General features: G+C 69.8%; 58 protein-coding genes and 2 pseudogenes (2 of these 60 running past the window's edge). 26 read left to right on the forward strand and 34 right to left on the reverse strand.

Annotated elements, in window-relative coordinates:
• The 3 genes in view from ACIBJH_RS34875 to ACIBJH_RS34885 are tightly spaced (at most 33 nt apart) and all read right to left on the reverse strand, a layout consistent with a single transcriptional unit that may run on beyond the window.
• Positions 1–1,006, reverse strand: the 5' portion of a protein-coding gene (locus ACIBJH_RS34875) for a protein kinase family protein (RefSeq protein ID WP_399120917.1). The gene continues 47 nt to the left of window position 1, outside the view; 1,006 of the gene's 1,053 nt are visible here — the first part of the coding sequence; its start codon is at positions 1,004–1,006; its stop codon lies beyond the left edge, outside the window.
• A 14-nt stretch (positions 1,007–1,020) separates the two neighbouring features.
• Entirely contained in the window at positions 1,021–1,317 is a 297-nt protein-coding gene (locus tag ACIBJH_RS34880) for a DUF1905 domain-containing protein (protein ID WP_399120918.1), read from the reverse strand.
• A 33-nt stretch (positions 1,318–1,350) separates the two neighbouring features.
• A complete protein-coding gene (locus tag ACIBJH_RS34885) occupies positions 1,351–2,706 on the reverse strand; it encodes a dipeptidase (protein WP_399120919.1) in 1,356 nt (451 codons plus the stop codon).
• Positions 2,707–2,838: 132 nt separating this feature from the next.
• Here ACIBJH_RS34885 and ACIBJH_RS34890 point away from each other — a divergent pair, with 132 nt between their 5' ends.
• Positions 2,839–4,098 (forward strand): geranylgeranyl reductase family protein, encoded by a 1,260-nt coding sequence (locus ACIBJH_RS34890; RefSeq protein WP_399120921.1) that lies wholly within the window; start codon positions 2,839–2,841, stop codon positions 4,096–4,098.
• On the opposite strand, the gene ACIBJH_RS34895 is transcribed toward ACIBJH_RS34890, so the two are convergent.
• A complete protein-coding gene (locus tag ACIBJH_RS34895; RefSeq protein ID WP_019069471.1) occupies positions 4,088–4,537 on the reverse strand; it encodes a nitroreductase family deazaflavin-dependent oxidoreductase in 450 nt (149 codons plus the stop codon). The two genes, ACIBJH_RS34890 and ACIBJH_RS34895, sit on opposite strands and share 11 nt — an antisense overlap.
• 167 nt (positions 4,538–4,704) lie before the next feature.
• Here ACIBJH_RS34895 and ACIBJH_RS34900 point away from each other — a divergent pair, with 167 nt between their 5' ends.
• From ACIBJH_RS34900 to ACIBJH_RS34910, 3 genes are all read left to right on the forward strand, one after another.
• Positions 4,705–5,397 carry a TetR/AcrR family transcriptional regulator gene (locus tag ACIBJH_RS34900; protein WP_399120922.1) on the forward strand — a complete coding sequence of 231 codons (693 nt, stop codon included), beginning with the start codon at positions 4,705–4,707 and terminating at the stop codon, positions 5,395–5,397.
• Between the two features lie 196 nt (positions 5,398–5,593).
• Entirely contained in the window at positions 5,594–6,793 is a 1,200-nt protein-coding gene (locus ACIBJH_RS34905) for a sensor histidine kinase (RefSeq protein WP_399120923.1), read from the forward strand.
• Entirely contained in the window at positions 6,790–7,455 is a 666-nt protein-coding gene (locus ACIBJH_RS34910) for a response regulator (RefSeq protein WP_399120924.1), read from the forward strand. The genes ACIBJH_RS34905 and ACIBJH_RS34910 overlap by 4 nt, the downstream gene beginning before the upstream one ends.
• Here the strand turns inward: ACIBJH_RS34910 and ACIBJH_RS34915 are convergent.
• Positions 7,416–7,703, reverse strand: coding sequence for a DUF6332 family protein (locus ACIBJH_RS34915; protein WP_399120925.1), 288 nt, complete (start codon positions 7,701–7,703; stop codon positions 7,416–7,418). The genes ACIBJH_RS34910 and ACIBJH_RS34915 overlap by 40 nt on opposite strands.
• A gap of 175 nt (positions 7,704–7,878) precedes the next feature.
• Positions 7,879–9,354 (reverse strand): MFS transporter, encoded by a 1,476-nt coding sequence (locus tag ACIBJH_RS34920; RefSeq protein WP_399120926.1) that lies wholly within the window; start codon positions 9,352–9,354, stop codon positions 7,879–7,881.
• A gap of 87 nt (positions 9,355–9,441) precedes the next feature.
• On the opposite strand from ACIBJH_RS34920, the gene ACIBJH_RS34925 reads away from it, so the two are divergent.
• Entirely contained in the window at positions 9,442–9,819 is a 378-nt protein-coding gene (locus ACIBJH_RS34925) for a MarR family transcriptional regulator (protein ID WP_359612612.1), read from the forward strand.
• A 7-nt stretch (positions 9,820–9,826) separates the two neighbouring features.
• Here the strand turns inward: ACIBJH_RS34925 and ACIBJH_RS34930 are convergent, their stop codons facing one another.
• Positions 9,827–10,567, reverse strand: a complete 741-nt coding sequence (locus ACIBJH_RS34930; protein WP_399120927.1) for a maleylpyruvate isomerase family mycothiol-dependent enzyme — start codon at positions 10,565–10,567, stop codon at positions 9,827–9,829.
• 45 nt (positions 10,568–10,612) lie between these two features.
• Positions 10,613–11,581 (reverse strand): alpha/beta hydrolase, encoded by a 969-nt coding sequence (locus ACIBJH_RS34935; protein ID WP_399120928.1) that lies wholly within the window; start codon positions 11,579–11,581, stop codon positions 10,613–10,615.
• A gap of 194 nt (positions 11,582–11,775) precedes the next feature.
• Between ACIBJH_RS34935 and ACIBJH_RS34940 the strand changes: the two genes are divergently transcribed.
• Both ACIBJH_RS34940 and ACIBJH_RS34945 read left to right on the forward strand, forming a co-directional pair.
• Positions 11,776–12,231, forward strand: a complete 456-nt coding sequence (locus tag ACIBJH_RS34940) for a MarR family winged helix-turn-helix transcriptional regulator (RefSeq protein WP_399120929.1) — start codon at positions 11,776–11,778, stop codon at positions 12,229–12,231.
• A gap of 302 nt (positions 12,232–12,533) precedes the next feature.
• A complete protein-coding gene (locus ACIBJH_RS34945) occupies positions 12,534–14,171 on the forward strand; it encodes an MFS transporter (RefSeq protein WP_399120930.1) in 1,638 nt (545 codons plus the stop codon).
• 77 nt (positions 14,172–14,248) lie between these two features.
• On the opposite strand, the gene ACIBJH_RS34950 is transcribed toward ACIBJH_RS34945, so the two are convergent.
• The 4 genes from ACIBJH_RS34950 to ACIBJH_RS34965 all read right to left on the reverse strand — a co-directional run bounded on the left by ACIBJH_RS34950 (position 14,249) and on the right by ACIBJH_RS34965 (position 17,248).
• Positions 14,249–14,902 (reverse strand): TetR/AcrR family transcriptional regulator, encoded by a 654-nt coding sequence (locus ACIBJH_RS34950; RefSeq protein WP_399120931.1) that lies wholly within the window; start codon positions 14,900–14,902, stop codon positions 14,249–14,251.
• A gap of 77 nt (positions 14,903–14,979) precedes the next feature.
• Positions 14,980–15,843, reverse strand: coding sequence for an SGNH/GDSL hydrolase family protein (locus ACIBJH_RS34955; RefSeq protein ID WP_399120932.1), 864 nt, complete (start codon positions 15,841–15,843; stop codon positions 14,980–14,982).
• A 298-nt stretch (positions 15,844–16,141) separates the two neighbouring features.
• Complete coding sequence (locus ACIBJH_RS34960; protein WP_399120933.1) at positions 16,142–16,996, reverse strand: oxaloacetate decarboxylase; 855 nt, start codon at positions 16,994–16,996, stop codon at positions 16,142–16,144.
• 126 nt (positions 16,997–17,122) lie between these two features.
• The gene (locus ACIBJH_RS34965) at positions 17,123–17,248 is read right to left on the reverse strand and encodes a hypothetical protein (RefSeq protein WP_399120934.1); all 126 of its coding nucleotides are present in this window, start codon (positions 17,246–17,248) and stop codon (positions 17,123–17,125) included.
• A gap of 266 nt (positions 17,249–17,514) precedes the next feature.
• Here ACIBJH_RS34965 and ACIBJH_RS34970 point away from each other — a divergent pair, with 266 nt between their 5' ends.
• The 3 genes from ACIBJH_RS34970 (at position 17,515) to ACIBJH_RS34980 (ending at position 21,250) form a co-directional block, all read left to right on the forward strand.
• The gene (locus tag ACIBJH_RS34970) at positions 17,515–18,927 is read left to right on the forward strand and encodes a M1 family metallopeptidase (RefSeq protein ID WP_399120935.1); all 1,413 of its coding nucleotides are present in this window, start codon (positions 17,515–17,517) and stop codon (positions 18,925–18,927) included.
• A gap of 198 nt (positions 18,928–19,125) precedes the next feature.
• Entirely contained in the window at positions 19,126–20,169 is a 1,044-nt protein-coding gene (locus ACIBJH_RS34975; RefSeq protein ID WP_399120997.1) for an ISAs1 family transposase, read from the forward strand.
• 40 nt (positions 20,170–20,209) lie between these two features.
• Positions 20,210–21,250: an LD-carboxypeptidase gene (locus ACIBJH_RS34980; protein WP_399120936.1), complete on the forward strand. Its 1,041-nt coding sequence runs from the start codon at positions 20,210–20,212 to the stop codon at positions 21,248–21,250.
• On the opposite strand, the gene catC is transcribed toward ACIBJH_RS34980, so the two are convergent.
• From catC to ACIBJH_RS35000, 4 genes are read right to left on the reverse strand one after another with little or no spacing between them, the layout of a single operon-like run.
• Positions 21,211–21,507 carry a muconolactone Delta-isomerase gene (catC, locus tag ACIBJH_RS34985; RefSeq protein ID WP_399120937.1) on the reverse strand — a complete coding sequence of 99 codons (297 nt, stop codon included), beginning with the start codon at positions 21,505–21,507 and terminating at the stop codon, positions 21,211–21,213. The two genes, ACIBJH_RS34980 and catC, sit on opposite strands and share 40 nt — an antisense overlap.
• A 6-nt stretch (positions 21,508–21,513) precedes the next feature.
• Positions 21,514–22,368: a catechol 1,2-dioxygenase gene (gene catA / locus ACIBJH_RS34990; protein WP_399120938.1), complete on the reverse strand. Its 855-nt coding sequence runs from the start codon at positions 22,366–22,368 to the stop codon at positions 21,514–21,516.
• Between the two features lie 37 nt (positions 22,369–22,405).
• Positions 22,406–23,509 (reverse strand): mandelate racemase/muconate lactonizing enzyme family protein, encoded by a 1,104-nt coding sequence (locus ACIBJH_RS34995; protein ID WP_399120939.1) that lies wholly within the window; start codon positions 23,507–23,509, stop codon positions 22,406–22,408.
• Positions 23,506–24,438, reverse strand: coding sequence for a LysR substrate-binding domain-containing protein (locus tag ACIBJH_RS35000; protein ID WP_399120940.1), 933 nt, complete (start codon positions 24,436–24,438; stop codon positions 23,506–23,508). Before ACIBJH_RS35000 ends, ACIBJH_RS34995 begins: the two co-directional genes overlap by 4 nt.
• A gap of 204 nt (positions 24,439–24,642) precedes the next feature.
• On the opposite strand from ACIBJH_RS35000, the gene benA reads away from it, so the two are divergent.
• From benA to ACIBJH_RS35030, 6 genes and pseudogenes are all read left to right on the forward strand, one after another.
• Positions 24,643–25,989, forward strand: coding sequence for a benzoate 1,2-dioxygenase large subunit (gene benA, locus ACIBJH_RS35005; protein WP_399120941.1), 1,347 nt, complete (start codon positions 24,643–24,645; stop codon positions 25,987–25,989).
• Positions 25,986–26,492 carry a benzoate 1,2-dioxygenase small subunit gene (benB, locus tag ACIBJH_RS35010; RefSeq protein WP_399120942.1) on the forward strand — a complete coding sequence of 169 codons (507 nt, stop codon included), beginning with the start codon at positions 25,986–25,988 and terminating at the stop codon, positions 26,490–26,492. Before benA ends, benB begins: the two co-directional genes overlap by 4 nt.
• 22 nt (positions 26,493–26,514) lie before the next feature.
• A pseudogene (locus tag ACIBJH_RS35015) lies at positions 26,515–27,033 on the forward strand (2Fe-2S iron-sulfur cluster-binding protein); the annotation flags it as partial.
• Between the two features lie 310 nt (positions 27,034–27,343).
• Complete coding sequence (locus tag ACIBJH_RS35020; RefSeq protein WP_399121001.1) at positions 27,344–27,511, forward strand: hypothetical protein; 168 nt, start codon at positions 27,344–27,346, stop codon at positions 27,509–27,511.
• A 197-nt stretch (positions 27,512–27,708) separates the two neighbouring features.
• A complete protein-coding gene (locus tag ACIBJH_RS35025; protein WP_399120998.1) occupies positions 27,709–28,731 on the forward strand; it encodes an LLM class flavin-dependent oxidoreductase in 1,023 nt (340 codons plus the stop codon).
• Between the two features lie 115 nt (positions 28,732–28,846).
• Positions 28,847–29,224, forward strand: coding sequence for a hypothetical protein (locus ACIBJH_RS35030; RefSeq protein ID WP_399120943.1), 378 nt, complete (start codon positions 28,847–28,849; stop codon positions 29,222–29,224).
• Between the two features lie 62 nt (positions 29,225–29,286).
• On the opposite strand, the gene ACIBJH_RS35035 is transcribed toward ACIBJH_RS35030, so the two are convergent.
• Entirely contained in the window at positions 29,287–29,628 is a 342-nt protein-coding gene (locus ACIBJH_RS35035) for an ArsR/SmtB family transcription factor (protein ID WP_399120944.1), read from the reverse strand.
• Positions 29,629–29,724: 96 nt separating this feature from the next.
• Between ACIBJH_RS35035 and ACIBJH_RS35040 the strand changes: the two genes are divergently transcribed.
• Positions 29,725–30,459 carry an SDR family oxidoreductase gene (locus tag ACIBJH_RS35040; protein WP_399120945.1) on the forward strand — a complete coding sequence of 245 codons (735 nt, stop codon included), beginning with the start codon at positions 29,725–29,727 and terminating at the stop codon, positions 30,457–30,459.
• Between the two features lie 396 nt (positions 30,460–30,855).
• Here ACIBJH_RS35040 and ACIBJH_RS35045 read toward each other — a convergent pair whose 3' ends face one another.
• The 3 genes from ACIBJH_RS35045 to ACIBJH_RS35055 form a co-directional block, all read right to left on the reverse strand.
• Complete coding sequence (locus ACIBJH_RS35045) at positions 30,856–31,548, reverse strand: DUF305 domain-containing protein (protein ID WP_399120946.1); 693 nt, start codon at positions 31,546–31,548, stop codon at positions 30,856–30,858.
• On the reverse strand, positions 31,545–32,201 hold the full coding sequence (locus ACIBJH_RS35050) for a DUF3105 domain-containing protein (RefSeq protein ID WP_399120947.1): 657 nt from the start codon (positions 32,199–32,201) through the stop codon (positions 31,545–31,547). Before ACIBJH_RS35050 ends, ACIBJH_RS35045 begins: the two co-directional genes overlap by 4 nt.
• 96 nt (positions 32,202–32,297) lie before the next feature.
• Entirely contained in the window at positions 32,298–32,672 is a 375-nt protein-coding gene (locus ACIBJH_RS35055) for a hypothetical protein (RefSeq protein ID WP_399120948.1), read from the reverse strand.
• Positions 32,673–32,733: 61 nt separating this feature from the next.
• Between ACIBJH_RS35055 and ACIBJH_RS35060 the strand changes: the two are divergent.
• Positions 32,734–33,147: pseudogene (locus tag ACIBJH_RS35060) on the forward strand (cytochrome c biogenesis CcdA family protein); the annotation flags it as partial.
• Between the two features lie 146 nt (positions 33,148–33,293).
• On the opposite strand, the gene ACIBJH_RS35065 reads toward ACIBJH_RS35060, so the two are convergent.
• The 3 genes from ACIBJH_RS35065 to ACIBJH_RS35075 form a co-directional block, all read right to left on the reverse strand.
• Entirely contained in the window at positions 33,294–34,172 is an 879-nt protein-coding gene (locus ACIBJH_RS35065) for an MBL fold metallo-hydrolase (protein WP_399120949.1), read from the reverse strand.
• 380 nt (positions 34,173–34,552) lie between these two features.
• Positions 34,553–35,386, reverse strand: a complete 834-nt coding sequence (locus tag ACIBJH_RS35070) for a hypothetical protein (RefSeq protein WP_399120950.1) — start codon at positions 35,384–35,386, stop codon at positions 34,553–34,555.
• Between the two features lie 906 nt (positions 35,387–36,292).
• Positions 36,293–36,706: an arsenate reductase ArsC gene (locus ACIBJH_RS35075; RefSeq protein WP_399120951.1), complete on the reverse strand. Its 414-nt coding sequence runs from the start codon at positions 36,704–36,706 to the stop codon at positions 36,293–36,295.
• A gap of 88 nt (positions 36,707–36,794) precedes the next feature.
• On the opposite strand from ACIBJH_RS35075, the gene ACIBJH_RS35080 reads away from it, so the two are divergent.
• Both ACIBJH_RS35080 and ACIBJH_RS35085 read left to right on the forward strand, forming a co-directional pair.
• On the forward strand, positions 36,795–37,103 hold the full coding sequence (locus tag ACIBJH_RS35080) for a metalloregulator ArsR/SmtB family transcription factor (protein ID WP_329258501.1): 309 nt from the start codon (positions 36,795–36,797) through the stop codon (positions 37,101–37,103).
• Positions 37,100–37,867 (forward strand): aquaporin, encoded by a 768-nt coding sequence (locus ACIBJH_RS35085; protein WP_399120953.1) that lies wholly within the window; start codon positions 37,100–37,102, stop codon positions 37,865–37,867. The genes ACIBJH_RS35080 and ACIBJH_RS35085 overlap by 4 nt, the downstream gene beginning before the upstream one ends.
• A gap of 132 nt (positions 37,868–37,999) precedes the next feature.
• On the opposite strand, the gene ACIBJH_RS35090 is transcribed toward ACIBJH_RS35085, so the two are convergent.
• On the reverse strand, positions 38,000–38,899 hold the full coding sequence (locus tag ACIBJH_RS35090; RefSeq protein ID WP_399120954.1) for an alpha/beta fold hydrolase: 900 nt from the start codon (positions 38,897–38,899) through the stop codon (positions 38,000–38,002).
• Between the two features lie 56 nt (positions 38,900–38,955).
• Between ACIBJH_RS35090 and ACIBJH_RS35095 the strand changes: the two genes are divergently transcribed.
• Positions 38,956–39,537, forward strand: coding sequence for a TetR/AcrR family transcriptional regulator (locus tag ACIBJH_RS35095; RefSeq protein ID WP_399120956.1), 582 nt, complete (start codon positions 38,956–38,958; stop codon positions 39,535–39,537).
• A 100-nt stretch (positions 39,538–39,637) separates the two neighbouring features.
• Here the strand turns inward: ACIBJH_RS35095 and ACIBJH_RS35100 are convergent, their stop codons facing one another.
• Together ACIBJH_RS35100 and ACIBJH_RS35105 are read right to left on the reverse strand one after the other, a co-directional pair.
• Positions 39,638–40,039 (reverse strand): ArsI/CadI family heavy metal resistance metalloenzyme, encoded by a 402-nt coding sequence (locus tag ACIBJH_RS35100; protein WP_399120957.1) that lies wholly within the window; start codon positions 40,037–40,039, stop codon positions 39,638–39,640.
• Positions 40,040–40,114: 75 nt separating this feature from the next.
• Positions 40,115–41,509 carry an NAD(P)-binding domain-containing protein gene (locus tag ACIBJH_RS35105; RefSeq protein ID WP_399120958.1) on the reverse strand — a complete coding sequence of 465 codons (1,395 nt, stop codon included), beginning with the start codon at positions 41,507–41,509 and terminating at the stop codon, positions 40,115–40,117.
• 157 nt (positions 41,510–41,666) lie between these two features.
• Here ACIBJH_RS35105 and ACIBJH_RS35110 point away from each other — a divergent pair, with 157 nt between their 5' ends.
• Complete coding sequence (locus ACIBJH_RS35110) at positions 41,667–42,029, forward strand: ArsR/SmtB family transcription factor (RefSeq protein ID WP_399120959.1); 363 nt, start codon at positions 41,667–41,669, stop codon at positions 42,027–42,029.
• Here ACIBJH_RS35110 and ACIBJH_RS35115 read toward each other — a convergent pair.
• Positions 41,969–42,646 (reverse strand): TetR/AcrR family transcriptional regulator C-terminal ligand-binding domain-containing protein, encoded by a 678-nt coding sequence (locus ACIBJH_RS35115; protein ID WP_399120960.1) that lies wholly within the window; start codon positions 42,644–42,646, stop codon positions 41,969–41,971. The two genes, ACIBJH_RS35110 and ACIBJH_RS35115, sit on opposite strands and share 61 nt — an antisense overlap.
• Before the next feature lie 93 nt (positions 42,647–42,739).
• Between ACIBJH_RS35115 and ACIBJH_RS35120 the strand changes: the two genes are divergently transcribed.
• Positions 42,740–43,393 (forward strand): CatB-related O-acetyltransferase, encoded by a 654-nt coding sequence (locus tag ACIBJH_RS35120; protein ID WP_399120961.1) that lies wholly within the window; start codon positions 42,740–42,742, stop codon positions 43,391–43,393.
• 78 nt (positions 43,394–43,471) lie between these two features.
• Here ACIBJH_RS35120 and ACIBJH_RS35125 read toward each other — a convergent pair whose 3' ends face one another.
• Positions 43,472–44,401 carry an alpha/beta hydrolase gene (locus ACIBJH_RS35125; protein WP_399120962.1) on the reverse strand — a complete coding sequence of 310 codons (930 nt, stop codon included), beginning with the start codon at positions 44,399–44,401 and terminating at the stop codon, positions 43,472–43,474.
• Between the two features lie 36 nt (positions 44,402–44,437).
• Here ACIBJH_RS35125 and ACIBJH_RS35130 point away from each other — a divergent pair, with 36 nt between their 5' ends.
• Positions 44,438–45,997 (forward strand): MFS transporter, encoded by a 1,560-nt coding sequence (locus ACIBJH_RS35130; protein WP_399120963.1) that lies wholly within the window; start codon positions 44,438–44,440, stop codon positions 45,995–45,997.
• Between the two features lie 101 nt (positions 45,998–46,098).
• A complete protein-coding gene (locus ACIBJH_RS35135; protein ID WP_399120964.1) occupies positions 46,099–46,824 on the forward strand; it encodes a GntR family transcriptional regulator in 726 nt (241 codons plus the stop codon).
• Here the strand turns inward: ACIBJH_RS35135 and ACIBJH_RS35140 are convergent.
• The 6 genes from ACIBJH_RS35140 to ACIBJH_RS35165 are packed head-to-tail and all read right to left on the reverse strand — an operon-like array spanning position 46,814 to position 52,977.
• The gene (locus ACIBJH_RS35140) at positions 46,814–47,137 is read right to left on the reverse strand and encodes an L-rhamnose mutarotase (protein ID WP_399120965.1); all 324 of its coding nucleotides are present in this window, start codon (positions 47,135–47,137) and stop codon (positions 46,814–46,816) included. The two genes, ACIBJH_RS35135 and ACIBJH_RS35140, sit on opposite strands and share 11 nt — an antisense overlap.
• Positions 47,134–48,672, reverse strand: coding sequence for a sugar ABC transporter ATP-binding protein (locus ACIBJH_RS35145; RefSeq protein ID WP_399120966.1), 1,539 nt, complete (start codon positions 48,670–48,672; stop codon positions 47,134–47,136). The genes ACIBJH_RS35140 and ACIBJH_RS35145 overlap by 4 nt, the downstream gene beginning before the upstream one ends.
• Positions 48,669–49,700, reverse strand: a complete 1,032-nt coding sequence (locus ACIBJH_RS35150) for an ABC transporter permease (protein ID WP_399120967.1) — start codon at positions 49,698–49,700, stop codon at positions 48,669–48,671. Before ACIBJH_RS35150 ends, ACIBJH_RS35145 begins: the two co-directional genes overlap by 4 nt.
• Complete coding sequence (locus ACIBJH_RS35155; RefSeq protein ID WP_399120968.1) at positions 49,697–50,761, reverse strand: ABC transporter permease; 1,065 nt, start codon at positions 50,759–50,761, stop codon at positions 49,697–49,699. The genes ACIBJH_RS35150 and ACIBJH_RS35155 overlap by 4 nt, the downstream gene beginning before the upstream one ends.
• The gene (locus ACIBJH_RS35160) at positions 50,758–51,846 is read right to left on the reverse strand and encodes a mandelate racemase/muconate lactonizing enzyme family protein (RefSeq protein ID WP_399120969.1); all 1,089 of its coding nucleotides are present in this window, start codon (positions 51,844–51,846) and stop codon (positions 50,758–50,760) included. Before ACIBJH_RS35160 ends, ACIBJH_RS35155 begins: the two co-directional genes overlap by 4 nt.
• A gap of 39 nt (positions 51,847–51,885) precedes the next feature.
• A complete protein-coding gene (locus tag ACIBJH_RS35165) occupies positions 51,886–52,977 on the reverse strand; it encodes a substrate-binding domain-containing protein (RefSeq protein ID WP_399120971.1) in 1,092 nt (363 codons plus the stop codon).
• A gap of 255 nt (positions 52,978–53,232) precedes the next feature.
• On the opposite strand from ACIBJH_RS35165, the gene ACIBJH_RS35170 reads away from it, so the two are divergent.
• On the forward strand, positions 53,233–54,064 hold the 5' portion of the coding sequence (locus tag ACIBJH_RS35170) for a helix-turn-helix domain-containing protein (RefSeq protein ID WP_399120973.1). The gene runs 74 nt beyond the window's last position; the window shows 832 of its 906 coding nt (coding positions 1–832); the start codon lies at positions 53,233–53,235; the stop codon falls past the right edge of the window.

Raw genomic sequence — 54,064 nt, forward strand, 5'->3', positions numbered from 1 at the left:
CGGGGTACGGGGTGAGCCGACTCTCGTTCTGCACACGGCGGTTGAAGTCCGCCAGCACGACGGTGAGCGGCGCGTGCCGGGTGATGATCGAGGCGGCGGCTTCGGGGATTCCGCCGGGCCGCTCACCGTCGGCGCAGGCCCGCACGAAGGCCTCGCGCTCCGGGAGGTCGTACCCGTACAGGGCGACGACGAGCCAGTTCACCAGCCGGGCGGTGGCGTAGGAGCGGTCGTAGTGCTGGTGCCGGTCGAGGAACTCCCGTTCCTCGGGGGCGAGTCGGAAGCGTGAGGAGACCGCCAGGCCGAAGTCGGTGAGGTAGAGCCGGCGGCCGTCGGTGAGGATGTTCTCGAAGTGGGCGTCGAAATGCAGCAGTCGGTGCTCGTGGAGGAATTCCGTGGTGCTCTTGAGCTGCTGCTCCACGAGGGTGCAGGCGGTGTCCGGATCGCCGGTGCGCAGCTGGTCGTCGAACCAGTCGTGCAGCGTGTGCGGGAAGTGCTCGACGAACAGTGTCAGGCTCGCGCTCGCCGTGCGCCGTGCCTCGATGTGCTCGCGCACCTGTCGGCTGCCGCCCCAGTAGGCCACGACCCTTTCGATATCCGCCAGTTCGTCGTGCAGTGGCTGGGGCGTGTCGGGCAGTACCCGCCAGTGGTACATCAGCGGAAAGCCCGGGAATCGGTCCGCCAGCACCCAGTTGGTGGTCATCGTGTGCACGGCCAGCTCCCGCCAGACACCGAAGCCCGGACTTCCGAGGCCGTAGTGGCAGTAGGCGGGCATTCCGAACACATTGGCCGTGGACCGGACGTTCTCCGCCAGCCGCTCCACATCCGTGAGCGGCATCCGCTTCACGAACACCTTTCTGCCGTCCACCTCGATCAGCGCCGAACGCCCGCCGATACCTGTCCCCAACGGCGTCCCCGCGTCGACCAGTTCGGCGAGTTCGTGGTCGGAGAGGAGGGCGAGGGTGGTGGCGATGTCGCTGTGGGCGGTGATGCGCTCGGTGCGGGACATGGGTTCATCCTCGTTCAGGCGACGCCCAGCCGGACGGTCATTTCCACGGTCACCTCGTCGTCCGCGCCGAGACCGCACGGCATCCGCACGGCGGCCTTGAGCGGCAGCAGGTATCCGCCGTCCTTGGGGAAGAGCGACGTCGCGAACGCGGTCTCGCCGATCCGCGCCTCGACGGGGATCACTCCCCAGCCGTACGAGGCCATGGTGGCGACCTCGCGGATGTCCGCCGACTCCTCGCCCGGCACGGGGACGAAGTAGTACGGCGATGGGCCGCGCCACTCGACCACCCGGCCGGTGAAGACGAACCGCATGCCGTCGATCCCCCAACACCCCTCAGGACGCGCTCAGTTGCCCGCGTAGTTCTGCAGGAACAGCGCCTCCGCCACCGAAAGCCGTTCCAACTCCTGCGGTGACACGCTCTCGTTGACCGCGTGGATCTGCGCCTCCGGCTCGCTGAGGCCGATGAGGAGGATCTCGGCCTGGGGGTAGAGGGCGGCGAGGGTGTTGCAGAGCGGGATGGAGCCGCCCTGGCCGGCGTACTGCATCTCCTGGCCGGGGTAGGCGACCGCCATCGCCTCGGCCATCGCCGTGTACGCCGGGCTGGTCGTGTCGGCGCTGAAGGGCTGGCCCTGGCCGATCTGTTCGGTGCTGACGCGGGCACCCCACGGGGTGTGGGCCTCCAGGTGGGCCGCGAGCAGCTTGGTCGCCTCGGCCGTGTCGACCCCCGGCGGGACGCGGAGGCTGACCAGCGCGCGGGCGCCGGCCTGCACGGACGGGGTGGCGCCGACGACCGGCGGGCAGTCGATGCCGAGGACCGTGACGGCCGGGCGCGCCCAGATGCGGTCGGCGACCGCGTCGGAACCGATCAGCTCGACACCGTCCAGCACCTTGGCGTCCTGGCGGAACTGCCCCTCGTCGTACGACAGTCCGTCCCAGGTCGCGTGGGCGGCGAGCCCGTCGACGGTCGTCGAGCCGTCCTTGGCGCGCAGCGAGTCCAGTACGCGGATCAGCGCGGCCAGCGCGTCGGGCGCGGCGCCGCCGAACTGGCCCGAGTGCAGGTTGCCTTCGAGGGTGTCGATCTGGATCCGGACCAGGGTCATGCCGCGCAGGGTCGAGGTGACCGTGGGCAGGCCGACACGGAAGTTTCCTGTGTCGCCGATCACGATCGTGTCGGCGGCGAGGAGTTCGGGGTGTTCTTCGGCGTACCGCTCCAGGCCGCCGGTGCCCTGCTCCTCCGAGCCCTCGGCGATCACCTTGACGTGCACCGGGATGCCGCCGTTGGCCTTGAGGGCGCGCAGCGCGAGCAGGTGCATGATCACGCCGCCCTTGCAGTCGGCGGCACCGCGCCCGTACCAGCGGCCCTCGCGCTCGGTCAGTTCGAACGGCGGGGTCGTCCAGGCGGACTCGTCGAGCGGCGGCTGTACGTCGTAGTGGGCGTACAGGAGCACGGTCTTCGCGCCCTCGGGGCCGGGCAGGTAGCCGTAGACCGACTGTGTACCGTCCGGGGTGTCGAGCAGGGCCACGTCCTGGAAACCGTCGGCGCGCAGCGTGTCGGCGACCCAGTTCGCGGCGCCCTCGCTCTCGCTCTTCGGGAACTGGTCGAAGTCCGCCACCGACTTGAAGGCCACCAGCTCGCCGAGCTCAGTTCTTGCCCTGGGCATCAGCGAGGCGACGGTCTCGGCGACCGGATTCGACGACATGGGCACGCTCCTTGTGGGTGCGACGTTGTACGAATGATGCCGTCGATCCTCCCACAACGGCCTGGGGCGATGTCCGCCGTAGGATGCGGGGGACAGGTGCGGCAGCGGCTTGATCGGGAGCAGTAGACCATCGTGAGCAGCGAGAACTCTTCGGCGGACGACGTGCAGCGGGTGTGGGACGTCGTCGTGGTGGGCGCGGGACCCGCGGGGGCCTCGGCCGCCTATGCGGCGGCCGTCGCGGGACGGCGTGTGCTGTTGCTGGAGAAAGCCGAGTTGCCCCGCTACAAGACGTGCGGCGGCGGCATCATCGGACCCTCGCGCGACTCCCTGCCACCCGGCTTCGAGCTGCCGTTGAAGGACCGGGTGCACGCCATAACGTTCTCGAACAACGGACGTTTCACGCGTACCCGCCGGTCCCGGCAGATGCTGTTCGGGCTGATCAACCGGCCCGAGTTCGACCAGCAGCTCGTCGAGCACGCGCAGAAGGCGGGCGCCGAGCTGCGCACCGGCGTCACAGTGACACGAGTCGAGCAGCACGGCTCCGCGGTGCCGGACCGCCGTACGGTCGCCGTCGTCCTCCAAGGCGGCGAGACGGTCCTCGCGCGGGCCGTCGTCGGCGCGGACGGCAGTGCCAGCCGCATAGGGGCGCACGTCGGGGTCAAGACCGACCAGGTGGACCTGGGCCTGGAGGCGGAGATCCCGGTGCCGGACACCGTCGCCGAGGACTGGAAGGGGCGGGTCCTCATCGACTGGGGCCCGATGCCCGGGAGTTACGGCTGGGTCTTCCCGAAGGGGGACACGCTCACGGTCGGCGTGATCTCCGCGCGCGGTGAAGGCGCCGCCACCAAGCGGTACTTGGAGGACTTCATCGCCCGGCTCGGCCTCGCCGGCTTCGAACCGAGCATCTCCTCAGGGCACTTGACCCGGTGCCGGGCGGACGACTCGCCGCTCTCTCGCGGTCGCGTGTTGGTCTGCGGGGACGCGGCGGGACTCCTGGAGCCGTGGACCCGGGAGGGCATCTCGTTCGCGCTGCGCTCGGGACGGCTCGCGGGGGAGTGGGCGGTGCGGATCGCCGAGGCGCACGACGCCGTGGACACCCGCCGCCAGGCGCTGAACTACGCGTTCGCGATCAAGGCGGGGCTCGGCGTGGAGATGAGCGTCGGCAAGACCATGCTGGCGATCTTCGAGCGGCGCCCCGGACTTTTCCACGCGGCCCTCACCGGCTTCCGGCCGGCCTGGAAGGCCTTCATGGACATCACCCGGGGTTCGACCACGCTGGGCGAGCTGGTGCGCAGCCACCCCATGGCACAGCGCGCGCTGACCGCGTTCGACCGCAGGACCGCGGAGGTCGAAACGCCCGTTGAGCCTGAGGAGGGCGAGGTCAGCTCCTGACCGTGACGTGGAAGACGGGGTGGTCGGGGGCGATCCGGCGCAGCTCGTCGTCGGAGGAGTCCGGGCCGACTCCTCCGAAGAACACGCCGACCTCGGCCTTCCAGCGCTTGAGGTAGGCGCGCAGCAGCGGCACCTTGTCGTCGCCGGTGACCTCGGTCGCGGTGAACACGTCCACCTTCTTGCCGAGCCGCAGCTCGCCGCCGCCCGCCGCGCGCATGTTGTGCGTCCACTGGACGTGCCCGCGCGGGGCGACGAGGTACTGCTGTCCGTCCACCGTCAGCAGGTTCACCGGGGTGGTCCGCCATTCGCCGCTCTTCCGGCCGCGGACCGCCAGCACCCGTGAGCCCCACACGCTGAGACCGCGGCGGGTGAACCAGGCGACGGCGCGGTTGAAGACGTTGACCGTGAACCAGCCGGGCTTCTGCACATGCGTGCTCATGACGACTCCTGGGTTTTGGAGAGCGCGGCTCCCTTTTGTGAGCACTGCTCTCGCTCTCGGGAACAGTCTGCATCGGCTCGGCGATCCAATGCAAGAGCGGTGCTCTCTTTTTTGTTCGCCGCTCTCGTTTGTGTGCGCTGCTCTGATTCCGTGCCAGACTTGCTCGCATGAGCACCACACAAGGCGCCCGCGCCCGAGCCAGGATCGAGGTCACCGCGGCCATCAAGGACGAGGCACGCAGACAGCTCGCCGCCGAGGGCGCCGCGAAACTCTCGCTGCGCGCCGTGGCCCGTGAACTGGGCATGGTCTCCTCCGCGCTGTACCGGTACTTCCCCAGCCGCGACGACCTGTTGACCGCTCTCATCATCGATGCGTACGACTCCGTCGGCGAGAGCGCGGAGGTGGCCCACGCCAAGGTGGCCGACGCGGGCCCGCTGCGGCGCTGGACGAGCGTGTGCGAGGCGGTACGGGGCTGGGCGCTCGCGCATCCGCACGAGTACGCGCTGATCTACGGCTCACCGGTCCCCGGTTATGTCGCCCCCGAGACGACCGTCCCGTCCGCCGCCCGTGTCGCCCTCATCCTGATCGGCGTCGTACAGGACGCCCACCAGGCCGGCACCCTTACCGAGCCCCCGCTTCCGGCCGGCCTGCGCCCCGAGGCGGACCGTATGATCGCGGACTTCGCGGGCGGCCTTCCGCCCGGATCAGCCGTGGCCCTCGTCGCCGCCATTGCCGAGACGTTCGGACTGGTCAGCTTTGAGCTTTTCGGCCAGTTCCGCCGGGTGGTGGAGGACCGTGAGCCGTTCTTTCGTCATGCGGTACGACGGCTTGCGCTCGGGGTGGGGCTTGCGGACGTGTGACTTCGTCGGCTGCAGGCCGGTGGGGGCTGGGCGCGCCCACGCGGCGGAGCCGCATGTTGATACCGCCCCGCGCCCCTTACGGGGCGCTGTCGTGGACGGGAGTCGACGGGTATCGCTTCGTACTCCCCGGGAAGTACACGTGATCACCTCGCTCGGCTGACGCCCCCGACCCCGCCCGGCGTCTAGCGTGACGTGTATGGACGAGCAGCGCGTACGGTGGCGTCACGGACCGCCGTGGGGCGGGGAGGCGGCACCGACCCGGTGGCCGTGGCGTTCCACGCTGCTGGTCACCGTGTTCGTGCTGGTGGGCAGCAGCTTCGCCGGGCACGGCCAGCCCGACCGTGTCCAGCTCGACCTCTACGCGCGCGTGCTGCTCGTCGTCGGCTCGGCGCTGCTCCTGTGGCGTCACCGCTACCCCGTAGGGGTGGCCTTCGGGACCGTGCTCGCCGCCGTGCTCTACTTCGGTGCCGGATACCCGTACGGCCCCGTCTTCCTGCCCGTCGCGCTCGGCTGCTTCGGCGCGGTCGTGGCCGGGCGTCGGTGGGCGGCCTGGACCGCGCTCGGCGCGCTCTGGGCGTCGCATCTCCTGATCGCGCACTGGCTGTACCGATGGCTGCCCCCGCAGCACGACCACGCGATGCCCTGGGGCCGTGAACTGGCCGTCGCCACCTGGTTGGTGGCCGTCGCTGCGATCTCCGAACTGGCCCGCACCCGCCGCGACCAGTGGGTCCGCGAGCGCGCCGAGCGCGCCCAGGCGGCCCGTCGCCGCGCCGACGAGGAGCGGCTGCGGATGGCCCGTGAACTGCACGACGTCCTCGCGCACAGCATCTCCGTCATCAACGTCCAGGCGGGCGTCGGCCTCGCGCTTCTCGACTCCGACCCCGAGCAGGCCCGTACGGCCCTCACCACCATCAAGGCCGCCAGCAAGGAGGCGCTCGGCGAGGTCCGTCAGGTCCTCGACAGTCTGCGCGCCCCGGGCGACGCGCCGCGCACCCCGGCCCCCGGCCTCGACCGGTTGCCCGAACTGGTGCAGCAGGCGGCGAGCGCGGGCCTCACGGTGGAGGTCGAGGGAACCCCGCCCCGCCTCCCGCCCGGCACCGACCTCGCCGCCTTCCGGGTCGTCCAGGAGGCCCTGACCAATGTCGTACGGCACTCGGGCTCGCGGCACGCGCGCGTGCACGTCGACCACGATCCCCGGGAGCTGCGGCTGCGCGTCGACGACGACGGGCCCGCTACCGGCACGGACGCCGGGGGCAGCGGCAACGGGCTGGCCGGGATGCGGGAGCGGGCCGCCGCGCTCGGTGGCACCATCGAGGCGGGCCCGCGCCCGGACGGCGGCTTCCGGGTGCTCGCCGTACTGCCGTTGAAGGTCACACCGAAGGAGGACGACCGGTGATCCGGGTACTGCTCGCCGACGACCAGTCGCTGGTCCGCGCCGGGTTCAAGGCGCTCCTGGACGCGCAGCCGGACATCGAGGTCGCGGGCGAGGCCTCCGACGGCGAGGAGGCGGTGCGCAAGGTGGGCGAACTGCGCCCCGACGTCGTCCTGATGGACATCCGCATGCCGTCGCTCGACGGCCTCGCGGCGACCCGACGCATCACCGGGAACGGCGACCTGGAGGCGGTGAAGGTCGTCATGCTGACCACCTTCGAACTCGACGAGTACGTCTTCGAGGCGATCCGCTCCGGCGCCTCCGGCTTCCTGGTGAAGGACACCGAACCGGACGAACTCCTGCGCGCCGTAAGGGCGGTGGTCGACGGCGACGCGCTGCTGTCGCCCGGGGTGACCCGCCGTCTGATCGCCGAGTTCGCGGCGCGCTCCAAGGAACCGGCGACGGCCGACGCCCTCACCCGACTCACCGAGCGGGAACGGGAGGTGATGGCCCTGGTCGGTATCGGCCTCTCGAACGAGGAGATTGCCCGGCGCCTGGTCGTCAGCCCGCTCACCGCGAAGACCCATGTCAGCCGCACGATGGTGAAGCTGGGCGCCCGGGACCGGGCCCAACTGGTCGTGCTGGCCTACGAGTCGGGGCTGGTCCGCCCCGGCTGGCTGGGCTGACCAGCCGCCCGCCGATACCGGTACAGCACGCTCGCCACACGCACGAAGAACACGACGGGCAGCAGCACGAGCCCCGCCCACATCAGCCCCGTCTCGACCGCGCCCGGCAGCTCGAACAGCCACACCGGACCGGCGACCGCCCCGAACACGACGACAGCCGCGAACACCGCGCTGACCAGCGCATACCCGATCTCGACGGTCATCGCGTCCCGCTCGGCCTGTGTACGCCGTCCCCCGGTCATGCTCATTCCACGAGTCTCACACACGCGCGCCCGACGGAGCAATCGGCTCCGCCGGGCGCACACGTGAGAGGGGTTTCTCCGGGGCGAGGCGTCGAACACCGGCCCAGTCGGTCGCGCCCCTTAGTGGCGCGGGGAACTGCGCGACCAGCCACAGTGCACCCGCGGACGAAATCCGACGCGTCTAGTCGTTGACCGCCACCCGCTCCGCCTCCGTCACCGTGGACTTGGCGACCACGAGGGTCTCTTGAGCGCGACGGCCGCGCAGCCCCGGCAGAGTGATCAGCAGTCCGGCGACCGCGATGAACGTCACCACGACCAGCCCGGGCCGGTAACTGTCCAGCACCGCCTGCGGGGTGGCGTGCGCGGGGGCGTGGGCGGTGACCACGGCGGTGACGACCGCGAGGAAGATCGCGCCGCCCACCTGCACCGAGGTGTTCAACAGCCCGGAGACCATACCCTGTTCGTGGTCCTCGACCCCGTTGGTGGCCTGGATGTTCAGCGAGGGGAAGACCAGCGCGCAGGCCGCGCCGATCAGCAGCATCGACGGCAGGATCACCGCCGCGTATCCCGGATCGAGGCTGACCCGCAGGAACAGCGCGTACCCGACGACCATCAGCGCGAAGCCCGTCGCGATCAGCCGCTGTGTGCCGAACCGGTCGACGATCGAGCCGACCTTCGTCGAGGAGACCGCCACCACAGCCCCGGCCGGCAGGAAGGCGAGCGCCGTGTGCAGCGCGGACCAGCCGAGCAGCGACTGCATGTACAGCGTGACGAGGAACTGGAAGCCGACGTACGACCCGAAGAACGCCATCGCGCCGAGCTGGGCGCGGATCTGGTTGCCGGAGCGCAGCACCCCGAGCCGGATCAACGGCCCGGCGGAGCGCCGCTCGACGTACACGAAGACGGTCAGCAGGACGGCAACGGCCAGGAAGGACAGGAGAGTTCGGGCAGAGGCCCAACCGACCTCAGGCGCCTGTACGACGGTGAAGACCAGCAGCAGCATCGACGCGGTGCCGAGGACGGCGCCGGGGACGTCGTAGCCGTTGTGGTCCTTCTCGCGTTCGCTGCGCGGCAGCAGCTTCAGGCCGACGAGCAGGGCGATCAGCGCGATGGGCGCGGGCAGCAGCATGGTGAGCCGCCAACTGGCCTCCGTGAGCAGGCCGGAGAGCACCAGGCCCATCGAGAAGCCGGTGGCCGCGCAGGTGGTGTAGATGGACAGGGCGCGGTTGCGCAGCGGGCCCTCGGCGAAGGTCGTCGTGATGATCGACAGGCCGGCCGGTGCCGTGAAGGCGGCGCTGAGGCCCTTGATGAAGCGGCTGGCGATCAGCAGCGGACCCGAGTCGACGAGCCCGCCGAGCAGGGAGGCCACCGCGAAGACTCCCAGGGCGACCAGGAAGACCTGGCGTCGGCCGAGCAGGTCGGCGGTCCGGCCGCCGAGGAGGAGCAGCCCGCCGTATCCCAGGATGTAGCCGCTGACGATCCATTGGAGCGTCGAGGTGGAGAGGTCCAGTTCGGAGCCGATGGAGGGCAGGGCGACGCCGACCATCGAAACGTCCAGCGCGTCCAGGAACATCGCGGCGCAGAGCACCAGCAGGGTGCCCCAGAGCCGTGGGGTCCAGCGTCCCTCGGACCGTGTAGGGGAGAGCGGAGAGGTCATGCCGCAGAGACTACATGCGTATGCATCGAATGCAAACGCATTTAATTACGATGCAACAAACCCGCTTCTCTGCTACGGTGCCCTGTCATGGCGGCGAAGAAGGCCGAGCAGGCGCTCGTGGACCAGTGGCGGGAGATGCTGGCGCTGCACGCCCGCACGCAGTGCGAACTCGACCGCACCCTCCATCAACACGGCCTGTGCGGCAGTGACTTCGAGGTGCTGGACGTGCTGGCCGGTGACGCGTGCGCCTATCGCGTCCAGGAGATCTCCGAGCGCGTCCACCTCAGTCAGAGCGCCCTGTCCCGGCTGATCGCCCGGCTGGAGAAGGACGGTCTCGTCGAGCGCGGCATGTGCGCGGAGGACCGCCGGGGCGTGCGCGTGACCCTCACGGACAAGGGGCGCGACCTGCACGGCGAGGTACTCCCGCTGCAGCGCGCGGTGTTGACGCGGATGCTGTCCGACTGACGGACCGTCAACTCCAGGTGATCGCCGACTTCTCCCGCCACAGCGCGGCGAGCGACGCGTCCCCGGAGACGGCCGGGAACGGCGTCCGGTTCCACAGCGCCGTATACAACTCCCAGGCGGGACCGGTCAGTTCGCAGTCGACGTCCCCGGAACCGCCCCGCTCGGCCGCGGGCGGCTCCTGAGACAGCCGTACGGTCCACACGGCGTCGTCCGTGTCCGTGGCCCGCACCCGCAGCACCCGGGGCTCCACGCTGCGCACCCTGCTGCGGTCGCGGGCGTGGAAGCCCCGCAGCAACTCGTCGATGCCGTCGGCCGCGAAGTCCGGGGCGATCGCGGTGGGGGCGCCGCCGCGTGCCGACTCCGCGTCCAGCCGGTGCACGGTCGTCTCGTGCGCCTGCCGGCGGGCCCAGAACGCGAGCGGCGACGGAGCCGGCAGGAAATACCAGCACGCCACGTCGGGCGGTGCGGCGGAGAGGGTGTCCACCAGGCGACGGTGCCCCTGCCGGAACCAGGCCACCAACTCGGCGCCGTCCAGGTCCGGCAGACCGCCGTCGGGGTGGTACGCGGTGTGTCCCTCGGCGACGAACGCGGTCGCCCAGCGATGCACCATCCCCGTGTGCCGCAGTAGATCCCGCACCCGCCACTCCGGGCAGGTCGGCACCTCGGCGTCGACACCCGCCTCCTCGGCGGCCGAGGCCAGCAGGCCGCCCTCCCGGTCCAGGGTCCCCACGAACGCATCGGTGTCCATGGGGCGAGTGTGCCGCACGGAAGGCGGAGACGGGTGCTCCCGGGATCAGTCGGTGGCGAGCGCCTTGCGCAGTGTGGTGACGGCCAGGGTGATGGCGGCTTCGGCGGCGTGGGTCTCCCGCAGGGCGTTGAGCATGACGAAGTCGTGGATGATGCCCTGGAAGCGGACGGCGGTGACGGGGACCTGGGCCTCGCGGAGTTTGTTGGCGTAGGCCTCGCCCTCGTCGCGCAGGACGTCGGCCTCGCCGGTGATGACGAGGGCCGGGGGCAGTCCGGTGAGCTGCTCGGTGGTGGCGCGCAGTGGGGAGGCGGTGATCTGGGCGCGTTCGGTCTCGTCGGTCGTGTACTGGTCCCAGAACCACTGCATGCCGTCGCGGCGCAGGAAGTAGCCCTCTGCGAACTGGTGGTAGGAGGCGGTGTCGAAGCTCGCGTCGGTGACCGGGTAGAAGAGCACCTGCTGGACCAGGGGGACATCGCCGCGTTCCTTGGCCATCAGGGTCAGTGCGGCGGTCATGTTGCCGCCGACCGAGTCGCCGGCGACGGCGATGCGGGTGGCGTCCAGGTCCTTGGTCGCGCCCTGCTCCACAACCCACTTGGCCACCGTGTAGTTCTGCTCGGTGGCGACGGGGTAGCGGGCTTCGGGGGAGAGGTCGTACTCCGGGAAGACGACGGCGGCCTGCGTGCCGACGGCGAGTTCGCGTACGAGGCGGTCGTGGGTGTGGGCGTTGCCGAAGACCCAGCCGGCGCCGTGGATGTAGATGATCACGGGGAGCGGGCCGGTGACGCCTGCCGGACGCACGATACGCGTCCTGACCTGGCCGGTGGGGCCGCCGGGGACGGTGATCCACTCCTCGTCGACGGCGGGCTTGGCGATCTCCCCGGACTGGACCTCGTCTACTGCCTTGCGGCCTTCGGACGGGGTGAGGTCGAAGAGGTAGGGCGGGTTCGCGGTCGCCTCGGCGAAGGCCTGGGCCGCCGGTTCGAGGACGGGGCGGGGTGCGGTGCTGTCGGTCATGACGGTCTCCTCACGAGCGGGCGCCGCGGACGGGCCCGGTGAGGTCCGGGGCCGGTGGTGCGGCACGAGGATGAGAGTAGCGCGCGATTAAGTCGTGCACAACTAAAGCGGGCTCGATAGGATCGACCGGACCTGAACGATAAGGTGGTGATTGCCCTGAAGAGCACCGGAGCACCGCAGCGAGGAGTCGCACCATGAGCCCAGCCGCCGCGGAACCGGCCGAGGGATCGCTGCTCCTCGACGACCAGCTGTGCTTCGCCCTGTACGCGGCCTCCCGCGCGGTGACCGCCCGCTACCGGCCGCTGCTCGACGAGCTGGGCCTGACCTACCCGCAGTACCTCGTCATGCTCGTCCTCTGGGAGCAGGACTCGATCTCCGTACGGGAACTGGGCGCCGCGCTCCAGCTGGAATCCAGCACGCTCTCCCCGCTGCTGAAGCGGCTGGAGGCGAACGGACTGCTGCGCCGCGAACGCCGGCTCGACGACGAGCGCTCGGTCGCCATCCGGCTCACCGACACCGGCGCGCGGATGCGGGAGCGAGCCGCCGCCGTGCCCCTCGCGATCGGCGACGCGATGGGTCTGACCCCCGACCAGGACGCCCTGGCGAAGCAGCTCCTCCGGCTGATCACGGCCAACGTCGCCACCGGCTGACCGGCCTCCCACCTGCGCGTTCATGCCCCGCGGAGCGGTGTGTCGTCGCCGCTGTTCAGCTTAGTTTGCAGGTCCAACGGCATCTCCAGGACCGGGTCCCCGGTATACGGTCCGAAGCGATTTCCCGAAACGAAATGGCTTACGTCAATGGAGATTCAAGCCGAACAACCACGTCAGCCTCCGGGCCACGGGACACGACTGACGGAGTCGGCACCGTCACCCCCGCCGTAGCCACGCCCGGAACGCCACGCGCAGTTCACACCCGGTCAACCCGCCCCCGTACGACGACGTTTAGAGGTGCCATGCCGACCCTGGTCTCCGAAGTCTCGCCCCCCTCCCCCCAGCCGGACTCCCCGTCCCGCCACGTCACCGGCACCATCCTGCTGGCCTGCCTGGGAGTCTTCGTCTCCTATCTGCCGGTCGTCGGTGTGTCGGTGGCGCTCCCGGTGATCCAGCAGGCGCTGGACGCCTCCACCACCGGGCTCCAGTGGATCACCGACGCGTTCATCCTCCCGACCGCCGCCCTGCTGCTGACCTGCGGTGTCATCGGTGACCTCTTCGGCCGCAAGAAGATGTACCTGATCGGTCTGGCGCTGTCCTGCGTGGGCTGTCTCGTCGCCCTCACCGCGCACAGCGTCGTCCAGGTCTGCGTCGGCCAGGCGCTCACCGGGATCGGCACCGCCGCGCTGCTCCCCGCGACCCTCGGCCTGATCAGCCACGTCTGTCCCGACCACCGCAAGCGGGCCGGCGCGATAGCCCTGTGGACGGCCGCCCTCGGCCTCGGCCTGACCCTCGGCCCCCTCTTCAACGGACTGATCGTCGAACACACCACCTGGCGCTGGATCTTCCTGCCCACCCTGGCCATCGGCGCCCTCACGATCCTGGTCGGCGCCTTCGTCCTGGTCGACTCCCGCTCCGACCGCGAACGCCACCTCGACATCCCCGGCCAGCTCCTCGCGATCGTCGCCATCACCGGCATCGTCTACGGCGTCATCGAGGGCGGCGGCGCTCCGGGCTGGGGTTCGGCGGAGGTCGTGACCGCGTTCGTCGTGGCGGCCCTGGCGCTGCCGGCCTTCGTGGTCGTCGAACTGCGCTCCCGCTGCCCGATGTTGGACATGCGCCTGTTCAAGTCCACGGCGTTCTCCGGGGCCGCGTTCGTCATGGCGCTCACGCTGTTCGCCCAGGTCGGTCTGGTCTTCTCGCTCAGCGAGTACTTCGGCCTCGTCCACCACGCCTCGACCTGGGACATCGGGGTGCGCCTGATCGCGCTCAACGGCTTCACCGTCGTCCTCGGTCCGGTCGTCGGCCGGCTGATGCACCGCTTCTCGCCCGGCCTCGTGCTGGTGACCGGCCTGCTCGTCGGCGGCATCGGGGCGCTCCTGGTGAACCTCTTCGACGCCACCACCGGCACCGGTGAAGCGGCCCTGGTCATCGCGGTGTTCGGCATCGGCATCGCGCTGGCGATGGCCCCGATCACCACGATCGCCATGAACAGCCTGCCCCGCCGCCTCGGCAGCACTGCGGGCGCCGCCAACAGCGCGCTCCGCCAGATCGGCAGCGCCCTGGGCCCCGCCATCTTCGGCGTCGTCCTCACCAACCGCACCCTGGACACCCTGCCCGGCCACGTCGCCGCGTCCGGCCTGAGCCCCGCGGACCAGGGCCAGGTCATCGGCACGGTGAACGGCGTCGGCATCCAGGCGGGCGCCTTCCTGCACCTCAACTCCGGTGAGGCGACCGGCCAGGCCCTGGCCGCCTACGGGGCGAGCTTCACCGACGCGCTCCACACCTGCGCCCTCGTCGGCGGAGTCGGCATGCTCGTGGCCGCCGCAGTGGCCCTCGTCACGATCGGCGTCCGCTCCCGCGCCCCGCACATGGAGACAGAGCCCGCGGTGGCGGCTCAACCGGCCGCCGGTGCAACGGCCGTCGGCGAGACCGGCTGACCAACGACCGCTGTTCCAGGGGTGGTTGGTCATCGGCTACGACACCGATGGCCAACCACCCCTGTCGTACGGTCCGTTCAGGCCGAGGTGTCGTCCTTCTCCAGCGCGGGCGCGAGGAGATGACAGAGCGAGTCGGCCAACAGCCGCAGAGGGTCGGCCGTTTCCAAGGGCCACTCGACGGCGATCCAGGCGGAGAAGAACGACTCGGTCTGCAGTACGGCCATCAGCGCACGCTGCCGGGCCTCCGCGGGATCCACGCCCCGCCATCGCCCGTAGTCGCCGACCAGCATCCCGACATACCGCTCGTGCGCCTCGACGTACTGCGTCCGGCCGTCGCCCAGACTGCGCAGCGCCGTCGGGGCCGCCGCGTTGGCGACACGACGGATGGGTGCCATCTCCCGCCAGCGGACCGCCGCCTCCTCCAGCCAGGCCCGGATGTCCGCCGGCGTCCACCGGGGCAGCGCGGCCAGGTCGGCGTAGGCCTCGCCCATCAGGCCGTACAGGCGCTCCACCAGCGCGTCCACGATCTCGGCCTTGCCGGGGAAGTGGGCGTAGACCGTCACCCGGGTCACCCCCGCGGCCTGGGCGATGTCCTCCATCCGCGCTTCGAGAAAGGGCTTCTCGGTGAACACCGTGACGGCCGCTTCGAGCAGTCGGCGATGGGTGAGGATCTTCTGCTCTTCGCGCAGGTTCCTGCGGGGCGTCGGCTCCATCCGCCCAGTCTCTTGCATGACGCGACTATACGGCGGGTGGGGCGCGGTCCGCTGACCGATGCCGCCCTGACCTGGTGTTTTGGTGAAGCTGACGGCTACGGCCGGTGGAAGGGCTTGTAGATCTGCCACAGCGCCGACGCCGCCATGGCCGACTGGCCGAGGATGTTGGGGTGCGCGGCCATGGTGTTGGCGGCCGGGCTCAGCGACTCGATCCACCGTTCGTCGCGGGGGCGGCACATGTCGTGGCCGATCGTCGGCGTATAGGTGTCCGCGAAGGACGTGCCGGTCCCGGCGGCCACCGCCTGGCGGGCCAGTGCCTGGTTGGCCTTCTTCGTGGTGTCCCGCAGATAGGCGAAGTCGCCCTTGGCGAACGGGACTTCGGGGCAGGCGACGCCGTCGTCGGGGAAGAGTGCGGGATACCCCACGACGATCACCTTCGCGCGCGGGCTGCGCCGCCTGATGTCGGCGAGCACGTCGTGGACACGCCCCTCCATGGTGGCGACGCGCTCCTCCAGTACGTCCTTGCCGTCCGCCGTGAAGTACCGCTCGCAGGGGCTGCCGTCCCGGTCGGAGGAGGCGAGGCGTGCGCAGGTGGCGAGCACACTGGAGAAGCCGACGTCATTGCCGCCCAGGGTCAGGGTGACGAGTCTCGTGTCGGCGGTGAGCGCGTCGATCTGCGGAGGCTTGCTGCCCTTGCCGTTCCAGAAGTCGCGTGTGGTGGCGCCGCTGCAGGTGACGTCCTTGAAGGCGTGGCGCGGTCCGACAGCGGCGAAGAACTTGGCGATGAGACTGGGGTAACTGCCGTTCGTACGGTCGCACTCCGTGTCCTTCACCCCGGCCAGTCCGGCGCCGGACGCGTAGGAATCGCCGAGCGCGACGTAGGGGGATCCGCCGCCGCTACTGGCCACCGAGGTCCCGGCGGACACGGCCGAGACCGGGGTTGCACTGGGCGCGCTCATGGTGAACGCGGCTGCCGAGGTGACCACGACTGCCGTGGCGGTACGGAGATTTCGCGACCGGCGGCCGGCGAATTGGGGCAATCCGAATAGGGGCACAACGCCTCCGCGCTCTCGTGGAATGGGATCGCCGCGGCGCGCCGTACTGCCGGCGCCGCCGCGTACCGGAGAGCGGGCGGCCGGCTCCGTCGAGGGGCCGCGCGCTTTCTCGATGTGATCGAGGCTATGGCGGGGGCGGGGCGCCGTCCTCGTGCCCCGGGACGATCACCGAGTCCAACCGGAGATAGAGAGTGCCTGCGTGTCAGCCGTGGCGAGTGCCCTGTGATCCCTGGAGGTTGTGGGTGAGCAGTTCGACGGACTGCGGTACGCCGACTCCGGTGTCCCCCGTCTCCGGGAGCCGTCCGTCGGTCACCTTGAGGTCGGTCAGAGCCCTGTCCATCGCCTCGTGCGCGGCGAAGAGACAGGGGGTGCTGTAGATCGCCACGTCCACGCCGAGTTCCGCCAACTCGCCCAGGGACAAACGGGGGGAGCGGCCACCGGCGATCTGGTTGAACAGCAGCGGCTTGTCGCCGATGGAGTCGCGGATCCGGCGGATCGTGTCGACATCGCGCACCCCGTCCACCAGCACCACATCGGCGTCGGTGGCGGCGAGCGCCTTGGCGCGCGTGAGGATCTCGGCCTCGTCGGTCGCGTCGGTCCGCGCGACCACGGTCAAGTCGCCGGTCCGGCAGGCCAGTACGCGTTCGAGCTTGTCGAGGTACTCGTCGAGCGGGAGGAGTTGCTTGTTCGACACATGACCGCACCGGCGCGGACGCTTCTGGTCCTCCAGGATCACCCCCGAGGCACCGGCCCGCTCCAGCCGCCGTACGACATGACAGGCCACCTCCGGGTCGCCGTAGCCGTCGTCGATGTCCACCAGCAGGTGGTGGCGGGGGAAGGCCCAGCGGAGCCGTTCCGTGAAGGCCACGATGTCCGGCCACGCGATGAAACCGATGTCCGGCAGGCCGTAGAAGGACGCCGCGAATCCGAACCCGGAGACGAAGAGGCCGTCGTAGTGCTGGGCGGCGATCGACGCCGAGTACATGTCGTACACGCCGATCAGAGGAGTCGTGCCGGAAGCGGTGATCGCGCTGCGCAGTGCGCTGCCGTGAGGCATTGAACGGGTCCTCTTGTCTTTTGCGATGGTTGTGATGTGCGCTTACGCAACGACCGTTATGTTTTTGGGGTTACGCGGGTACCCGTCGACCAGGGCCGCGTCGTTCAGGTGATGTGTCCTGGTTGATCACATGATGCCGAGGGTGGTCAGTGGACGGTTGGCGTCGCGGGTGTGGTGGCGGAGTCCAGCGGCGATGTTCGTCTGGTTGCCGAGTCGGAGAGCGCCGATGGCCAGGTTGCGCAGGGATGCCATGGCACGTGGAGCGGTGCCGGTGCGTACGCGGGAGGCGTCCTCGGCGTACGTGGTGTCCCTGACCAGGCCTCATGGAAGGGGATGAACTGCGGATGGGTTGAACCGGGATCCTTACTGTGCGCCAACGTACAGCGAACATCCCCTGCCTACCCTGGCATTTTCGCCGCCCAAGCGGAGCCGACCTCCCCTCTTCGCGCGGGCCTGTGTCGGCCGTGGGGAACCCTGTGACAAGATCCGCTGGCATGTCATCTGTCATGTCGTCAGCCATGCCTTCGTCGCCCACGGGCCCCTCAAGAACCGGTCGCCGTCTGCTGGTCGCCCTGCTCGCGCTGCTCGCGACGGCAGGCTCCACCGTGGCCGAGGCCGGCACGCCGTCCGGCCCGGCGCCCGGCGCCGCGGTGAGAGCGGCCGAACCCGCGACGCCCGACCGCCCCAGCTACGACGTGAAGCTGCGCGCCGACGCCGACGGCTCTCACTGGGCGGGCCGGCAGACGGTGTCCTTCCGCAACGCCTCCAGCCGGCCCCTGCGTGAGGTGTACATACGCCTGTGGGGCAATGGCGAGGACGGCTGCGGGACATCCGGAAGACCGTCCCCCGTCCGTGTCTCCCACGTGCGCGGCGGCACTCCGGGCCGCCCCGGCGTGAAGTGCACGGCGCTGCGCATCGCTCTGCCGAGGCCGCTCGCACGCGGCGAGCGGACGGCCGTCTCCTTCGACTTGGCCCTCACCGTGCCCGCACGCAACAACCGCTTCGGCCGCGAAGGCGCGTTCCGCTTCCTGGGCAACGCGCTGCCGGTCCTCGCCGTGCACGACGCGAGGGGATGGCACCTCGATCCGTATGTGTCGTACGGCGAGAGCTTCTACACCCTGGCGAGCGACTTCCGGGTGCGCCTTGACCACCCGTCCGCCCTCAAGGTGCCGGCGACCGGCAGCACATGGACCCGCCCCGGCGGTACCGGGCGTACGGTCACCCACAGCGTCGCCAAGCGGGTGCGGGACTTCGCATGGGCGGCGGGCCCGTTCCGCACCGCGACCCAGACCTCGCCCGACGGCGTGCGCGTGAAGTCGTACTGGTCGCCGAACACGCCCGCCGCCGGTGTCCGCCTCAACCGCAAGGACGGCGTCGCCGCCATCGACCGGTTCGGCAGGGAGTTCGGCCGCTATCCGTACGGCGAGATCGACCTCGTGATGACTCCCGGGTTCGCCGGCGGCATGGAGTACCCCGGCCTGGTCATCCTCGGCACCGAGGAGGAGGGCGGCGCCACCGTCCATGAGATCGCCCACCAGTGGTGGTACGGCGTCGTGGGCAACGACGAGTACAACTCACCCTGGCTGGACGAGAGTTTCGCTCAGTACGCCAACGCGCGCTACTACCGCTGGGACGGGTTCGAGTGCTCGCCGGACGACTCCTGGCCGAGCGCCACCGCCGCGCTCACCAACTCGATGACCTACTGGTCTGCACACCGTGGCGAGTACTTCCAGGTCGTGTACGGGATCGGCCCCTGCGTCCTGGCCGACCTGGAGCACGTCCTCGGGGCCGGCACCATGGCGCGCCTCATCAAGAAGTACGCCCACGACCACTGGTACGGCGTCTCCACCACCGCCGGCTTCAAGAAGGCCGCACAGTCGATGACGCACAGGGACCTCGGCCCCTTCTGGCGGAAGCACCGCATCCGCTGAAGTCGCACTCCGCTCGCGGGTGACGGGCGTACCCCGTCGGCGCCACGACGACGGTGACCGACGGGGTACGCGGGCAGGGCGGCGTCGTTCCGGCGTGCATCCGGGTTGATTGGGCTTCAGGAGCTGGGGCAGGACTGCGGGGGCTGACGCGGAGGCAGGCACGACTTCCCCGATGACCTCCCCGGCCAGCTGACCTGCCTGGCTCAGGTGCCCGATCCCCGCCGGGACCAGGGCCGACGCCACTCGCTCGCCTTCGTCCTCTCCCTGGCCGCGTGCGCGGTCCTGGCCGGAGCGAAGTCCCTGGCCGCGATCGCGGAGTGGGCCGCCGACGCCCCGCCCAACGTCCTGGCCCGGCTCGGTGGCCCATGCCGGGAGCCGGACCGCGGCCCCGTCGCCCCGGCCGAGGCCACCGTGCGTCGTGTCCTCCGACGCATCGACGGCGACGCGCTGGACACAGCCGTCGGAAGTTGGCTCGCCGGGCGCGAACGCGCCGCCGGCCAGGAGGAGAGCGACAGCGACCGGCGGCCCCTGCCCTCCCTCGCCGTGGACGGCAAGACCGTGCGCGGTGCCCGCCGCACCGACGGCACCCAGGTCCATCTGCTCGCCGCGATGACGGGGGCCGGTCTGGTCACCGCCCAGCGCGAGGTGGACGCCACGACCAACGAGATCACCGTCTTCCCGCCCCTGCTTGCCCCGCTCAACCTGCACGGCACGGTGGTCACCTTCGACGCCCTCCACTCACAGACCGCCCGCGCGCGCTTCCTCGTCGAGGACAAGCACACCCACTACATCGCGCTGGTCAAGGGCAATCAGCCCACCCTGCACCAGTGGCTGAAGGCCCTGCCATGGCGGGAAGTGCCACTCCTGGACAAGACGCGGGCCACCGCGCACGGCCGCGACGAGATCCGCCGGATCAAGGCCGCCGCCGTCGCCGGGATCGCGTTCCCACACGCGGTGCAGGCCGTCCAGATCGTGCGCCGCCGACGGATCGTCACCACCGGCAAGGTCACCCTGGAACGCATCCACGGGGTGACCGACCTGACCGCGGAGCAGGCCGACGCAACCGAGATCGCCCGCCGCGTCCGCGGCCACTGGGGCATCGAGAACAAGATCCACCACGTCAGGGACACCACGTACGCCGAGGACGCCTCCCGCGTACGCACCGGCACCATCAACCAGGACACATCACCTGAACGACGCGGCCCTGGTCGAACAGGCAGAGCGGTAGCGGCCGGTCGGTAAATGGGTGGCGTGGTGTTGGGGGTGTCGGGACACTGCTTCGGTGATCCGTACCGTGCTGCCTCGACTGCTTCGGCCCTGTGCTCTGGTGCCCGGGGATCTCGTCGTCATCGCCTCGCTGTCCGGACCGCTGCACGCCGTCTACGAGCCCGACCTTGAGCAGGCGGTGGTCGTGCTGGAGCGGATGGGGTTTCGGGTGCGGCGGGCGCCCCTTCTGCAGGCGGGACGGCAGCGTTGGTGGAGTGCGGCGCGGCCGGCGGAGATCGCCGAGGAGTTCAACGGGCTGCTGCGTGACCCCGAGGTGCGGGCGATCGTCGCGCACGACGGCGGTCAGACGGCGCTCGGTTACCTCGACCTGATCGACTTCGAGGCGGTCCTCGCCGACCCCAAGCCGGTCCTCGGGTACAGCGACATCTCGCTGCTGCATCTGGTGCTCTACGCCCGCACCGGACTCGTCGGATTCCACGCCGACTTGGCCACCCCCGGACTCGGCGGCCACTGGCAGAGAGCGTCCGCCGCGCGCCAAGTGGTGCTTGAGCGGCTCTACTTGAGGCTGCTGACCGGCGGCGAGGCGACCGGCGCGCTGCCGACCACCCCGTCCTGGGAGTGCTGGCGCCCCGGTCGCGCCGAAGGCCCGCTGATCGGCGGAGTGATCAACCGCATCGTGTTCGCGCAGGCGACGCCGTACGCGCTGCCGGTCGAACGGTTCGACGGCGCCGTGCTGTTCTGGGAGGAGATGGGCGGCCAGGCAGCGCATGTGTGGAGCCTTCTGCACGTGCTACGGCACTGCGGCATCCTCGATCGGATCTCCGGCATGGTCGTGGGCGTCCCGCACGAGATCGACGGGCTCGGGACGTCCGACGACGGGCTCCCGACTCTCCGGGAAATAGTTCTCGACGTCCTTGGCGACCGTGACATCCCGGTCCTGGGCAACGTCGAGATCGGGCATGCCGGGCCGAATCTGCCGATGCCGGTCGGTGTCCGTGCCCAACTGGACGCCGGGCAGCGGACGTTGTCATTGCTCGAACCGGCGGTCGCCGTCTCTCAGGCCGATCTCTCGTCCGCCGCGAGGTCCGAGGGGTGACGTGCCAGAGGTGTCACCTCGATCGCCATGTAGGGGAACAGCGGTAGATCCCACAGGAGTTGGTGCAGCTCCTCGTTGTCGGCGACGTCGAAGACGCTGATGTTGGCGTACTGGCCGACGCACCGCCAGATGTGCACCCACCGTCCCGACTTCTGCAGTTCGCGGCAGTAGTCCTTCTCGCGGGTCACCAGGTCGTCGCGGATCTCGGGGGCGAGGTCGCGGGGGAGGGAGACCTGTATGTGTACGGCGAACAGCACGCCGCATCACGCCTTGTCGAGAACGAAGTCGTACGTGACCTCCCGGCCGTCGCCGTCCGCGACCGGGGTGGGGGCGAGGATCAGTTCGGGCTTCACCGCGGTGGCGATGTCGTCGGCCACGTGCTCGCCGCCCTCGAAGTACAGCTGGGTGGTGATGAGTTGGTGTCCCGGGGCCGAGACCTTGAGGTGCAGATGGGCGGGGCGCCAGGCGTGCCAGCCGGCCGCGTCGATCAGCTTGCCGCAGGCGCCGTCCGTCGGGATCTGGTACGGCGCCGGCTGGACGGTGCGGATCCGGAAGCCGCCCCGGTCGTCGGCGACGATCGTGCCGCGCAGGTTCCATTCGGGCAGGCCGGGGGCGAACTGGGAGTACAGGCCGTCGTTGTCGGCGTGCCACATCTCGATGGTGGCGCCGGGCAGCGGGGTGCCGTCGACGGAGCGGACCCGGCCCTGGAACAGCAGCGCGGTGCCGTCCTCGCCGTCCCGCATGGGAAGGGCCGACTCGGCAGGAAGGACAGGGGAGTCGGGCACGTAGTAGGGGCCTTCGATGGTGCCCTTGCTGCCCTCGCGGCTCGCGCCTGCGACCTCCTCGACGGCATGCTCCAGCCATACGTCGAGGAAGAGTGGCCACTCGCCGTCCTCACCGACCTGGATCAGCCAGGACTTCAGCGCGTCGTACTCGGCGTACGTCACCTCGTGGCGGCGGATGATGTCGTGCGCGGCGGCGAGCAGTTCGGTGACGAGGGTGTCGACGCGTTTGGTGTCGACGCCGGCCGCGTCCGTCCGCAGCCTGCTGCGGAACTGCTCGGTGGCGGCGGCTCCCGAAGCGGCGGCGGTGGCCTGCTCGGTGGTGGTGTCGGTCATGGTGATCCGTCCCTCGGAATCAGTTGCGGCAGCTGTGTCAGCGGTCCTGGCGGTAGCGCGCCAGCTTGTCGGGGTCGATGTCGATGGCGAGCCCGGCACCCTCGCGGATGCGGAGCGTGCCGTTCTCGATGGTCAGCGGCTCGGTGAGGAGGTCGTCGGTCATGTCGAGGAAGTTGGAGAGTTCACCCGCGAAGCGCGAGCTGCCGCGGTGGGCCGCTCCGAAGGTCACGGTGCACAACGTCCCTATCTGGCCGTCGATCTGATTGCCCATCACCACTTCCACGCCCAGTCCCTCGCAGGTGTGCAGGACGCGCTGGGAGGCGGTGAAGCCGGTGCGGGCGGTCTTGATGCTGATGGCGGTGGCGGATCCGCCGAGCAGTTCGCGGGTGACCTCGGCGGGCCGGGTGGCGCTCTCGTCGGCGATGAACGGCACGGGGCACTGCGCGACCAGCCATCGGCGGCCCAACACGTCGTCGGCGGGGCAGAGTTCCTCCGCGAAGGTCAGGCCGAGGTCGGCCATCTCCCGTAGTGCGCGGGCGGATTCCGAGGCCGTCCAGCCCCGGTTGCCGTCGATGTACAGCTCCACGTCCGGGCCGAGTGCCTCGCGCAGCGCGCGGCAGGCCGCGACGTCCTCGGTGTAGGGGTGGCGCCCGACCTTCACCTTGAAGGTGGTCACGCCGTAGGTGTCCCGGATCCGTTCGGCCTCGTCGACCATGGCGGCGGCCGGGGCGAAGCCCACCATGTGGCTGACCCGCATCCGGTCGGTGTAGCCGCCGAGCAGCCCGGACACCGGCATGCCCGCGGCCTGGCCGAGGATGTCCCACAGCGCCATGTCGATCGCGGCCTTCGCGGCCGGGTTGCCCACGGTCCGGTCGAGGCGTGCGTGCACCGCCTCCCGCTCCAGGGCCGACAGACCCAGGAGCTGCGGGGCGAAGATCTTGTCGATCACCGCCACGATGGACTCCTGTGTCTCGCCGTAGGTGTACGGGCGTGGCGGCGCCTCGGCCGTACCCGTCAGGCCCTCGTCGGTGTGGACCCGCACCAGTACGTGATCGGCGGAGTGCGCTTCCCCGCTCGCGAATCTCAGCGGCTTCCGGTAGGGAATCGCGAAGGGAACGGCTTCAACTGCGGTGACTTTCACGGCGATTCCCCTGCGCTTTCGTGGATTTCCTGCGAGGCGTCCGCCAGAAACACGTCGTTTCTTTCGAGTACGTCGAGCAGGCGCCGCAGCAGTGGCGAGTCGTCGTCCGCCCGCCAGGCCAGCACCAGGGGCACGGACAGCGCGTCCTCGATCGGCTTGCACACCACGCCCTCACGCGGTGCCGAGCGGATCGAGTCGGGCAGGACCGCGATGCCGAGGCCGGCCGCGACCAGGGCCAGGGCCGCGGAGGTCTCGGTGACCTCGTAGGCGGCGTGCGGGTAGAAGCCGGAGGTGAGGCAGCTGCGGACCACGGCGTCGTTGACGACGGAGCCGAGCGTCGCGCCGTACATGATGAAGTCCTCGTGGCGCAGCTGCTCGACGCGGACGGTCCTGGCCTCCGCGAGCCAGTGTTCCTCGGGTACGGCGGCGACGAGGGGTTCCTCGGCGATGAGCCGGTGGGCCATGCCTTCCTGGCGGATCGGCGGGCGCAGCAGTCCGATGTCGAGGCGGCGCTCGATCAGCCCCGACTCCTGGGCGGGCGTGAGCATTTCGGTGTGCACCTCCATCATCACGTGCGGCAACTCCCGTTTCAAAAGCCGTGCCAGGACCGGCAGTTGGCGGTACGAGGCCGAGCCCGTCAGGCCGACCCGGAGCACTCCCTCCACCCCCGAGGCGAAGCGGCCCGCCCGCGCCACCGCCTCGTCGACGGCCTTGACGATGCGTTCGACATCGGTGCGGAACACCTCGCCGGCGCCGGTCAGGGCCACCTGCCGGGTGGTCCGGGTGAACAGCTCCACCCCCAGTTCCGTCTCCAGGCGGCGGATCGCCTGGGAGAGCGGCGGCTGAGCCATGTGCAGCCGCTCGGCCGCCTTGCCGAAATGACGTGTCTCGGCGACGGCCAGGAAATAGCGGAGATGGCGAAGCTCCATCGGGTTGCCCCTTTCTTGCGGGGCCCTCGAATGCGCTCCAGCGTAGGAAGCGAACCCCATACGACACAAATACTTGATTGCATCGTATTGAGACGCCCTCGATATCAATACCCCCCTGGGTCAACCCTGGGGGATTGTCCGGTGCCGGCACTTCACCGCGCTGTCATGGTGCTGAAAAGCAATGGCAACGAGAGGGACGGGATCATGGCCGACGACTTCAGCCGTGCACGGACCATCCTCGAAGACGCGCTCGTGGAGGACCCGGACCGCGGGGTGTACCGGGTCCGCAGGAGCGTCTTCACCGACGAGGAGCTCTTCGAGCTGGAGATGACGCACATCTTCGAGGGGAACTGGGTCTACCTCGCGCACGAGAGCCAGATCCCGGAGACCGGGGACTACTTCACCACATACATCGGCCGTCAGCCGGTCGTCATCTCCCGTGACAAACAGGGGGAGTTGCACTGTCTGATCAACGCGTGCAGCCATCGTGGCGCGATGCTGTGCCGCCGGAAGACCGACAACCGTACGACCTTCACCTGCCCGTTCCACGGCTGGACCTGCAGCAACAGCGGCCGACTGCTGAAGGTGAAGGACCCGCGCGAGGCCGACTATCCGGAGCAGTTCAACACCGACGGCTCGCACGACCTGAAGAAGGTCGCCCGCTTCGAGAGCTACCGCGGCTTCCTCTTCGGCAGCCTCAACCCCGATGTGAAACCGCTGACCGAGCACCTCGGTGACGCCGCCGTCGTCATCGACATGATCGTCGACCAGTCCCCGGACGGCCTGGAGGTGCTGCGCGGATCGTCGACGTACCACTACGACGGCAACTGGAAGCTCCAGGCGGAGAACGGCGCCGACGGCTACCACGTCTCCGCCACCCACTGGAACTACGCGGCGACCCAGGCCCGCCGCACCTCCGGCGAGTCCAAGAACGACACCAAGACGATGGACGCGGGCGGCTGGTCCAAGCAGAAGGGCGGCTTCTACTCCTTCGAGCACGGCCATCTGCTGCTGTGGACGAAGTGGCTCGACCCGACCAACCGGCCGCTGTACGAGAAGCGGGACGAACTCGCCGCCGAGTTCGGGGCGGAGAAGACCGACTGGATGATCGGTGTCTCCCGCAATCTGTGCCTGTACCCGAACGTCTATCTGATGGACCAATTCAGCTCCCAGATACGGCACTTCAGGCCCATCGCCGTGAACAGGACCGAGGTCACCATCTACTGCATCGCGCCCAAGGGCGAGCCGGCCGAGGACCAGGCCCGGCGCATCCGGCAGTACGAGGACTTCTTCAACGCCACCGGGATGGCGACCCCGGACGACCTGGAGGAGTTCCGCTCCTGCCAGAAGACCTACCGGGCGGGCGCCATGCCCTGGAACGACCTCAGCCGCGGCGCCGTGCACCAGCTCGCCGGTCCCGACGAGGACGCCAAGAAGATCGGCATCAACCCGGTCGCCAGTGGGGTGCGGACCGAGGACGAGGGCCTCTACCCCATCCAGCACGGCTACTGGCGACAGACCCTCAGCGACGCCCTGGAGTTGACCAAGTGAGCACTGTCGTCAAGGAGTCGACGCTGGAGGACATCCGGCAGTTCCTGTATCGCGAGGCCCGTCATCTCGACGACCGCGAGTTCGAGCAGTGGCTGGAGTGCTACCACCCCGACGCCGAGTTCTGGATGCCCGCCTGGGCCGACGACGACGAACTCACCCGCGACCCGCAGCGCGAGATCTCCCTCGTCTACTACCCCAGCCGGGCCGGCCTTGAGGACCGCGTCTTCCGCATCCGCACCGACCGTTCCAGCGCCACCAGCCTGCCCGAACCGCGCACCGGCCACAACATCACCAACGTCGAACTCACCGGCCGGGACGGCGACTTGGTCGGCGTGCGCTTCAACTGGTTCACGCTCTACTACCGCTACCAGACGGTCGACAGGTACTTCGGCACGTCCTTCTACCGGCTGGACGTCTCCGGCGCGGTTCCGCTGATCACCAGCAAGAAGGTCGTCCTGAAGAACGACTACGTGCACCACGTCGTCGACATCTACCACGTCTGAACCCCTCGAAATGAGCGCTCCCATGCCCTTCCAGGTCGCCCTGAACTTCGAGGACGGCATCACCCGGTTCATCGAGTGCCGCCCGGAGGAGACGGTCGCCGAGGCCTCCTACAAGGCCCGTATCAACATCCCCCTCGACTGCCGTGACGGCGCCTGCGGCACCTGCAAGTCTCTGTGCGAGTCAGGGAGTTACGACGGCGGCGACTACATCGACGAGGCGCTGACCGACGACGAGGCGGCGCGTGGCTACTGCCTCCCCTGCCAGATGACCCCGCACAGCGACCTCGTCCTGCGCATCCCGTCCACCTCGGCCGCCGCCAAGACCGCCGCCGCGACCCACGGCGCCACGCTCGCCGCCGTCCGCCAACTCTCCGCCACCACGGTCGAGTTCAGCCTCGACGTCGACGACCGGGAACGGCTCGACTTCCTCCCCGGCCAGTACGTCAACATCACCGTCCCCGGCACGGACCAGGCCCGCTCGTACTCCTTCAGCTCGGGTCCCGGCCAGGAACGGGTGTCCTTCCTCGTGCGGATCGTCGAGGGCGGCGCGATGTCCGGCTACCTCACCCGGCGCGCCCGCGTCGGCGACCGGCTCGACCTCCCCCACCGCCTGGTCCACCGCCCCGGAACTGGCATCGACCGGCTTCCTCGGTGCCAACGGCCTGAAGATCCGGGACGGGGCGCTCTGGGTCACCAACCTCGACCAGGGCACCGTCGTACGTATCCCCGTTCTCCAAGACGGACTTGCGGGCCGGGTCCGCACCGAGGCCACCGGCCTGCCGGGGATCGACGACTTCGCCTTCACCGGCCGCGGAGACCAACTGCTCGCCACCGTCAACGGTTCGAGCGAGGTGGTCCTCGTCGAGCCGTACCACGGCTCCGCCGTCGTACTGACCAAGGCCGACGGCCTGCGGAACCCCACCTCCATCGCCCTGCGAGGCGACACGGCCTACGTCCTGAGCGCGGCCTACGTCACCGCCGAGGACCCCAACCTGCTGCTCGCCCACCTGAACCGGTGACGAAGGTCCGGCGGTCGCCCGGTCGCCCGGTCGCCCGGTCGTGCCGGTCGTGCCGGTCCACGGGGTCATGTGGCCACGGGCTCCTAGTCTCGCTCTCCTCGCGTGCGGGATGCAGTCGCGCCGCTGTCTGTCGCCGCCATCGCGTCGTCGACCTCGGAGCAGGGAATCAAACCTGGCCGCCGGGCGCTTTGACCTGCGTGAAGAAGATAGGTTTTCTCTCGTTCGGTCACTGGTCGCCGAGTCCGCATTCCAAGACCCGGTCCGCCGCCGACTTCCTGCACCAGTCGATCGATCTGGCGGTCGCCGCCGAGGAGCTGGGCGTGGACGGCGCGTATTTCCGCGTGCACCACTTCGCGCAGCAGGCGGGCAGCCCGTTCCCGCTGCTCTCGGCCATCGGCGCGCGGACCTCGAAGATCGAGATCGGCACCGGCGTGATCGACATGCGCTACGAGAACCCGCTGTACATGGCCGAGAACGCGGGCGCGGCCGACCTGATCTCCGGTGGCCGGCTGCAGCTCGGCATCAGCCGTGGTTCACCGGAGCAGGTGATCGACGGCTGGCGCTACTTCGGCTACGCGCCCGAGGAGGGGGAGACCGGCGCGGACATGGCCCGTCATCACGCCGAGGCGTTCCTCAAGGTGATCGAGGGCGAGGGTTTCGCGCGGCCGAACCCGCGGCCGATGTTCCCCAACCCGCCGGGGCTGCTGCGCGTCGAGCCGTACTCCGAGGGTCTGCGCGAACGGATCTGGTGGGGCTCCAGCTCGAACGCGACCGCCGTCTGGGCCGCGAAGCTGGGGATGAACCTGCAGAGCTCCACGCTGAAGGACGACGAGACGGGCGAGCCGCTGCACGTCCAGCAGCGCAAGCAGATCGAGGCGTACCGCGAGGCCTTCAAGGAGGCGGGCCACACGCGTGAGCCGCGGGTGTCGGTCAGCCGCAGCATTTTCGCCCTGACCGACGACGTGGACCGGGCGTACTTCGGCAACGACCGCAACTCCCGCGACCAGGTCGGCATGATCGACGACACGACCAGGGCGATCTTCGGCCGCTCGTACGCCGCCGAGCCGGACGTCCTGGTGAAGCAGCTCCAGGAGGACGAGGCGATCCAGGCCGCGGACACGCTGCTGCTCACGGTCCCCAACCAGCTCGGGGTCGACTACAACGCCCATGTGCTGGAGAGCATTCTGACCCAGGTGGCACCGGAGCTCGGCTGGCGCTGAGCCGTCGGCCGCCCAGCGTGCGGGGCGGCTCGGCGGCGTGGTGGCCAGGCTGCCTCGAAGCCTTGCCCTCTGGCCGTCCCTGGTCGGCGAAGTCGCGATCGGAGAGGCTGGGGGCATGCTGCTGCCGCCAACCCATGGGAAGACCGAGCTGATTGAGGTCGTCCGCATCACCGATCCCGCCAGGCACCTCAGTTCGGAGAACCTGGCGGGCGACACCGCCGCCATCTGGGCGGGCGACCAGGCGCAGCAGGCACTGTCTCTGATCGCCGACCTACCAGACGGTGAGCTGTACCGCTGCTTCCTCCCGGGCTGGGGAATCCGGGCGCACGACTCCACCGATCTGCTCTTCGAGATCGCCTTCTGCTTCCGCTGCCACGGTGCCCGCATCTGGGCGCCGCACCTTCCTGCGGAACAACAGGCCCAGACCTTCGACGCGGAGAGCCCTGCCGCACGTGAACTGCTCCGCCGGGTCCGCTCCTGCCTGCCGGACTGAAGTGCGGGTCTTCCATGGGCACTGGTGGCCGACCGGCAGAGGTGATGGGCTGGCGGTCCGGATCAGCGCGTGCCGATGTGTTCCGGGGCGGTGGCGAGCACCGCGTTCAGAAGGCCGGGGAAGTAGGCGTCGAGATCGTCCCTGCGCAAGCTGAGCATGCGCCTGGCCCCGTCGACCCGGACCTTGAGGACGCCTGCCTCGCGTAGCACCCGCTGGTGGTGGGAGAAGGTCGACCGGCTGATGGTGAGTCCCGCGGCCTGCTGCAACTCCGTGCACGGTGACTCGCCCATCGCGGCCAGGGCGCGCACGGCGCCGAGTCGCGCGGGGTCGGCCAGTGCTGCCAGGACCGTGGCCAACCGCAGGTCGGCCGGGTCCGGGTGGGGTGTCTCGATCGGCGTGCTCACTCTGGCGAGCGTAGTGGAGCCTTGCCGTCATGTCGATGATCATCGTAGTGTTCGATGACTATCGACATGACGGCTCTCCAACGGAGGCGGCTGAGTATGAGCATCGAGAAGGTAGCCCTGGTCACCGGCGGATCTCGTGGCATCGGCGCGGCCATCGTCCGGCGTCTGGCCGGCGACGGCCTGCGGGTGGCACTCACCTACTCGGCTTCGCCGGACCGCGCGGATCAGGTCGTGCGGGAGATCGAACGCGCCGGCGGGCGTGCGCTGAGTCTTCGTGCCGACGCTGCCGATCCGGACGCGGTCACGGCAGCGGTCGAAACAACAGCCGCTGCTTTCGGGCGTCTGGACGTTCTCGTCAGCAATGCCGGTGTCGCCAGTGCCGGCCAGGTGGAGGAACTCGAACCCGAACAGATCGACCGGATGATCGATGTGAATGTGCGCGGTGTCCTCCACGTCATCAGGGCCGCGCTATCCCACCTCGGTGAGGGCGGACGGATCATCACCATCGGCAGCATGATCGCCGAACGCGTGCCCTTCGCCGGGGGCGCCGCCTACGCCATGACCAAGGCCGCCGTCGCCGGACTGGTGCGCGGCCTGGCAAGGGACCTGGGCCCGCGGGGCATCAACGTGAACAACATCCAACCCGGCCCCACCGCCAACGATCGCATGTCGGCCGACAGCCCGGCCGCGGACGCCATGCTCCAGTGGCTCGCGCTGCCCCGCATAGCGACCCCGGACGAGATCGCGGGACTCGTTTCCTACTTGGTCGGTCCGGAGTCCGGCTACATCACGGGGGCCTCCCTTTCCATCGACGGCGGTTTCACCGCCTGACAGACGGATGCCGGCCAGGCAGCGGCCAAGGGTGCGAGGAAGGGGCACAGATCATTGCTCCGCAGGTCTGAACGCCCATCACGCCATGCACCGGCTCCCCCGTGCCTCTCCGTGACCCAGGGCCCCTGCCGGCATCTCTCCCCCTTGTCTCCGATCCCGGCAGGGGCCCCTGGGACGGAACGATGACAGGGCGGTGCTGAAGGGACCCTGAAGGTTCCTGAGGGCCGACGGCGGCGACAACATCGGCGTCTACGTGCTGCCGGTGGTGTGGTGCTTTGCAGGCCGGTTCTTCGCGACCCGTCCGGTCACCGGCCGTCCCTGTGGGACCGGTTCGGAGTGCTCGCGATGGACGGGAGGCCCGTGGCACCCCGACTTCGGGTGTCACGGGCCTCGTTGTCATCGGGGTGCTGAGCCGCGTTCTCGGAGCAGGTCGGCCATGACCTTCATCTCCGACTGCTGAGCGTCGACCATGCCCTGGGCGAGATTCTTCTCCCGGGGGACCGTGCACTGCCGCGCGCAGTCGCGGGCCATGTCGATGCCGCCCATGTGGTGGGCGTACATGAGCTGTAGGTAGAGGACCTCCGCCTGATTGCCGCTGAGTTTGCCGAGTCGGCGTAGTTCTGTGTTGGTGGCCATGCCCGGCATGAGGGAGCCGTCCTTCACCTGGTGGCCCATGCCGCCCATGGGCATCCAGGTCGTGTAGCCGTCGGGGGAGGTCACGGGCAGGTTCCACAGGGAGAGCCAGCCGAGCAGCATGCCGCGTTGGTTGGCCTGGGTCTGGGCGATGTCATAGGCGAGGCCCCGGACTTCGGCGTTCCTCGTACGGTCGCGGACGATGTACGCCATTTCCACGGCCTGTTGGTGGTGGACGGCCATGTCGCGGGCGAAACCGGCGTCGGCGGAGTCGGCCGTGGGGACGCCGGGTGACTTGTTGTCGCCGCGGTCTGTCATGGCCGGCAACGAGAGGGCCAGGACGACGGCGACCAGGGCCGCGGCGCCGGCGATGAGCCAGCGGCTGAGCGCGGGCTTGCGGCCGGGTACGTCGTCCAGGTCGGTGTCGTCCGGTGCGGTGGCGGTCGTGTCGGTCATGCGGCGGTCAGCCCGTTCGTGCAGGCGGCGCCAGGTTCGGGGGTCTGCGCGCCCTGGACGTACTTGGTGAGGAACTCGTCCACCCGCGGGTCGGAGGCCGTTTTCACGCCGAGTTGGTGGCCCCAGGCCGAGAGCATGATCGGCCCGGACTGGGTCTTGTCCGGGCTCATCAGCGTGTAGGGGGTCTTGGTGACCTTGTCGGCGAGCGTCTTGAGGTCGGCGGTGGCGGCCTTGTCGTTGTACGTCACCCAGACCGCGCCGTGTTCGAGGGAGTGGACGGCGTTCTCGTTCGGTATGGCCTGGGTGTAGACGTTGCCGTTGCAGGTCATCCACTGCGGGGCGTGGTTGCCGCCGACGGGCGGGTTCATCGGGTAGTTGACCTTGGTCTCGACATGGTTGCGGCCGAGCTTCTTGGCGTCCCAGGTCTTCTCGCCGCTGATCGGCTCGGCCGCGGCGGCGGCCTTCCGGTCCTTCTTCTCGTTGGCGTTGTTGACGGCGTACGCGCCCCAGCCGACGAGTCCGGCGACGATGACCGTGCTGAGGGTGATGGTGAGGACGCGGTTTCTGCGGTCGCGGGCCTTCTCGGCGCGGCGCATCGCCTCGATACGGGCCTTGCGGTCGACGGCCGCCTTCTTCTTGCTGGTCTTGCTCATGGGTACGTCCTTGTCCCCGCCGCACAGTGTCGTCGTGCGGCGGTGGGTGAGTGCAGGGGTGAGTGGATGCCGGTGCGCTTGAGCGCGGGCATCTCTCTAGGTCCGTTGCACCTGGAGGACGTGGAGATCGGGAGCGCCGCGAGCGGGCGGGAGAGCGGGGCAGCGTGCGGGGGTGCCCGGCCCAGGGCTGCCTTGCAGGGCGGGCAGGGGCGCCGACAGGGGTTCGGCGGGCGCGTGGCGGACGGCTCGTACGCCGTGGGCGACCGGATCGCAGCACACGTCACCGGCCGGACAGTCGCCCGGATCCGAGAACGTCTTGCCGTGGTGGTTCCCCCAGGTGTCCGCCGGGACCGTCATGCCGGACATGGTGGTCATGGAGGCGGCAGCCGGGGCGTCGGTGCCGTGGGCGAGGGCGCCCAGACACATCACCAACGCGGCGAACAGCACCGCCAGGGCAGGGCAGAGTGCCACGGTTCGCGTGGTCCGCCCCGCGCCATGTGTCCTGTGCTGCCTCCGGCCGGTCATCACGGTGATGCTAAGCGGTGCCTGTGAGCATGCCTTCGGCCGGGCCAGGGAGATCAGTCATTGTCATCGTGCTGGTCGGTATCGGGGTGGACGAAGGTGCCGCTGCCGTAGGGCTCGCGGCGAGGAACTCCTTTCCGGTGATGGGGAGTTGCTTGAGGTCGCCGAGTCCGAGGGCGACAGGGGTACGGACGAGCCGCTGACGCCGACCGGCTGGTCGAAGACGAGGACCAGCGAACGCGTTCCGCTCGCAGGACGCACCTTCCGCATCGGCCACCACCCGCGTGCCGGCCTGGCCGGAGCCCCGCTGCCTAGCGTCATGTTCGGCCTCGGCTGGACCCCGTGCATCGGCCCCGCCCTCGCCGCCGTGATGAGCCTGTCCTGCACGACCGGCAGCGCCGGGCGCGGTGCCCTGCTCGCCTTCGTCGGCGTCCTTCAAGTCACCGGCGCCTGGACGTACTTCACCGGACAACTGCGCTACGGGGGGCTTCCAACCGTGGCTGTGACTGCGGGCTCGACCGGCCGGACGATGCGTGGGAGCACGGCATGGTGTTGGGCCCCCGTTCGTCATTACGCGTCACGGCAGATGATGAAGTCCCGGTGGGCATGGCGCCCCGGCCGGTCGTTCAGGTCCTCGGTGGCCTCCAGCACCTGTCGCAGGTGGTGGGTCGTCAAGGGGAGTGGCGCTTCGTCCGGCTGGTAGGTGGTGCGTACGGGGTAATCGACTCCGGGTTCGCGGGTCATCTCGATGTGGCAGCCCAGCACATGGGTCACCCGTCGAGCGGCTGCGAAGTCGACGAGACGCCGCGCGGTGCGTGTGAAGGCGTGCCAGTCGTCCACGTAGAGCCGGCCCGGGTACAGGGTGTCGCCGGTGAGGAGCCAACCGGTGTGGGCGTCGTGATACGTGACCGCCGTCTCGTGGTGCCCCGGGGTCGCCAGGCACTCGATGATCCGCCCGCCCAGGTCGATCCGCGCGACGCCCTCGGGGTCGCGGTCGAACCCGAAGAACGGCCAGGCGCCGGCACGGTCGGCGGGCACCACCACCGTGTCCGGCCGTCCGGCGAACTGGGCGTCGCCGGCCACGTGGTCGCCGTGGGCGTGGGAGTGGAGCACGAGCAGCGAGTAGTCCTGCCGGGGGTTGCGGGCTCGCCATTCGTCGACCAGCCCATCGACGACCTGACGCAGCGGGAACCACTCCGGGGATTCGGTGGCACCGGTGTCGACGAGTACGGCCCGCTCATTGCCGAACAGCAGGTACAGGAACGGTGCTTCGTAGTGGACGGCCTTGTTCTGGCGCAGGACGTAGCTGTGTTCGTCGTAGGCGTGCACCTGGATGTCCGGATCAGTGTTGTGCTTCGCGGACGGTGAGCCGTGGATCCAGCGGACGTCGAGCGGGCGCGGTTCGAGCGCGCCGGACGTGAAGTCGATCTGTTGGCTGCTCTTGTTCATGGGCGCTCCTGTTCGCGTCCTGTGTGCGCCGTGACGCGGTATCCCACTTCGTGCCCGGTGATGTCCGAGAGACCGACCTGGCGGATCGCTCGGTGATTCAAGCGGACCGGGAACCATCCTGGCCCTTGTGCAGGGCTCGGCTCTCCCATGTATGCGTCGGATTCAGCGGACCGGCGGTCGGCCAGGCTGCCCTGGCCCCGTGCGGGCCGGTGGGACCAGGGCAGGTGTCACATGGGTCGGTCAGTCGATGAGTCGGGCCCGCGCGGCCTTGACCCTCGTGCCGTTGCGCGTCTTCGCGCACGTCGTGGCTCCGCTGTCACGTGCGCGGCCGGTGCCGCTCGAACGGCCGATCTTCCGAGCCGCGGGCGGGACCGTGCCGTTCACAGGCACTGCGAGATGACGCGCAGGACGACGCCCGGATAGTTGGTGGATGCCGAGGCGTACCAGCCCGAGAGGTACGGAGCCGCGTTCCGGACGACCTCCGAGTAGACGAGGGTGCTGTTTCCGACCGGCGGATCCAGGGAGGCGCCACCCGACAACGGCACATGTCCGGCGGGGCAGTTGCCGTAGCCGCCGGCCGAGCCGTTGACGGCGTACGGCGTGGACACCAGCGTGGGAGCCGGCAGGGGCGCGCACTGCGTCGTGACGACCAATGTGTCGACACCGCTTCGCGCGAAGGTGGCGAACGACCAGCCGGTCTGGTCCGCTGTCGGCGCGTCGGTCTGCATGTTGAAGCCCGCGGGTGTCGGAGAGCCGGAACCGTCCACGAAGTATCCGCCGCCGCCGAACGCGTACGTCCCCGTGGGGCAGGTGACCGTCTGGCTGAACAGAACGTAGTCGCCGACGTTCCCGGTGTGGGCCTGGAACGTCACCGACCGAGAGGTGCTTCCGGCCAGTTGCGCCGCGGGGACGCAGTCGGCGACGAGCGGCAGGTAGAGGTAGTTGGGATTGTTCAGGACGCCCACCACGAAGGCGCCACTGCCGTTCGGTGTCAGGCCGACACTCGCGAGGTTCGCGTTGCCTCCTCCCGCGGAGACGGCCTTCATGCCCGCCGGGCAACTGACCGAACCCGACACCTGGTCGTACGCCTGACCGCCGAGGCTGGCCCATCGCTGGGTGAAGTTCACCGGCGCGAACGCCGCCGCCGACGTGGCGAACAGTAAGCCGGCTGCGAAGAGTGCCGCGACGAGGGCCAGAATTCTTCGTGATCTCACGTCATGCTTCCTTCCGTTCCGGATGCCGACCCGTGTCCGCGCCCGGCCCGCCGCCGACCGGCGGCCGGCGTCACATGGCGGCACGGAATCGGCGCTGCCTGCGCAGGAACTACGGTGAGATTCGCCAGTACCGCCGTCGAGCGCTGTTCCGGTCAACGGACCGTTGCCATGCTGAGACGAGACAGGCAGCACGGTGTCGTCCTGCGTGCCGACGGGCGGGTTGACGGGCGGTGCGTCAGCGGGAGCACCGTCAGCCCCCGTCACGCGATCGAACGACGGGTGTGCGTACGGCCTGGGACCGTGACGCCCGTCGTCTTAGCACCCCGTATCGACGACAAGGGGTGGACGGCGGTGCGGAGTTCCGCGCCGGTCTTCGCCCTGACCTCCGGTCGGCCGGCGGGTGGACGCGGACGCTACGGTCCGCGCCTCGCTGCGGTGCGCGGGACCCCGGGCCGGCGCGTCCGTGGTCACTGCGTCGGCGAAGGCAGCACCGGATTCGGTGACACGGTCAGGACACCGGCCACCTGGCGAGCACCAGGATCACCCCGAGCACGCCCGCTCCCAGGAGCGCGCTGACGACGCTCCGGCGGGCGGCCGGCAGTCACACCGCGGCTGCGGTCAGGACCCCGTACACCTGGTCGTCGGCCCGCAGCCGGTCGAACCGGGGCCCGCCGACGATCACGAACAGGAAGGACGGCACGAAGGCCACCGTCCGCCATCCAGCTCGCCCGTACTCAACTCGCGCCGCTCCTGGCCCCGTTGGCCCTGCGCGCGGGCGGCCCGCGCGGGCGGGTGACCGATTGCCCGACCTGCCGCGCGGGCTCCAGGCACGAACCGTCGTGGCGTGATGAGCGGCTCGCGCCGACCCTGCACGGACGGGAGGGCCTCCGAACGCCCTGCGTGAGATCAGTGCTGTGCCGCCACCCCGAGGTCGTCAAGGAGCCCACGGACCCGGCGCTCGATCTCGTCCCGGATGGGGCGGACGCCGTCGACGCCCTGGCCCGCCGGGTCCTCCAACTGCCAGTCCAGGTACCGCTTGCCGGGGAAGACCGGGCAGGTGTCGCCGCAGCCCATGGTGATGCAGACGTCCGACTCCTTCACCGCGTCCACGGTGAGGATCTTCGGGACCTCGGCGGAGATGTCGATGCCGACCTCGGCCATGGCCTCGACGGCGGCCGGGTTGACGCCCGCGCCGGGGTGGGAGCCGGCGGAGCGGACCTCGACGCGGTCCCCGGCCAGGTGGGTCAGCCATGCGGCGGCCATCTGGGAACGGCCGGCGTTGTGGACGCAGACGAACAGCACGGAGGGCTTGTCGGACATCTGAGGTCTCACTTGTCTCGCAACAGAACGGGCACGACATATCAGTACCTGGTGGTGTCAGTCACCGCTGATGTGACAGTATCAGTGCATGCTGACGTCAGTCGACACTGATCTGATCCGGGTTCTGGCCGACCCGCTGAGGCTCCAGATCGTGACCTTGCTCGCCCAGGAAACGCTGTGCACCACTCACCTCGTGGAGGAGACCGGTGCACGGCAGACCAACCTCTCCAACCATCTGAAGGTGCTGCGCGAGGCCGGGGTCGTAGAGACAGAGCCGTGCGGCCGGTACACGTACTACAAGCTGCGCCCGGAAGTCTTCGCCTCGCTCGCCGGTCAGTTCGCCGACCTGGCTGAGTCCGCTCGCGCCGCCGTAGAGAACAAGAGGGCCTGTCCATGACCGCCGCCGAAGCGGTCCCGACCGCGGAGTCCGCGACACCCGCCGCCGTCGCACCCGCGCCGGGTGCGACCTCACCGCGCAACCCCCTGGTCGCCCGCGCCGCCGCCGAACTCATAGGTACGGCGCTGCTGGTGGCTGTCGTGGTCGGCTCCGGCATCCAGGCCACGAACCTGAGCCACGACGTGGGCGTGCAGCTCCTGGCCAACTCGCTCGCCACGGTCTTCGGCCTCGGCGTCCTGATCCTGCTGTTCGGACCTGTCTCCGGCGCGCACTTCAACCCGGTCGTCACGCTGGCCGAGTGGTGGACGGCGCGACATGGCGGCGCCGGGGTGACCCTGCGGGAAGCGGTCGTGTACGTGCCCGCGCAGGTCGTCGGCGCGATCGCGGGCGCGATCCTGGCGGACGCGATGTTCGGCGAACCGCTGGTGAAGTGGTCCACGCACGACCGCTCGGCCGGGCACCTGTTGCTCGGTGAGGTGGTCGCGACGGCCGGTCTGATCCTTCTCGTCTTCGGCCTGGCGCGCGCCGACCGGCTCCAGTTCGCGCCAGTGGCCGTCGCCTCCTACATCGGCGCCGCGTACTGGTTCACCTCGTCGACGTCCTTCGCCAACCCGGCGGTGACCATCGGACGCGCCTTCACCGACACCTTCGCGGGCATCGCGCCGGGTTCGGTCCTCGGGTTCATCGGCATGCAACTCGTCGGTGGGGTGCTCGGGTTGGCCCTCGTGGGGCTCGTCTTCATGCGCGCCCGCCCCGCCGCATGATGTACGCGGGCGGCTCGGGAGGTGGCGATCGGCGGCTGTCAGGACTGGCTGCCGATCGCCACAGGCGCCTGTCCACGTAGTTCCAGAGATCCCAAAGGCTCTCGGCGAAGCGTTCCTCGAACTCGCCCGCTGCTACTGGTCGGTCGTGAGGAAGTCCTCCAGGATCTCGACGAAGCGCGTCGGCTGCTCCTCGGCCGGGTAGTGGCCGCAGTCGTCGAGGACGACCCCCGTGACGTCGTCGGCCGCCAGCCGCATCGTCTGTGCGGCATTCTCGCCGCTCCACAGCGCGCCGCCGACGCCGAGCACCGGCAGCGTCAGCCGGGTCTTGCCGCGCTGCTCGTTCTGCGCGATCGTCTCGTCCAGTGCCCGGTAGTACGCGAAGCTCGCCCGCAGCGCGCGAGGATCCGCGGTGATCGCGTCGACGTAGACGTCGACGGCGTACTCGGGGATCGCGGTCGGCGTGGCGGCCTTGGTGGCGAACTGCCAGCCGAAGAAGAGCCGTTCCCGTCCCCGGACCAGTTCCTCGTTGAGGTCGGTGAGCCGGTTGAAGCCGAACTGCCAGAGCTTCAGGTTGGCTTCAACCGGGGCGAAGAGCGGCGGGGACGGCGTGAGACCGGGGATCACCGCTTCGACGATGGCGAGCCGGCCCACCCGCTCGGGGTGATCGGCGGCGAGGGCATAGCTGGTCCACGTACCGATGTCGTGGCCGACCACGTCGAACCGGTCGTGCCCGAGCGCGGCCATCAACGCGACCAGATCGGCGGCGAGCGTGCCGGCGTCGTACCCGTCGTCGGGCTTGCCGGAGAGCCCGGCCCCGCGCGAGTCGACGGCGACGACGGTGTGCTCGCGGGCGAGCGCGGGCATCACCTCCCGCCAGGCGTACCAGGTCTGGGGCCACCCGCCGATCAGCAGCAGCGCCGGGCCGTCCCCACCGGTGACCGCGTGCAGCCGTAGCCCGTTCACCTCCACGAGCCGGCTGGTGAAGACGTCGAGGAATCCGTCGGGCAGTCGCAGCGAGCGCAAGTTGGTCATGCCGACGACCATACCCATCTTTGAACGATCGGTACAAGATGTGTAGAGTGAGGACCATGGCAGGCCGCAAGCAGTTCGACGTGGACGAGGCGCTACGACGTGCGATGCACGTCTTCTGGCGCTGGGGCTATTCCGAGGCCTCGATCGACCGCCTCGCCGAGGGCACGGGCCTGGGCCGGGGCTCGCTCTACGGCACCTTCGGCGACAAGAGCACCCTCTTCCGCAAAAGCCTCGAACGGTACGCGCAGACCTACCACCCGCTGTACGAGCAGGCACTGTCCGGCCCCCACCCGAGCCCGAGCGCCGTCGTGGCCGCCTACCTGCAGGTCGCCCTGAACCGCATCGCCGACCCGACGGTCCCGGACGGCTGCCTGCTCACGATGTCGGCAACGCAGATCCCGGCCCTCGACGCGGAGGGCCGGGCGATGGTCCGCGCCATGATCGACGGTCTGCGGGCGATGCTGGAGCAGGCGTTCCTGGCGGCGGGGGCCGGTGAACAGGAGGCGGCAGAACTGGCGTTGTGCACGCTGGCGACAAACAAATCCCTGGCGGTGCTGAGCCGCGCCGGCTTCTCGGGCGAAGACCTGGCAACAGTCGCGGCAGCCGCCGCCAAGAATGCCAAGGCTCTGCCGAATTGACCGACCGAGCCGTCGGGGCCTCGATGGGCGGGAACGACTCCGCCGCCAATGGATCCGCAGAGACCGGGGGGCTGGTGGCTCGACGTTGGTCATCGGCGGGTCAGCAGGTGCCGCCTTCCTGCTTGGCGAGGCTGTCGGCGTCGGCCTTGACGACGTAGACCTCCCAGGGTTCCTGGCCGGGGCCGTGGACCCAGACCTTGTCCTGGAGTGCGTAGCAACAGGTGGTGTCGTTCTCCTCGAAGGTCGCAAGTCCCGCCTCGGCGAGCCGAGTTGTGGCGCCGTGGACGGCCTCGGTCGTCTCGACCTCGACGCCGAGGTGGTCCATGCGCGTGTCCTCGCCCGCTGTTCCCTCGATGAGGACGAGCTTGAGCGGGGGCTCGGTGATCGCGAAGTTGGCGTAGCCGTCGCGGAGTTTGGCGGGCTCGGTGCCAAATAGCCTGCTGTAGAAGGCGATTGACGCTTTGAGGTCGGGGACGCGCAGGGCGAGCTGTACTCGGGACATGACTGTCCTCCTGCCGTGGGAAGGGGGGCGTGGTCCCGGTCGGGGCGTCGGCCGGGGCCTTGGGACTCCGGCTGTTCAGCAGCCGCCGGACGTCTCGGGCTTGCCGATCTGGAGGATCCCGCTCGCGGACCCGATCTGTACGAGTGCGGGTGCGGGAGCGCAGCATCCGCCTCCCGTGTTCTGCTCGGCGTCCGGGTCCTCGAAGAGGCCGGCGCCGCCGCACACCCCGGTGTCGGGCAGCGTGAGTTCGACGCGGTCGGCGGATTCGAGGTCACCGGCGAGGGCGGCGGCGACGGAGCGGACCTGTTCGTATCCGGTCATCGCGAGGAAGGTCGGGGCACGGCCGTAGGACTTCATGCCGACCAGGTAGACGCCCTGTTCGGGGTGGGACAGTTCCTTGTGGCCGTGCGGGTAGACCGTGCCGCAGGAGTGCTGGTTGGGGTCGATGAGCGGGGCGAGGGCGACCGGGGCCTGGAGCCGCTCGTCCAGACCGAGGCGCAGCTCGTCGAGGAAGGACAGGTCGGGGCGGAGGCCGGTGAGCACGATGACCTCGTCGACCGGGTCGAGGCGGCGGCCGTCCTCACCGACGAGGACGAGGCGGTCGTCGTCGGCGCGTTCGATGGCCTCGGTGCGGAAGCCGGTCACGGCGTCGGCGTGGCCGTCGTCGACGGCGGCCTTCGCGGCCAGGCCGAGGGCGCCGCGCGCGGGCAGCTCGTCTGCTTCGCCGCCGCCGTAGGTCGAGCCGCTGATGCCTCGGCGCAGGATCCACAGGGCGTGGGTGCCGCTGCCGTCGTCGGCCTTCGCGAGGTCCGCGAGGGAGGCGAGGGCCGTGAAGGCGGACGCGCCGGAGCCGATGACCGCGGTGTTCTTGCCCGCGTAACGCGCCCGCACGGCAGGGTCCTTGAGGTCCGGGACGCGATATGTGATGCGGTCGGCTGCCGCCTTCTCGCCGAGCGCGGGCAGTCCGCTGCCGCCCGCCGGGCTCGGGGTCGTCCAGGTGCCGGAGGCGTCGATCACGGCGCGCGCCAGGATGCGCTCCTCGCTGCCGCCGGCGCGGGTGACGTGGACGACGAACGGCTGGGATTCGCGGTCGGCGTCGACGACGCGGTCCCGGCCGGTCCGGGAGACACCGGTGACCGTGGAGTCGTAGCGGACCCGCTCGCCCAGGACGTCGGCCAGCGGCTGGAGGTACTTCTCGGCCCAGTCGGCGCCGGTGGGATACGTGGTCGCGTCGGGCTTGGTCCAGCCGGTGGGTGCCAGCAGCTTCTCGGCGGCGGGGTCGGTGAGTTCGCCCCAGGTGGAGAAGAGGCGTACATGCGACCACCCGCGTACGGCGGAGGCCGCGGCCGGTCCCGCTTCGAGCACCGTGGCGGTGATGCCGCGCTCGGTGAGGTGCGCGGCTGCGGCCAGGCCGGCAGGTCCGGCTCCGATGACAACGACGGGAAGGTCGGGGTGAGCGGGCGCGGCCACGGGAACTCCTTGGTTTCGACGTCTATCGATGTGCTGCGAGTCTCAGAGTGCATCCTGTATCGACGTTCGTCAACATCGAAGTTCATCAAAATCGTGTCCGACGGGTGGATCCGCCCTGGCTCTTGGCGAATGATTCGACAGGTGTCAACATAGAGACATGTCTAAGTTGGCTTCGGGCTCCAGCGTTCTGGACGTCACCACGTCATTGGAGTGCTGTCAGCCGCTGGGCCGGGAGGAACTCTCCCCGGCGGACGCGGTGAAGATCGCGGCCATGTTCAAGGCCCTGTCGGACCCGATCCGTCTGCGTCTGTTCTCAAGGATCGCCGCCCAGCCCGGCGGGGAAGCCTGCGTCTGCGACATCCAGGACGTCGGCGTCTCCCAGCCCACGGTCAGCCATCACCTGAGGAAGCTCCGCGAGGCCGGGCTACTGGTCTCGGAACGGCGGGCCAGCTGGGTGTACTACCGAGTGGCGCCCGGAGTTCTCGCCGGTATGGCCGGTCTGCTCTCCGCGGCCACCTGAGGGGACTGACGGACGGAGAAGGCACCCGCGGCAGCCGCCGGGACTGCCGTCTCCGCGGCTCGTCGCGGGAGTTGCGGGTCCGGATCGGTACGCAGGAGTGCCAGCTGGTGGTAGAGCGGCGCCGTGGCGGCGATCAGCAGGCTCCGTGCGTCCGTCTGCTGTGCGGGGAGTTCGCCGCGTTCGACGGCGCGCTCGACGAGCATCTCGCACTGGGCGTACCGGTCCCTCCACAGTTGCGTCTGGGCCCGCGCGGCCTGTTCGAAGTGGAACGAGGCGGCCATCAACGCGACGGCGAACGACGGCTGTACGGCCAGAGACTCCTTGATCTCCTGGTTGAGGGCCGTCAGATCGCCGCGCAGCGAACCGGTGTCCGGCGGCTGCCGGTCCATCTCGCCGGCGGCGTCGATGACGTCGACGAGCAGGCCGCCGACATCGCGCCGACGCCGGTAGACCGTGGCGCGGTGCACTCCGGCCCGCGTCGCGACCCCCTCCATCGTGAGTCCTTGATGACCGCTCTCGGCGAGTTCGGCGCGCACCGCGTCGAGGACCTGGGCGCGGATGCGGGCGGTGCAACCGCCCGGACGGCGGTCCGATGTCGTGTCCAGCGGGTCTGTCATCGGCAGTCAGTATCCGGTTGGTCAGGGCGGCAGGGCTGTGCCAGCGTCTTAACGCGACGGTTGTCGCCATAGGTCTACTGGAGAGGAACCGCGATGCCGCCTGTTCCCGCCGACCCCACCGTGCTCCACCCCATGCCCGAGCACCCGCGCGTGGTTCTGCTCAAGCCGTTGGTGAAGTCGCCGCTGATCGAGGTCGGTGCCTTCTCCTACTACGACGATCCGGACGACCCGACCGCGTTCGAGACGCGCAACGTCCTTTACCACTACGGTCCCGAGCGGCTCGTCATCGGCAAGTACTGCGCGCTGGGGACGGGCACCCGGTTCATCATGAACGGCGCCAACCACCGCATGGACGGTCCTTCCACCTTCCCGTTCCCCACCATGGGGGGCTCCTGGGCGGAGCACTTCGACCTGATCACCGACCTGCCCGGCCGGGGCGACACGGTCGTCGGCAACGACGTGTGGTTCGGCCACGGTGCCACGGTCATGCCCGGCGTACGCATCGGTAACGGCGCGATCATCGCCGCCGGCGCCGTGGTCACCGGCTACGTCCCCGACTACGGCATCGCCGGCGGCAACCCCGCCCGGCTCATCCGCACCCGCTACGACGCCGCGGACATCGCCCGGCTCCTCGCCGTGGCGTGGTGGGACTGGCCCGTGCGGCACATCACCAGGCATGTACGGACGATCATGTCGGGGACCGTCGCCGACCTGGAGGAGGCCGCCGCGCAGATCGACCAGCCCTGACACCGCGCGCATCCGTGAGCTGGTGGCCCGCGGGCAGACCCTGATCCGGGACGGCCACCTCCACGAAGTCGCCGTGCCTCAGCCCACTGGTAGGTCCGGGTGATCGTCCGACCGCCACAACCAGCGCAGGGCATCGGGCAGCAGGACCCCGCCGTGGTTGGGGCTGTGGCCGCCATCGCCCAGGACGAGGCGGAAGTCGTAGCCGGCTTCCGCGAGCGCGGCCGCGACGCGCAGGTTGTTGGCCAGCCAGTTCGCCTCGGGCTCGTTCCAGCGCAGGTCACGATGGCCCGCCTGCATGAAGATGCGCAGTGGCTTGCGGGGGACGCGGGGGATGAGTTCGGGGTACGGGTTGCCGCCTGGCATCTGCGTGAAGCTGGACAGGTACCCGATCACCCGGCGGAATGTGTCCGGGCGCAGCCATGCCGCGGTGAAGGCGCAGTTCCCGCCGCTGCTGCCACCACAGATGCCCCATCGGTCGGGGTCCTCGGCGATCGCGTAGTGCTTCGTGACCTCAGGGATGATCTCTGTCAGGAGAAAGCGGACGTACCGGTCGTCGTAGGCGTCGTACTCGGCATTGCGGTTCTTCGGATTCTCGGCATCCGGGAAAACGCCCGGGTCGACGAACACGCCGATGGTGACCGGGATGTCACCGCGGTGGACGAGATTGTCCAGAACGATCGCGCCGCGGACCTCCCCCTCGGGGTCCAGGTACCACCATCCGTCCTGGAACACCATCAGAGACGCCGGCTCCGAGGGGTCGTACCGCACGGGCACATGCACCCAGAACTTCCGTGACGTTCCCGGGTAGATCTCGCTGTCGCTCCAGTCGAACTCGATCGTCTCGCCGGCGGGCACGCCGAGTTGCACGGCGGAGTCGGGGCCATGGGCGTAGCGCACATCTGACTGGTGCGTCGGAAGCGGCTGGTAGGGCACCTCGATCGTCACGCGGGTCAGCTTAGAAGAGATCACGCTATACGCCATGTATGGTGAAGCGATATCGCTATACATGGCGTATAGCGAACTGGTCGCTGGGGGGTTCGTCGGATGAGTGCGGCAGTGAATGGGGCGAGTCCCACGGGCACGTCCCCCGCGGTCCGTCGCGAGGTGTTGAAGGCGCTCAGTGGGCTGCTGCTGGCGCTGTTCGTGTCCACCCTCAGCAGTACGGTCGTCTCCAGTGCGCTGCCGAAGATCATCGGGGCGGTGCACGGATCGCAGACCCAGTACACGTGGGTCGTCACCGCGACCCTGCTCACCACCACGGCGACGACGCCGATCTGGGGCAAGCTCGCCGACCTGTTCAGCAAGAAGACCCTCGTGCAGGCGTCCATCGCCGTGTTCGTGCTGGGCGCCGTGGCCTCCGGGATCAGTCAGACCGCCGGGCAGCTCATCGCCGCGCGGGCTCTGCAGGGCGTTGGTGTGGGTGGTGTGCAGGCCCTTGTCCAGATATCCCTGGCGGCGATGATTCCGCCCCGGGAGCGCGGTCGCTACAGCGGCTACCTCAGCAGTGTCACGGCGACTTCGACCATCGGCGGGCCGCTGCTCGGCGGGGTCATCGTCGACACCTCGTGGCTGGGGTGGCGGTGGTGCTTCTTCATCGGCGTGCCGATCGCCGTCGTGGCCCTGCTCCTGCTCCAGCGGACGCTGAACCTGCCCGTCATCCGCCGTGAGAACGTCAGGATCGACTATCTGGGGGCGACCCTGGTCGCCGCCGGGGTCAGTGTGCTGCTGGTGTGGGTGTCCTTCGTCGACAACTCCTTCGGCTGGGCCTCCTGGCAGACCGGGGCCATGGTGGGCGGCGGGCTGGTGCTGATCGCGGTCGCCGTGTGGGTGGAGTCGCGGGCCGCCGAACCCGTCGTACCGCTCGGCATCGTGCGGCAGCGGACGACGGCCCTGGCGATCGTCGGCAGCCTCGCCGTCGGTACGGCGATGTTCGGTGCGGCCGTCTTTCTCAGTCAGTACTTCCAGCTCAGCAGGGGGCACAGTCCGACCGAGGCCGGCCTGCTGACGATTCCCATGATGGCGGGCATCCTCGTCGCCTCCACGGTCGCGGGGCGGCTGATCAGCAGGACCGGGAAGATCAAGCCGTTCATCATCACCGGCGCCGTCCTGCTCACGGTCGGCTTCGCCGGTCTCGGCACGCTCGACTCCAGGACGCCGATCCTCCTGCTGAGCGTGGAGATGCTCTGCGTCGGGATGGGCGTCGGGACGACGCTCCAGAACCTGGTGCTCGTGGTGCAGAACACCGTGCCGTTGAAGGATATCGGCGCGGCCAGCTCCACGGTGTCCTTCTTCCGCTCGCTCGGCGGCACGATCGGTGTCTCCGTGCTCGGCGCCGTACTGGCCCGGCACGTCCAGGACCAGATCGCGCACGGTCTCGCCGACGCCGGACTGCGCAGCACCGCCACCGGATCGGACGCCGTCGCCGTGCGGGAGATCGTCCGGGTCGCCTACGGCGACGCCACCGCGCAGATCTTCCTGCTCTCCGCCGGGGCGGCCCTGCTCGCGGTGATCGCCGCGATCCTGCTCAAGCCGGCCGGCCTGCGCAGCAGCCTCGACCTGGCCGAGAAGGGCGAGGGAGCGGCGGTTCCCGCTGAGGCGGGATGACGGTCGCCCGTCGCCGGACCGAGGTGTTCCGTTCACGACTGCCCGCTGTGCCCACCTGGCTAAACTGTGCGGATACGCCAAGCCTTTGAGGGGGAGTGGGGATGCCGCCGCACAGCCCTTCCGCGGCCGGGGTTCCGGACGAAGGCGACGAACCGAGCGTGCCGCCCGTCCGGCTGGCGCTGTCGGACAGCGTGTACGAGAGCATCAAGGCGATGGTCATGGACCACGAGATCGCCCCCGGCGCACGGGTCGGCATCGATTCGCTGGCCCGCACCCTCAAGGTCTCGCCGACCCCCGTCCGGGAGGCGCTGGCCCGGCTGGAGTCCGAGGGCCTGGTCGTGAAGCGCGCGCTCTCCGGATACCGGGCCACGCAGTTGCTGACCCGCCGGGGCCTTGAGGAACTCTTCGAGATGCGGCTGCTGTTGGAACCCAGGGCAGCCGCGCTGGCCGCGGTGAACGCCACCGAGGCACAACTCGACGGCCTTGAACGGATCGTCGAGGAACTTCAGGCCCACCCGAGCCCCAAGGGCCGGTACGCCTCCTACCGCGACTTCGCCGCCCTCGACCAGCGTTTCCACGAGGCGATCGGACAGGCCACGCACCGGCCGCTGCTCGCGGACGCGGTGGAACGACTCCACGCCCATCTGCACATCTTCCGGCTCAGCAAGGTCGTCGGCGCCGAGGGCCCGACCGTCGCGGAGCACGAACGGATCGTCCGCGCGATCCTGCGCCGCAACCCCGAGCGGGCGGCCGAGGCGATGACGGAGCACCTCACCCGGAGCCTGGAGCGGCAGCTCGACGACGGCGACGAGCCGGCTACTCCATGAGGAACACCTGCTCCGCCGTCGCCCACCAATCGCCGGGCGCCGCCTCCGGCACGGGCACCTGACAGGGAGCGGTGAGCTTCCACCACCGCTGGGTGGCCTCGTCCTCGGCCATCGCGACCAGGTCCGCCGCGAGATCGTCGCCGTGGTACTCGAAGTAGCTGAACAGACGGTCGCCCAGCAGATGGATCGAGTAGTTGGAGATGTGACTGCGCCGGATCCGGTCGAGCACCGGCTCGGGCACAGCCCGGTGCAACTCCCGGTATTCGTCGAGCAGTTCCGGGCGTACGGCGATCACCTGGGCCACGCGCCTCATGAGCGCACCGCGTCGCGGTCGTGGATCAGGCGGATCACCCGGCCGCTCACGCGGTCGTAGTCGCGGTCGTAGTCGCGGTCGTTGTCGATCTCGCCGCGGACCCGGTGGTCCGTCATGACGACGATGCGGTCGGCGAGGGTGACCATCTCGGCGAGGTCGCTGCTGATGAGGAGGATGGGCAGACCGTCGGCGGCCAGGTCCCAGATCAGTTCGTGGAAGGCCCGCTTGGTACGGACGTCGACGCCCACGGTCGGTTCGTCGATGACCAGCAACCGGGTATCCGCGGCAAGCCACTTGGCGAGGCTGACCTTCTGCTGGTTCCCGCCCGAGAGTTCACCGGCGTTCTGCTGGAGTCCCGAGACCCGGATGCCGAGCCGGTCGACGAGATCCTGGGCGGTGTCGCGCTCCTCACGGGCCGACACGAACCCGAAGGCCTTCGCGAGCCGCTGCCACACCGTCACCGTGATGTTGCGGACGACGGGCTGCTCCAGGAAGACGCCCTCCTCCTTGCGGTTCTCGGTGACGTAGCCGATGCCGAACTCGTGCAGGGCCTGGCGGGGTGAGGTGATGCGGGCGGGCGTGCCGTGTACCCGGACCTCGCCGCCGGTGATGCGGTCCAGACCGAGTACGGCCTTCACCAACTCGCTGCGTCCGGCGCCGACCAGGCCGTAGAGGCCGACGATCTCGCCGGGGCGGACCGCCAGGCTGATGTCGCGGTGTCCGCCGGCCGTGGACACCGCGTCCAGGACGAGAGCCGGGACGGCGGAGCGGTCGACCGTGCGTGGGCGCAGCTCCGTCGCCGTGTGGGCGCGGCCCACCATGAGGCCGACGATGTCGTCGTGGGTGTGCTCGGCCAGGGGCGCGGACTCCAGGACCGACTTCCCGTCGCGCAGCACGGTGACCGTGTCGCAGACCGCGAACACCTCCTCCAGCTTGTGGCTGACGAAGACCACACAGGCACCCCGCCCGGCCAGTCGCCGGATGACCTCGAAGAGGTGCTCCGCCTCCTGCGGGGAGAGGGAGGCGGTGGGTTCGTCCAGCAGCAGCACCCGGCTCTCGGTGTGGAGGGCCTTGGCTATCTCCACCAACTGCTGCTGGGCGACGGACAGTTCACCTACCGGTTGGTGCGGATCGAGGTCGACTCCCAGCTCCGCGAGGCACGCCAGGGCCGGTGCGGTCATGGCCTGACGGTCGATCAGGCCGCGGTGGGAGGGCGGGTGTTGCAGGGTGATGTTCTCCGCCACCGAGAAGCCCGGGATCAGATTGCGTTCCTGGTGGACGACACCGATACCGGTACGGGTCGCCTCCAACGGCGAGCGGAGATGGACCTGTTGGCCGCACCAGGTGAGCGTGCCGCCGTCGGGGGAGTGCACTCCGGTCAGGACCTTGATGAGGGTGGACTTGCCGGCGCCGTTCTCACCGAGGAGTGCGTGGACGGTACCGGCGGTGAGCCGGAGGCCCACGCCGGCCAGTGCCCGTACACCGGGGAAGAGCTTGACCAGGTCGTCGCATTCGAGCAGGACCGTGTCGCTCACTGGGCACCTCCCGGCTGAGGCAGGGCAGTTGACGAATGCGGGCTCTTCTCCAGGCGGGTCCGGTGCAGCCTGCCACCGGCGACCGTCCCCAGGACCACCAGACCGATGAGGAGGTTCACCCAGCTGGGGTCCAGCGAGAACTGCGCCCGTGCCGCGTCGATGAGCCGGGTCACGAAGGCCGCCAGCACGGTCCCCAACACCGCGACCGAACCGCCGGTGAGCGCCACGCCCCCGATGATCGGCGCCGCGAAGCTCGGCAGCAGCCAGTCGCCGCCGACGCTGCGGTTGACGCCCGGCAGCGAGGCCGTGGCCGTCACCGCGGCCACCCCGACCAGCAACCCGGACAGCGTGTGCGCGACCACGATCTGCCGGTCGGTGGAGATCCCGGACAGCCGGGCGGCGAGGGGGTTGCCGCCCGCGGCGAGGAGCCGGCGGCCCGCGACCGTGCGGTACATGAAGGCGGCCAGCCCCGCCGCCGCGACGAGCGCGGTGACGAAGACGAGCGGGATGTTCAGCGGCGCCGACGTGCCCAGGTCGCGCAGGGTGCGCGAGTAGCCGTCGACGGTACGGGTGCCGGTCAGCCGGTACTGCGCCCCGAGCAGGATCGTCATGGTGGCGAGGGTGACGATGAACCCGTTGATCCGCGTGGCGACGATGACGACACCGGTCGCCAGGCCGATCGCCGTCGCGGTCAACAGGCCCACCAGCACGGCGACTTCGGCGGGCACACCGTGGTCGGCCATCAGGACACCCATCAGACAGGCGGTGAAACCGCCCAACGCGCCGACGGCGAGGTTGAGTTGGCCCACGCACAGCGCCACCATCTGGGCCAGGCCGATGAGGATGGGCGTGGCCAGGTACTGGAGGAAGACCCGCACCGAGGGGCCCTCGAAGAAGGCGCCCGACGAGGCGATGCCCAGCGCCACATATCCGGCCACGACCACGGCGAGCAGCATCGCCGCCGTGGAACGGGAGAACCGGCGCAGCGCTCCGACGGCCCAACTCCCTTGATCAGTCGGTGTGTTCATGTGGAGCGCACCACCTTCCGATAGGACATCACGGCGCGGATCCGGTCCGCCGACAGGGCCAGCAGCAGGACACAGCCGAGATAGATGTTCAGGCTCTCCAGGCCGACGCCGAGCAGATCGAGCCCCTTGCGGATCACCCCGACCAGCGCGGTGCCCAGCAGCGTGCCCAGCACCGACACCACCCCGCCGGTGAGCAGGGTGCCGCCGAGCACCGCGCCGAGGAAGGACGGCAGCATGAAGTCGTCGCCGATCGAGGCGCGGAACGTGCCCGTGCCGGCCGCCGCCATGAATCCGGCGAGCGCGGCGAGCAGCCCGGACAGCGTGTGCGCGAGCACGATCCGGCGGCCGGTGGGGATGCCGGACAGTTCGGCGGCGGCCGGGTTCGCTCCGGTGAGCAGCAGGTCGCGGCCGATGCGCGTACTGCCGTAGAGGAAGCCGAGGCCGAGCATGGCGAGGACGGTGAACTGGGCGATCTGCGGGATGGCGGGGGAGCCGCAGATCGGGCCCGCGCAGATGTCGGCGAGGGAGTAGGAGCGCAGTTGGTCGATGCCGGACGGGTGGGTGGTGAACGCGGCGTCGTCGGTGAGGGCCGAGTAGAGGAGGGAGACCAGGCCCAGCAGGGCGAAGTCCATGGCCAGGGTGACGACGAAGGAGCTGACTCCGGTGCGGGCGATGAGCCAGCCGGTGAGCGCGCCGACGGCGGCACCGGCGGCCAGGCACAGGAGCAGGCCCACCTGCATGGGGACGCCGAGACGGTCGTAGCCGAGGCCCGCGAACAGCGCGCCGAAGGCCGCCATGCGGCCGACCGCGAGGTTCATGTGGCCCACGGACAGGGCGACCATCTGGGCGAGCGCGACCACGGTCAGGGTGGAGATGTCCCGCAACAGCGGGAAGAGCACCAGCCGTTGGTCGAGGAATGCCGGGCGCAGCACGCCGAACAGGACGCCGAGCGCGATGACCAGGAGCAGGAGGCCGAGGCGCTGGTTGACCCAGAACGGCAGGCGCCGTGGTGCCGTTCGCTCCTCCGGGACGGTGCCCGGCGGGCCGACGGCGGTCGTCACGCCACCCTCCGGTCGTCCAGCGCGTCCGGGTCCCAGTCGATACCGATGCCCGGTACGTCCGGGGCGACCGCCATGCCGTCCCGGATAGTCAGCTCGGTGCGGGTCACCGCCCTCAACTGCGGTATGTACTCGACGTATTGGCCGTTGGGGACCGCGGCGGCGAGGCTGACGTGCAGCTCCATCAGGAAGTGCGGGCAGACCATGACGTTGTGGCTCTCCGCCAGGTGCGCGACCTTCAGCCACGGGGTGATGCCGCCGATCCGGGCCGCGTCGACCTGGACGACGGAGGCGGCACCGGACTCCAGATAGGAGCGGAACTGCATGAGCGAGTACATGGACTCCCCGACGGCGACCGGGATGCGGGTCGCCGCCGCGAGCCGGGCGTGCCCGCTGATGTCGTCCGCGGGCAGCGGCTCCTCCAGCCAGTACGGGTCGTACGGTTCCAGCGCCGCCGCGAGCCGCAGCACCGAGGATCCCGTCTGCGACTGGTTGGCGTCGGTCATGATGTGCAGCGCGGGGCCCACGGCCTCGCGCACGGCACGCAGCCGTTCCGCGTCCTCGGCGGGATGCGGCTTGCCCACCTTGATCTTGACGCCCGCCCAGCCCGATTCCTGGGCGCGCAGGGCGCCTTTGACCAGTTCCTCGGTGCTGAGATGGAGCCAGCCGCCCTCGGTGTCGTAGACCGGCACCTCCTGGCGGTGGCCGCCGGCCAGTCGCCACAGGGGCTCGCCGGTCCGCCTGGAGCGCAGGTCCCACAGGGCGGTGTCGACGGCGGCGAGGGCGAGCGAGGTGATGGCTCCGGTGGTGGTCGCCCGGGTCAGCGCGAACAGCCGCTGCCACAGCGCCTCGATGTTGCGGGCGTCCTGTCCGACGAGGGCGGGCAGCAAGTGGTCGCGCAGCAGCGCCAGTACGGAGGTGCCGCCGGTGCCGATGGTGTAGGAGTAGCCGGTTCCCGTGGCACCGTCCCAGGTCTCCACGTCGACCAGGATCGTCTCCTGTTTGACGAACGACTGGACGGCGTCGGTGCGGTCCTGTTCGACGGCGATGTCGACCAGCCTGGCGGTCGCGGTCGTGATGATGCTCATCCGGCGGTTCCGATTTCTGTCGTGGGGATTGGGGGGCGGTCAGCCGCAGTTGAGGATCTTGTCGGCGAACTGCTGCTTCAGCTCTGCCGTCTTCGTCTGCCGGGCGGTGTCGTAGGCCGAGACGTTCGCCTTGTCGACGACGAACGAACCGGAGTCCACCCGTACGCCGGGATCGCGCACGGTGCACTGTTTCGTCTGCAGGAGTGCCAGGGCCCAGGTGCCGATCTCGGCCTGGCCGACCGGGTTCTGGACCACGGTGGCCGTGACCGTGCCCTGTCCGATGCCGCTGAGGATCTTGGCGTCGTCGTCGATGGCGACGACCTTCGCCTTCGAACCGGACGACTTGACGACGTCGGCGGCCGCGACGGCCGGGTTGTAGGCGGTGGCGACGATGCCCGTGATCTGCTCGCCCTTGGCCGCCATCAGGTCGGACACCGCCTTCTGCGCGGTCTGCAGGTCGGTGTCGATGTCGGTGATGGTCTGCAGGAGCTTCACCTTGCCGCCGGTCTCCCGCACGGCCCGGCCGACGCCCTTGATCCTCAACTGGGTATTGGCGTCGACGTTGTTGCCGGTCAGGTGGACCAGGACGCCGTGGCCGCCCATGGCCGCGATCGCCGCCTTCGCGGCTTTGTAGGCGGCCAGTTGGACGTCGGTGGAGAGACAGAAGTCGGCCTCGTCCTTGTCGCCGGCGGGGCAGGAGCCGAGCGAAGCCACCGGGAAACCCTGCGACTTGAGGTCCGCGAAGGTCGAGTTGATGTCGGTGGGGGAGACGCCGAACACCCCGAACGCGTTGTATCCGCGCGCGGCCAGCGTGGACAGCAGGTTGTTCTGCTTCTGCTGGTCCCACTCGGCCGTCTCGTCGAAGGCGACGGCGCCGAGGCCGTAGGTCTTCTTCGCGGCGGCCCCCGCGGTCTTCCAGGGCTGGAAGTACGGGTGGGCGCCGCCCGGCACGAGGGCGACCTTGGTCGCGGAGCCGTCCACGAGGTCGGTGCCGCCGCCGGTCCGCGAGGCAGATGAGGCCGAACCGCCCGACTGGGCACCCGAGTTGCGGTAGGTGCAGGCCGTCGTCCCGGCGCTGAGCAGCACGATGGCGACAACTCCGGGCAGGACGGATCTGGTTGGGAAGCGCATGCCCGACCCCTCGCCAAATCAAATAGGAAATGGATGCGGCGATCGTGGGGCAGGAACCCTTACGCGTCAAGGGTTGCGGCAATAGCAGGCAGCGATGAGGGCATCCCTCGTCCTCGAAACGCCTATTGATCGAAAAAATCGTATAGGAAAGCAAACTCTTGAGCGCGGCGAGTTGACAGCCAACTGCCCTTAAGATGACTGGCCGTAGCGTTCGTTCCCACACAACGTCGCGTGCACCGCAGGGAGATATCGACCATGGGTTCCGACGAGGTCTTAATCACACCGCCCGACAGCGCGCTCCTGGACGGCCGGTCGGCCGGACCCATGGTGCCGCGTCTGGTCCTGGGCGCGCGGCTGCGCGAACTGCGGGAAGAGCGGCAGATCTCCCGCACGGCCGCGGGTGAGGTCATCCGCGGCTCCCGGTCCAAGATCAGCCGAATGGAGGCGGGCCGGCACGGATTCAAACTGCGTGACGTGGCCGACCTGCTCACGCTCTACGGCGTCCGGGAAGAGGGCGAGCGCGCCACGCTGCTGACCCTGGCGGAAGAGGCCAACGCCCCTGCCTGGTGGCAGTACTTCAACGATGTGGTGCCCACCTGGACGCAGGCCTACCTCGGGGCCGAACAGGCGGCGAGCCTCATCCGCTGCTTTGAGGTCCAGCGCGTTCCCCAGTTGCTGCAGACCCCCGACTACGCGCGCGCCTCTCTCCGGCTCGCCCACACGGACGCCCGCGGGGCGGAGATCGACCGGCGGGTCATGCTGCGGATGACCCGCCAGCGGATCCTGCGCCGGCGGCCGGCGGCGCAGCTGTGGGCCGTGATCGACGAGGCGGCGCTGCGCCGCCCGGTGGGCGGCATCCGTACGATGCGCGCGCAGTTGAGGCATCTCATCGAGATCTGCCGGCTGCCCCAAGTCACCGTCCAGATCATGCCGTTCCTCGCCGGCGGCCACGCCGGGGAGGCCGGTCCGGTGACGATCCTGCGGCTGCCCGGCGGCCGGCTGCCGGACATGGTCTACCTCGAACAGCGCGTCACGGCTCTCTATCCCGACCGGCCGAACGAGATCGAGTGCTACTGGGACGTCATGA

The organism is Streptomyces sp. NPDC050548 (genome assembly GCF_044457385.1).
In the GTDB taxonomy this organism is placed as follows: Bacteria; Actinomycetota; Actinomycetes; order Streptomycetales; family Streptomycetaceae; genus Streptomyces.

Bases quoted from the DNA above. Each gene is read 5' to 3' on its own strand.
- ACIBJH_RS34880 (WP_399120918.1), bottom strand. From the start codon at position 1,317: ATGCGGTTCGTCTTCACCGGCCGGGTGGTCGAGTGGCGCGGCCCATCG.
- ACIBJH_RS34885 (WP_399120919.1), bottom strand. From the start codon at position 2,706: ATGTCGTCGAATCCGGTCGCCGAGACCGTCGCCTCGCTGATGCCCAGG.
- ACIBJH_RS34895 (WP_019069471.1), bottom strand. From the start codon at position 4,537: ATGAGCACGCATGTGCAGAAGCCCGGCTGGTTCACGGTCAACGTCTTC.
- ACIBJH_RS34900 (WP_399120922.1), top strand. From the start codon at position 4,705: ATGAGCACCACACAAGGCGCCCGCGCCCGAGCCAGGATCGAGGTCACC.
- ACIBJH_RS34905 (WP_399120923.1), top strand. From the start codon at position 5,594: ATGGACGAGCAGCGCGTACGGTGGCGTCACGGACCGCCGTGGGGCGGG.
- ACIBJH_RS34915 (WP_399120925.1), bottom strand. From the start codon at position 7,703: ATGAGCATGACCGGGGGACGGCGTACACAGGCCGAGCGGGACGCGATG.
- ACIBJH_RS34920 (WP_399120926.1), bottom strand. From the start codon at position 9,354: ATGACCTCTCCGCTCTCCCCTACACGGTCCGAGGGACGCTGGACCCCA.
- ACIBJH_RS34925 (WP_359612612.1), top strand. From the start codon at position 9,442: ATGGCGGCGAAGAAGGCCGAGCAGGCGCTCGTGGACCAGTGGCGGGAG.
- ACIBJH_RS34930 (WP_399120927.1), bottom strand. From the start codon at position 10,567: ATGGACACCGATGCGTTCGTGGGGACCCTGGACCGGGAGGGCGGCCTG.
- ACIBJH_RS34935 (WP_399120928.1), bottom strand. From the start codon at position 11,581: ATGACCGACAGCACCGCACCCCGCCCCGTCCTCGAACCGGCGGCCCAG.
- ACIBJH_RS34940 (WP_399120929.1), top strand. From the start codon at position 11,776: ATGAGCCCAGCCGCCGCGGAACCGGCCGAGGGATCGCTGCTCCTCGAC.
- ACIBJH_RS34945 (WP_399120930.1), top strand. From the start codon at position 12,534: ATGCCGACCCTGGTCTCCGAAGTCTCGCCCCCCTCCCCCCAGCCGGAC.
- ACIBJH_RS34950 (WP_399120931.1), bottom strand. From the start codon at position 14,902: ATGCAAGAGACTGGGCGGATGGAGCCGACGCCCCGCAGGAACCTGCGC.
- ACIBJH_RS34955 (WP_399120932.1), bottom strand. From the start codon at position 15,843: ATGAGCGCGCCCAGTGCAACCCCGGTCTCGGCCGTGTCCGCCGGGACC.
- ACIBJH_RS34960 (WP_399120933.1), bottom strand. From the start codon at position 16,996: ATGCCTCACGGCAGCGCACTGCGCAGCGCGATCACCGCTTCCGGCACG.
- ACIBJH_RS34965 (WP_399120934.1), bottom strand. From the start codon at position 17,248: ATGGCATCCCTGCGCAACCTGGCCATCGGCGCTCTCCGACTCGGCAAC.
- ACIBJH_RS34970 (WP_399120935.1), top strand. From the start codon at position 17,515: ATGCCTTCGTCGCCCACGGGCCCCTCAAGAACCGGTCGCCGTCTGCTG.
- catA (WP_399120938.1), bottom strand. From the start codon at position 22,368: ATGACCGACACCACCACCGAGCAGGCCACCGCCGCCGCTTCGGGAGCC.
- ACIBJH_RS35000 (WP_399120940.1), bottom strand. From the start codon at position 24,438: ATGGAGCTTCGCCATCTCCGCTATTTCCTGGCCGTCGCCGAGACACGT.
- benA (WP_399120941.1), top strand. From the start codon at position 24,643: ATGGCCGACGACTTCAGCCGTGCACGGACCATCCTCGAAGACGCGCTC.
- ACIBJH_RS35030 (WP_399120943.1), top strand. From the start codon at position 28,847: ATGCTGCTGCCGCCAACCCATGGGAAGACCGAGCTGATTGAGGTCGTC.
- ACIBJH_RS35040 (WP_399120945.1), top strand. From the start codon at position 29,725: ATGAGCATCGAGAAGGTAGCCCTGGTCACCGGCGGATCTCGTGGCATC.
- ACIBJH_RS35045 (WP_399120946.1), bottom strand. From the start codon at position 31,548: ATGACCGACACGACCGCCACCGCACCGGACGACACCGACCTGGACGAC.
- ACIBJH_RS35050 (WP_399120947.1), bottom strand. From the start codon at position 32,201: ATGAGCAAGACCAGCAAGAAGAAGGCGGCCGTCGACCGCAAGGCCCGT.
- ACIBJH_RS35065 (WP_399120949.1), bottom strand. From the start codon at position 34,172: ATGAACAAGAGCAGCCAACAGATCGACTTCACGTCCGGCGCGCTCGAA.
- ACIBJH_RS35075 (WP_399120951.1), bottom strand. From the start codon at position 36,706: ATGTCCGACAAGCCCTCCGTGCTGTTCGTCTGCGTCCACAACGCCGGC.
- ACIBJH_RS35080 (WP_329258501.1), top strand. From the start codon at position 36,795: ATGCTGACGTCAGTCGACACTGATCTGATCCGGGTTCTGGCCGACCCG.
- ACIBJH_RS35085 (WP_399120953.1), top strand. From the start codon at position 37,100: ATGACCGCCGCCGAAGCGGTCCCGACCGCGGAGTCCGCGACACCCGCC.
- ACIBJH_RS35090 (WP_399120954.1), bottom strand. From the start codon at position 38,899: ATGACCAACTTGCGCTCGCTGCGACTGCCCGACGGATTCCTCGACGTC.
- ACIBJH_RS35095 (WP_399120956.1), top strand. From the start codon at position 38,956: ATGGCAGGCCGCAAGCAGTTCGACGTGGACGAGGCGCTACGACGTGCG.
- ACIBJH_RS35100 (WP_399120957.1), bottom strand. From the start codon at position 40,039: ATGTCCCGAGTACAGCTCGCCCTGCGCGTCCCCGACCTCAAAGCGTCA.
- ACIBJH_RS35110 (WP_399120959.1), top strand. From the start codon at position 41,667: ATGTCTAAGTTGGCTTCGGGCTCCAGCGTTCTGGACGTCACCACGTCA.
- ACIBJH_RS35115 (WP_399120960.1), bottom strand. From the start codon at position 42,646: ATGACAGACCCGCTGGACACGACATCGGACCGCCGTCCGGGCGGTTGC.
- ACIBJH_RS35120 (WP_399120961.1), top strand. From the start codon at position 42,740: ATGCCGCCTGTTCCCGCCGACCCCACCGTGCTCCACCCCATGCCCGAG.
- ACIBJH_RS35125 (WP_399120962.1), bottom strand. From the start codon at position 44,401: ATGTATAGCGATATCGCTTCACCATACATGGCGTATAGCGTGATCTCT.
- ACIBJH_RS35130 (WP_399120963.1), top strand. From the start codon at position 44,438: ATGAGTGCGGCAGTGAATGGGGCGAGTCCCACGGGCACGTCCCCCGCG.
- ACIBJH_RS35135 (WP_399120964.1), top strand. From the start codon at position 46,099: ATGCCGCCGCACAGCCCTTCCGCGGCCGGGGTTCCGGACGAAGGCGAC.
- ACIBJH_RS35140 (WP_399120965.1), bottom strand. From the start codon at position 47,137: ATGAGGCGCGTGGCCCAGGTGATCGCCGTACGCCCGGAACTGCTCGAC.
- ACIBJH_RS35150 (WP_399120967.1), bottom strand. From the start codon at position 49,700: ATGAACACACCGACTGATCAAGGGAGTTGGGCCGTCGGAGCGCTGCGC.
- ACIBJH_RS35160 (WP_399120969.1), bottom strand. From the start codon at position 51,846: ATGAGCATCATCACGACCGCGACCGCCAGGCTGGTCGACATCGCCGTC.
- ACIBJH_RS35165 (WP_399120971.1), bottom strand. From the start codon at position 52,977: ATGCGCTTCCCAACCAGATCCGTCCTGCCCGGAGTTGTCGCCATCGTG.